Here is a 46,838-nt window from a genome sequence, read left to right as displayed (position 1 = left end):
ACTCGCCTTCGGCTCAAACATGTCATCAGCCTGATCCGTCTGGCGGCTGAAAAATTTGGCGTCGTTACATGACGGGGTAGGTCAACTGCCACTTCAACGGCCACTTCAAAAGCAACTGCAACGTCAAAGGTGGCTGCGCCTGCAAGGTCAAAAGCAACTGCAACGTCAACGGTGGCTGCGCCTGCAACTTCAAAATCAACGTCAACTGTGGCTGCGCCTGACTTCAAAACCAATTTTAAGTGCACGCCGATGTGCTGCTTTTTCTCAGCGTGCGGCTATGTTCATTGATCTGTTCTAGGTCTTGCTTTGATCGATTCGCTGAATAGTTCGATGGCCTCCAGGAAGAATGTTTTCAATGTTTCGCAGTCATCAACGCTGACGGCCAGGCGGTGTGCATCGGCATCGGATCGATTGGGGTTGGATCGGTAGGCTTCGTTGGTCTCCAGGATGTTGAGGCAAATGTTGGTGGCTTGAGAGAATGTGGTTGAGCGTGCGACGAAGTCCATCATGAATAATTGTTGCGCGCAGTCAATGTCGTTACTGGACTTTGGATCCGTGGGATTTTTGGGGTGGGAGTTTTGGGTTTGTTCGGAGGTGTTGGTCTTGGGCATTGTTCGATCCTTTAGCTCAGTTGAACTGCACCCGTTGTGAAACGGGGGTGGGCGGCAAATGGCAGGATTGAAAGACTGGGTCAGAACCAAACCAGTAAGCCCTAAGGCTTTCCTACCACCGCCGCCCAGAGGGGCGAACGGAGGTCCAGACCGCTTTCGCGGTCTGGGTTCTGACTAGCAAGCTTTCAAACTTGCGTTCCTTTGAGAGGAACGTCGCCACAATACCTTTTCAAAAAACGCAGGTCAACCGGAAAATTACGGTTTTTTGTTATTCCTGTTTTATTCCGTTTTTTGATTGTTGAAACGGTTTTCGTGCCGTAGATGCTATGGTTGCTCGACCACCATTGCGTTATGATTCTGCCCCATGACTATGCATACAAATCCCGATATTGAAGCGCTTGATGCGCTGCCGCCTTCTATTTATGACTTGATTGGCGGCGGTGTGCGCTTGCGTGAGTTGGTTGATCGTTTTTACGATTTGATGGATCTGGAGCCTGACTTTGCGACTATTCGGGTGTTGCATCCGACTGCGTTGGATGGCTCTCGCGATAAATTTTTTTGGTTTTTATCTGGCTGGAGTGGCGGGCCGGATTTGTTTGTTGAACGCTTTGGTCATCCGCGTTTGCGGGCGCGGCATTTGCCGTATGCGATTGCTACGCCCGAGCGCGATCAGTGGTTGCGCTGTATGGCGTTGGCGATGCAGGATGTCGGACTCGATGAGGCGTTGCAGCAGCGCTTGATGCTGTCGTTCTTTGATACTGCTGATTGGATGCGTAATAAGGCCGATCCGGTCGATGAGTTGAACCGACTCAAGCCGTAGTTTTCGGTCTGCATATTTTTTAACGGGTTGCTGATGCAGCCCTTTTTTGAACTGACACCATGACGTTTACTGAATTAATTGTTTTGCTTTGTCTTCTCGCGATCATCATCGCGCTTCAGGTGATGGCTATTGTCCGCAGTGGTCATGGCGGTGACGTTGAGACGCAACTTAAAGAAGAGCTAATCCGTCGCATCGAGGATGTCGGCGGGCGCTCTGCCAGAGAATTGCGCGATCAGGTACAAAGCAGTGCGCAAAGTACGCGGCAGGAGATCGGGGTGAATTTTGGGCAGTTGCAGCAGACGTTGGTGGCGCAAATAACCAGTATCGCTGCGCTACAAAATAGTCAGATGGATGCCTTTGCGCAACAGTTGGTGCGGCTCAATGAAACCAATGCCCAGCAACTCGACGGGATGCGGCAAGGCATGATGCAACAGGCGCAGACTAGCCGTGAAGAGCAGGCTGTGTCGTTGCAGCGGTTTGGCGCTACATTGAATCAGGCTCTGGCGACACTGACCGAATCGAACGCGCAGCGTATGACAGAAATCCGCACCACGCTGGAAGCGAAGATTAAGGATCTGCAAATCGATAACGGTTTGCGGCTGGAAGAAATGCGTAAGACCGTCGATGAAAAGCTGCACGCAACGTTGGAAAAACGCTTGGGTGAATCGTTTCAGATCGTCTCCGACCGTCTGGAAAAAGTCCATCAGGGTTTGGGTGAGATGCAGCAATTGGCGATTGGCGTGGGTGACTTGAAGCGTGTGCTGACCAACGTGAAAACCCGTGGGACGTGGGGTGAGGTGCAGCTTGAGATGTTGCTCGAGCAGGTCTTGACGCCGGAGCAATATGCCAAAAATGTCGAGACCGTACCCGGCAGCGGTGAGCGAGTGGAGTTTGCGATCAAGTTACCCGGCAACGATGATGGCAACACGCCGGTGTGGATGCCGATAGACGCTAAATTTCCGAAGGAGCAGTACGAGCGATTGTCGGACGCGGCTGATCGTGCGGATGCTGAGGGCGTGGCTCTGGCCGGGCGTGAATTGGAGCGTGCGGTGCGTAGCGAAGCTAAAACGATTGCTGAAAAATATTTGTCGCCGCCGCTGACGACCGATTTTGCGATTCTGTTTTTGCCGACAGAGGGCTTGTATGCCGAGGTGATGCGACGTCCGGGTTTGGCGGACGATCTGCAACGGATACATCGAATCAGCATCGCCGGGCCATCGACGTTGTCGGCGCTATTGAATAGCTTGCAAATGGGTTTCAGAACCTTGGCGCTAGAGAAGCGCTCGTCGGAAGTCTGGCAGGTGCTGGGGGCCGTGAAAACGGAGTTCGGTAAGTTTGGCGATGTGTTGGCAGCGACTAAATTGAATCTTGAGCGCGCTGTTAAAAATATCGATCAGGCCGAAGTGCGTAGTCGACAAATGGCGAAGAAATTGAAGACGGTGGAGGCATTGCCGAGTGAGGCTGCGCAAATGTTGTTGGGGAAGGAGCCGGAACAATTGTTGGATGAGGAGGTTTGATTGTTTGTTCTTTGACGGGATGTATTTAATTTGTCTTGATCCATAAAACTGCCTACCGTTTGTTTTACCCGTCAAGGCATCGAGGATAGGCGGTTACACAATATTTTTATAGGTCAAAATCAACATCATTTTTGATCTTTAATACCATGGTTTCATCGCGCGTTTTGGAAGTCGAATGGACCCTTTTTCATCGTCATGATTAACGCCATCCATGACATTAAGATAGGCGTCCATCCAGAATACATATGCCTCTCCTAACCGGGTTGTGAAAACTTCACCAATAAATTTTCCTTCAGCTGTATATGCCCTGATGTACCCATGAGCATGGTAATACCTAAAAAATAAGAATATTGGCGTCGATTCATCAATGGTCCACACTTGGTACCGCTGGAAATAAAACTCCTTATTCGGACTGTATTTTTTTTCACCGTAGGGTGTGCCTTCGTGCCATTTGTAATAAATTAAGTAAAACATCAGCGAGAGAATAATTATAAAAATGAGCCATCTTTTTTTCATCTTTAACATAGAATAATTACCTCCATTTTTTTCGGAACGGGAACCCACATAACATCTGAATAAACGACGAAATCGCCCCCGGCACGATGACGCTCCTGATAGCGCCGGAAGTCTTCATTAAATACCGGAACTAAGCCGGGAAATTTCTTGATCATGTCGCTTTTATCTTTCATTAGGTACAACGCCATGAAAGCGGCCATCTCAGCTTTTGGTAGTAATCGGTTTTTACTCCATACGCCGAGGGGAATCATTTTTTCAAAGGTCGAAGTAGTATTGAAGTCGTAGGTATCACGCAGATAAATACCGATGTGCTTGACGACAAACGTATCCCGTTGCAGCAGCCAATTACTACGTGCCTCCCCAACGACGGCCAGTTTAAAAATACCTTTACCAATTGCGCCATACAACTCATCCAGTACGTCGAATTTTGAACCAAATTCCTCGAAATTTACCTGACATACGCTATCGAGATCACGCGCCGACATTTTGCGATTTCCTAGCTTAAATGGCATTATGTGCCCGGCTTTCCAGCCTGCTTTCTCTAATTTTTTTTTCAGCTCTCGTAATCCGTTTACTGTTGCCCAATTTTTATATGCGTCATTAAAAGCTTCCACGGCACGCGGAAACTTCAACAACCACGCCATCTTGATGATTTGGTCGTCATACTGCGTCGGGCTAAGGGAAAGAGGATCGATGTCCCCAATTTTTACATCGTTCGGCATTACCCAAGTCGTCTCCATCGAAAACCAATGACTCATAATCTTCGCGGCCACGTCCCAGCCCATTTTTTCCATAATGTCCGGGAGATCACGCAGCTGCAAAATCTCGATCGCACAATTGACGCCCTTGCGGTCACTGCAATGGGTTGCCCTTGCCACCATAATCGGAATACTCATTTTTTATCTACGCCCCATTGTGTTTGTAAGGCGTATTTCAAACGCACGTCTTGTTCTGACGAGAAATAGGTTTCGATTGTTTTGCCATCGGTATCGACGCTGTCGTAGTGTTCGCCTGATACGGATTCGATAGCGTAGGCCACGCTGTCAACGGGCTGCCGACTTGCGCTATCGAGAATCACAAAATGCTGATCGTATTGGCTGCCAGTCGGACCGATGGCGGCATTTTTTTCAGCATTGCCAAAGTCCATCGTAGTGGGCGCGGCCTCTCCTTCAGTCCATGCGCGGGATTGGGAGGCTTTCAGGCGTGGGTGCGGTTTGCATTTGCAGATGCAGAGATCGCCATCGAGCGCAGCTTCTTTGCCATGCACGCCTTTTCTGGAAAGGCGGGTGCCGGAGCATTCAATGGTTCCGGTGGATTCGCAGGAACGACAGTCAATTTCGTCGCCCTCGTGGGCGGTGGCGCGGCCATCCCAGGTGTTGCCGGGAAGTCCTTCTTTCACGACGCCGTCAGCGGTCGTGGCATCGCCGACGTAGATATAGTAGCGTTTCGTCATACACACCTCAAAAAGTTGAACGTCGGAAATAGTAGAGGGTTGCTCTTCTTTTTTGCCGACGTTGCTATGCTTTTTAGGTGTTTTACTTAAGGCAGCAGGTTGTTTACAGTAAACCGTCAAACAGAATCACTTCAACCGGATCTCCGACGGCGACGTCGCTTTGATCATGCGCCAGAACGATCATGCAATTGGCTTCGGCCATTGAACGCAAGATGCCCGAACCCTGCGCCCCCGTTGGTCGCACTGACCATGCGCCAGTTGTCTGGCGTGCCAATATGCCGCGCTGATATTCGGTGCGCCCCGGCCTTTTTCGAATGGCGCTGGCGGATGTAACTTGCATGAGCGGGAGCGGTGCCGGTTGCGCGCCCATCAGATGCAGCAGGGCATCGCGTGCAAAAAAATAGAATGACACCATGACGGCTACCGGATTGCCGGGAAGGCCGAAAAATAGAGCGGGTTTGCCTGTGCTGTTGATGCTGCCAAACGCTAGCGGGCGACCGGGGCGCATACCGATTTTCCAGAAAGCGACTTCGCCTAGTTGCTCCATCATTTGTCGCGTATGGTCGGCGTCGCCGACGGAGACGCCGCCCGAGGTGATGATGGCGTCGGCGTTGTCGGCGGCGGTTTTAAAGGCGGCTTCTAGCGCTGCCGGGTCGTCGGGGACGACGCCGAGGTCGAGGATGTCGCAGCCTAAGCGGGTCAACATGCCATAGAGGGTGTAGCGATTGGAGTCGTAGACGCAGCCGGGAGCGAGCACTTCGCCGACTGAGCGCAACTCGTCGCCGGTGGAGAAGAAGGCTACACGCAGACGGCGTTGTACGGGGACTTCGGCGATTCCTAGCGAGGCGAGTAGGCCAAGATCGGCGGGGCGCACAATACGTCCTTTTTTTAATGCAGCGGCACCCATTTGCAAATCTTCGCCAGCCAGACGGCAATTGGCACCGGGTTTTACTGCACCGGAGGCGATGGTGATGACGGGGGATTCTCCGTTTGTGACGCTGACGAATTCTTGCGGGATCACTGTATTGAGACCGTCGGGTATCAACGCGCCGGTCATGATGCGGATGGCCTGATGTGCGCCGATCGGGCCTTGCCAGGCGCGTCCGGCATGCGCGATGCCGATGACATTTAACTGGGTCTCGCCGTCTGTGCGCAAATCGTTGCCGTTGAATGCGTAACCATCCATTGCTGAGTTGTCGTGCGCGGGGACGTTGATGGGCGAAATAATGTCGGCGGCCAATACCCGATCAAGGGCGCTGCGGATAGCTACTTTTTCTACGCAATGGATGGGCGTGATGCAATTGCGGATGATGGTTTGGGCGTGGCTGACCGGTAGTGCTTCGGGATCGTAGTCGGAGATGCAACTGATCGCGTTGGTTAGCCATGCGGGCTGCTCAATAGTGGAGTGCTTGGTTGTCATTTATTTTGCTTCACGTAATTCATCGGGCGTATTGATATTGCGGAATGCCAGCGGGTCGGGAAACAGGACTTCGGTGAAATGCAAGCGTCGATACCAGCTTGCGATTTTATGACCCCCTTCGTCTAAAAATTGCGTCAGGTCGGTAATGAGTTCGGTTTTGAGCAGCATGAAAACGGGTTGCGCTCGTGGGGTAGTGTGCGTATTGGCGATCTCATTTTCGATAATGGTTGCCACTGCTACATCAGCTTGCGTGGTTTCTAATGCCGCTGCTAATGTGGAAACCAAGTTTGAGGGGAGAAATGGTGAATCGCATGGTGTCGTCATCAGATATGGCGTCTGACAGTGGCGCAGTCCGGCTTGTATGCCTGCCAGAGGCCCGGCAAAATCATCGTTTTCATCTGGCCAGACGGGGAGGCCAAAGTTAGCGTAGGCGGTCAAATTGCGATTGGCATTGATCATTAACGAGCCGACCTGCGGCGCTAATCGGGTGATGATGTGCCCGATCATGGGGATGCCGTTGAGTTCTTGTAAACCTTTGTCGACACCGCCCATGCGGCTGCCGCGGCCACCGGCGAGGATCAGACCTGTGATGTGATCGGTGAGCATGTGGCGTTTGGGCAGTCGGTAAATGAGGGGGCGGTGGGGGAACGGCCTATATAAATGGGCTGCAAGAATGGGTTACAAGAGCGGACCAGGCTCCGGGAATTATCCGCCTATATAGGACATTTCTACTTTTTTTCTTGGTGGGGCGAGGCCATCGGTATTCTGTGTGCGCAGTTCCGAGTAGCGGTCATCTCTGACGCGCCATAGCTGACCGATGACGGTGGCGATTTCTTCATCGCTGCTATTTCCCCGCAATAGCGCACGCAAATCATGTCCGGCACTGGCGAATAAACAGGTGTACAACTTGCCCTCGGTTGACAGGCGCGCGCGGCTGCAATCGCTGCAGAAGGCTTGGGTAACGCTGGAAATCAGACCAACTTCGCCCGCACTATCTTGATAACGCCAGCGCTGGGCAGTTTCGCCCGTGTAGTTGGCGGCTAAGGGCGACATCGGGAAGATGCTTTGGATGCGTTGGATGACTTCTGAGGACGGAACGACCTCGTCCATTTTCCAACCGTTTGAGGTGCCGACATCCATGTATTCGATAAACCGCAAAATGAATGGCGAATCCTTAAAGTAGCGCGCCATAGCCATAATTTCCTGATCGTTGACACCACGTTTGACGACCATGTTGACCTTGATCGGACCCAGGCCGACTTGATGGGCGACATCTAGTCCGTGCAAAACGTCGGCGACAGGGAAGTCAGCATCATTCATCTTTTTAAAGATGGTTTCATCGATGGCATCGAGCGACACAGTGACGCGGTTCAGACCGGCATCTTTGAGCGATTGGGCTTTTTTTGCCAGCAACGAACCGTTAGTGGTCAAGGTCAGATCGATATCTTGACCGTCCGGTGTTCTTAACGCGCTCAGCGTGCCGATTAATTTTTCGATGTGTTTGCGCAAAAGGGGCTCGCCCCCGGTCAGACGAATTTTTTTGACGCCATGCGCGATAAAAAGACGCGCTAACCGGGTAATTTCTTCAAATGACAGCAGGCTCGTCTGTGGCAGGAATACATAATTTTTATCAAAGACTTCACGCGGCATGCAATATACACAGCGGAAATTACAGCGATCTGTGACTGAAATGCGCAAGTCATGCAGCGGCCTCCCCGATGCATCCGTGATGACACCTGTTGGTGTTTCAATCATGGTCGGACGTTCAGGCGGGAGTCGTCGGTGATCTATAAGCGGGATGACTTTTTTAGTCATATTGTCTGTCTGGAAAATGCTGGATGCCTCGAAAATGCTATGTATTTGGGATATGGATAAATCTGTGCAGAAGATACCACGGAGGCAAATTCTTAGTCAGGACTTACGCAAAATCGCCCCGGCGGCGTTATCCTTCATGGCAGTACTAAAGTACTGGCATCAAAAGTCTGCCTTGCCGGGACAATTTTGCGTAAGTCCTGTCAGTATTTTTGAGGAAGTTTTGGACGATAAAAAAGGGAGTTTTTCAACTCCCTTTTGGTCGGACGAATTATTCAAAACTAACACTACCTAGCTAAAAGAGAACCATTTAAGTGGTGTTGAGCGAGTCTCTCATGGTGCTATGCGATGCGTCGGTGAGTTATTGCCGATGCTGCTCGGTTTCGATCTGAACCAATGGTTCATCTGCTAATACCGGTTGCGGCTTGCGTTCACGCGGAGCACGTGGAACTGCGACGATTTTTGTCGCGGCTTCTTGTGCTGCGCGCAGTTTGGCCGGATCGGTTGCTGCCAGCGTCAAACCAGCAGATGCCAGGACACTTTGCAGATCATCGACGGGAGATGAGGCTGCTACCGGTGCTGGTGAAGCAACGCTCGGTTGGATGACGGCTTCAACTATTGGTGCTGTTACAACTGGTGCAACGGGTACAACAGGTGCAGCAATAACTTCTTCAGCGACCTTTAGGACCTGAGCTACCTCAACTACTTCAGCTACAGGCGCTATCGGTGCGACTGGTGTGCTGACCGTTGGCAGTACTTCGGTTGCTGTCGGTAAAACGATCATCGCAGGTTCGGCTATGACGTCAGCGATTGGCGTTGGTGCAATGACTGGTTCAGTTACTTGTATAGCTACAGCGACTGGTTCGACCAATATTGCTTGCGGCGCAACTTCTGCCTCCACTGGCGTGTGGGTCAATTCAACGGCGGAAATAACGTGCTGAGGCACTATTGGCGCTGCGATAGCCGCTGAGAGTGCACTTGGCGTGACAGGTGCCGCTGCTATGGCTACCTGATGAACTACCTCGACTTCGGTGCTCTGTTGGACGTTTGTAGTTTCGGTTGCTGTTACTGCTACTGGCGCAACAACTGTCGGCACACTGACTGGCGTTACTGCAGCGATAGTCGGGCTATTGTCAGTAGTGGCAATAGAAACATGCTTAACTGCAATAGATTCCATGTTATCAGTCGAGTCACTATTTTCTTCCAGGGAGTGCTCGCTACCTTCAACGCCTGTTTCCGTGCCGTCACGATCCCGACGATTACGGTTGCGGCCACCACGACGACGACGACGACGTGGTTCTTCGCCATCGACTTCAGGTAGTGTTGTGTCGAAAAGTGCTATTTCAGCGACTTTTTCTGCGACGATCTCGACGGCTACCGGTGCTTCAACAATGGCTACTGCAGGAGCGATTTCTCTGGCTTCGCTAGCGACTTCTTTGCGCTCTTCGCGTGGAGGACGTGGAGTGCGCTCACCGCGTTGGCGACCTTCAGGACGAGCTTCGTTCGGTTCGCGGGGCTCTCTCGGTTCGCGGGGAGGACGTGGTTGGCGCTGGGTTTTAGCTTCCGCTGCCGCAGCAATGGCTAAATCGGCTACTGCTACAGGTTTTTTAGTGCTGTTGGCGTTTTCTTCACGCGCTTCAGTTGGAGCGCCTTCTTCGTCACGGTTACGACCGCCACGACTACGACCACGCTGGCCGCGACCATTACGGTCGTTACCACGCTCGTTATTACGTTCGCGTGCATTCGGTTTAGTCGGGGTTACGATCGGAGCCACGACAACTGTTGTTTCTGGTTTTTTGAAGAAGAATGCCATGATCTTCGCGATCAAACCTTCACCGGAGGCAACAGTTGCAGGTGCAACGATAGGAGCGGCAACTGGTTTACGTTCAACGACAGGCGCTGGCTGGTCTGGGGTAATGCCCTTGACAACCGCTTCCTGACGCGGTTTGCCTTCAATTTTTTGCAGTTTGTTGTAGCCGACATCGGTGTCGGCTTGTTCTGCCATAGCGTAGCTGGCCTGGCTTTCTTCAAGACGTGGATCGTCGTGTTTCAGACGCTCCAGTTTGTAGTGAGGCGTTTCCAGATGCTTATTCGGGATCAGAATGACGGCCACACGATGACGGGTTTCGATCTTCAGAATTTCGCCACGTTTTTCGTTAAGCAGGAAACCTGCAACATCGACCGGTGCCTGAACGTGAATGGCGGCGGAGTTTTCCTTCATTGCTTCTTCCTGGATGATGCGCAGGACTTGCAATGCGGATGATTCGATATCGCGGATATGACCCGTGCCGTTACAACGTGGGCAGGTGACATGGCTGCCTTCTGATAGCGACGGACGCAGGCGCTGACGTGATAATTCCATCAGGCCGAAGCGGGAAATCTTGCCCATTTGTACACGGGCGCGATCGTAGCGTAGTGCATCTTTGAGGCGGGTTTCGACTTCACGCTGGTTCTTCGAATTCTCCATGTCAATGAAGTCGATGACAATCAGACCACCCAAGTCGCGCAAACGCAATTGGCGAGCAACTTCTTCAGCGGCTTCGCAATTGGTATTAAAGGCGGTGGTTTCGATGTCGCTGCCGCGGGTTGCACGGGCTGAGTTGACGTCCACCGATACGAGCGCTTCGGTGTGATCGATCACAATTGCGCCGCCGGATGGCAGCGGTACTGTGCGCGAATAGGCGGTTTCGATCTGATGTTCGATCTGGAAGCGGGAAAACAGCGGAACATCGTCGTGGTAACGTTTAACGCGGTGAACCATGTCCGGCATCACGTGGGCCATGAATTGCTGGGCTTGTTCGTGAATTTCGTCGGTGTCGATCAGGATCTCGCCGATATCGGGCTGGAAGTAATCGCGGATGGCGCGGATAACTAATGATGACTCTTGATAGATCAGGAACGCGCCGTTACCTTGCGTGCCAGCGCCTTCGATTGCGCGCCAGAGTTGCATCAGGTAGTTTAAGTCCCATTGCAGTTCGTCAACATTACGGCCAATGCCGGCAGTACGGGCAATGACTGACATGCCAGACGGCAGGTCTAGCTTGTCCATTGTTTCGCGCAGTTCTTGACGATCTTCGCCTTCAACGCGGCGGGATACACCACCACCACGCGGATTGTTGGGCATTAATACCAGATAGCGACCAGCCAGTGAAACGAAAGAGGTCAAGGCGGCGCCTTTATTGCCGCGCTCTTCCTTTTCGACCTGGACCATGATTTCCTGGCCTTCGCGCAATGCTTCTTTTATCGAGGCGCTACGGACATCAACGCCTTCTTTAAAATAGGTGCGGGCAACTTCTTTGAATGGCAAAAAGCCATGACGCTCTTCACCATAATTGACGAAACAGGCTTCTAGCGAAGGCTCGATACGGGTAATCACACCTTTGTAAATATTGGACTTGCGCTGTTCGCGTCCGGTGGTTTCGATATCGATGTCGATGAGTTTTTGACCATCAACAATCGCTACGCGCAATTCTTCTTGCTGCGTAGCATTAAACAACATGCGTTTCATTTTTGTTCACTCCGTGACCCTGAGGTCATTTTGATGCCGCTTATTATTGCAATTAAGCAATAATTCAAGCGGCAGAATACAGGGATGTACGCAAGGAAGGAGTGTTTAGGGGGAGGGAATTGCCTTGGTGTGTCAGCGCAAATAGGGCACTGAGGACACAACGGGGCGGGTACGTAGTGTTATCGCGGTATGCTGAATATAACCAGCGCTCACCATGTCAGTGTCTTGCATGGCGCAATTACATATCGCGAGCATGATATCTGGGGTAAGCGGCGTGGCGGGATTCAAAAAAAGCATTTGTTCAGCAAAAACCGGCGATATATTCACTACATATTAACTAGCGAGCCCATCACGTAGCGTTTCAAACGTTCTGAAGCGTGTGACAGTCTTGCCAGACTTTATCCTATTCATCCAAACATACTGTCCAACATCCGTGCGCGTTATCCGATGACAACTACGGTGCGACCTTGATTCGCGCAGGGATGATGCGTACACATTTTTCCATCAAATTTGCAAATTGGCGAGGCTGGTGGAGACGCCCCTGTGTAGAATGGTCTTTTTATTCTTACACCAACAGTGGTTTAGCAACTACTGTGAAACGATTATATATTCAAAATGAAGGACTTAGCGAGATTTTCTGGAGCAAGGACTGAGGGTCGCCGTGATGGGCGAGCTCAGGGCCCGGCACAGGCGCGGAACCCAGCCGCGACCAAGTATAAAACCGTCCCTCAAAGCAAAGTGATTGAGGTACCTACATTAATTAAGAAAGTTGTCGTCGTACCGGAAGTTGCTCCTCAGGTTCAACTAATAACCATCTCGGACGAGGAGTCGGGTCAGCGAATTGATAACTTTTTATTACGTATTTGCAAGGGAGTACCTAAAAGTCATATTTATCGCGTATTGCGCTCGGGAGAGGTGCGGGTAAATAAAGGGCGGATTGATCAGACTTATCGATTAATCGCCGGTGATGTTTTGCGGGTTCCACCGATTCGCATGGCTGAAAAAACCGAAAAAACAGTACCCGGGGCGGAATTTAAAGTATTGCTGGAAGATACTCAGCTGTTGGTCATTGATAAGCCAGCCGGTGTTGCCGTTCACGGTGGGTCTGGCGTTAGTTATGGTGTTATTGAGCAACTAAGGGCTTCACGTCCTGATGCGAAGTTTCTGGAGTTGGTACATCGTCTTGATCGGGATACCTCCGGGGTTTTGTTATTAGCTAAGAAACGTTCGGCGTTAACTAATTTGCATGAGCAAATGCGTGATGGCGATACCGATAAGCGTTATTTGGTGCTGGTGCATGGTGATTGGAAAAACGCTCGTCAACATGTAAAGTTGCCATTGCACAAATATACAGCTGCAGATGGTGAGCGTCGGGTCCGTGTACAGGAGGGGGGGCAGGCATCCCATACTATATTTAGTTTGATCCGGCGTTATGGCGAATTCGCACTGCTGGAAGCGGAGTTGAAAACCGGACGTACGCACCAGATTAGGGTACATCTTGCGTCTAGCGGTTTTGCGATAGTCGGCGATGATAAATACGGTGATTTTTCGTTAAATCGCGCATTACAAAAAGCTGACGGTGAGCGCATTGCATTCAAGCGTATGTTTTTGCATGCCTATCAGATCACATTTACGCACCCAGAGAGCGGCAAGGCGGTAACGTTGAAAGCCAAATTACCTCCCGAGTGCGAGCGTTTTCTGAAAAGCCTGCCGCAAACAAGTGCTCTGGCAGAGGAAGTAAAGAACGATTAGCATTCTCGTCTTTTGCTGATCGGCATCCTCCATTACTTATGTTTAAAGAATTTATAAGGAGCTGGCAAATTAACTGCCAGAAATATGGCGCGTAAAAGTTTTGATTTAATTGTGTTCGACTGGGACGGTACGTTAATGGACAGTACCGCAACTATTGTCAAATGTATTCAAGCCGCAGCAAAAGATGTTGGTTTACCTGTTCCGGATCGAAAAGCCGCAGCGCATGTTATTGGCCTTGGATTAGCCGAGGCATTGCAAATGGCAATGCCCGGATTGGAGGCGAGTCTTTATCCGCGCGTACTTGAGCGGTATCGTTATCATTATCTGGCGCAGGATCAGGATTTAACGCTTTTTGACGGTGTTCGGGAAATGTTGGCTGATCTATCGCAACAGGGATATTTTCTGGCAGTAGCGACCGGTAAAAGTAGGGTTGGACTCAATCGTGCGCTGCATGCTACTAATTTGTTGTCTGTATTCGATGCAACCCGATGTGCTGATGAGACTTTTTCCAAGCCACATCCCGCCATGCTGCAAGAGCTCACGCGTGAATTAGGACAGGATATCAGGCGCACGGTGATGATCGGGGATACCACGCATGATTTGCAAATGGCTATCAATGCAGGTGCGACAGCCCTCGCTGTCGACTATGGGGCGCATCCTGTAAATGAGCTTAAGGCATTGCATCCGGTATTTACTGCGAGTTCAGTGCCGCTATTACATACTTGGTTGAGTGATAACGGTTAATGTATTTATTTGGTCACAAGTCAATATGACAACTATGTTGATACAAGTTTGTGCTTCATCCGAATTGATCGAGCGTGGTAAAGGTGTGCGCTTTGTGGTCAGTGTTAATGGCGAAGAGGCGACTGCGTTTGTCGTCCGGTATAACAATGCCGTGCATGGGTATTTGAATCGTTGCGCGCATGTCCCGATCGAGTTGGATTGGAACGAAGGTGACTTTTTTGAATCCAGTGGCCTGTATTTAATGTGCGCCACGCACGGTGCGGTGTACACCCCTGATAAAGGCAAATGTGTTGGCGGACCTTGCCGGGGGGCGAGTTTACGTAAGCTGGCGGTTGAGGAAATCGATAATCAGGTATTCTGGCAGCCTGATGAATATGTCAATGCGCCTGGAGCATAACTGCTTGTCGTTGCGGTCTGCGAGTCCCTGTGAGTCGGGGTGGGAATCTGCGTAATAACAATTTACAAAAGTGATATTAAAAATATGGAAAATCCAAAAAAAGAAGGTTGGGAGCGAGAGCTATTGGAAAAATTGGCGACTGCGTCTTTGCGTGAACAGCGTGCGCGCCGCCGGTGGGGAATTTTCTTTAAATTAGCGACCTTTTGCCTTATCGGTTTTGGATTTTGGTACGCAGCACATTATGAAAGCGCTGACACGCCAACGGTTGGTCGGCATACCGCGCTGGTTAAACTCAATGGGACAATCGACGCTGATGGTAACGGTTCTGCCAATGTGCTCATTCCTGCGCTTGATAACGCGTTTGCGGCAAGCGATTCGGTTGGTGTTATTTTGCGTATCAATAGTCCTGGAGGCAGTCCAGTTCAGGCCGGAATTATTAATGATGAAATTGGTCGATTGCGTAAGGAGTATCCAAAGAAGCCGCTCTATGTTGTGGTTGATGAGATGTGTGCTTCGGGCGGCTATTACATTGCCGCAGCTGCTGACAAAATTTATGTCAATAAGGCTAGCATCGTAGGATCAATTGGCGTTCTGATGGATGGCTTTGGTTTTACAGGTCTGATGGAAAAGCTTGGAGTTGAGCGGCGCTTACTAACGGCTGGCGAAAATAAAGGTTTCCTCGACCCGTTTAGTCCAATGAGCGAGACGCAAAAGGGTTACGCGAAAGAGATGTTGGGCGAAATTCATCAGCAATTTATTGATGTTGTACGCAAGGGTCGTGGCACGCGATTAAAAGAAACGCCTGAAACATTTTCAGGTTTGTTTTGGACTGGAAGCAAGGCTGTCGATATGGGGCTTGCAGATGGGTTCGGTACTGTTGAAAGTGTCTCACGTGATATTCTCAAGGCAGAAGATGTGGTTGATTACACCAAGAGCGAAGGTTTGCCTGAGCGTGTTCTGAAGAAATTTGGTGTGGCAGTGGGCGCTGGTGTCGTCTCATCGATGATGAGCAGTGAAAAGCCAGTGTTGCGTTAATATTATGTTAATTATTTAGATAATTTAAAGACGACTTATAAAAATGCAGAGTAAGTCGTCTTGCACTTTCGTGATCCTGTCGTATAGTGAAGGAACACAAAGCATAATTATCTGAGGAGGCGAATATAGAAATCACACTATCGGTAGCCATTCAACAGTAATTTCTTCGGTATTAAATTGGCGGTTTCAGGGCGATACACCCCTTGCACTGGAGCGACAAATTGGTAGCCGAACACCTACTGCATTTTAGATGCGGACCCGAGAAGTTTTCGACTTCTCAAGAATATGTCTTTCGAGACAAGTAAAAACGGCGGCAGCGCAATACTGCCGCCGTTTTTCATTTTGTCTGCTGTTTTTTGATGTGGCGGCGCAGCTCTTAGGCTTTGATTGGCTTCGAATTATTCTGCGAGTATCAAAAACACAGTTGGCTTTTTATGAAAGTTGGGGCCTTTATTTAAGGCGATATCCGCTTTCCAGCGGGTTGCCGTTTGAGTCTTGATTGCCTCCGAAGACAAGGTCAGATCAGTTGCCACGCAAATCAATGTACTCCCTTGGCAATGCGTACTAAGCGCCTCCAGTAAAGCTGTGTTGCGGTAAGGCGTTTCGATAAAAAGCTGCGTTTGTTTTTCTTGACGGGAGCGTAACTCCAGCGCCTTGATGCGTTTTGTACGGTGTTCGACGTCAATAGGTAAGTAGCCATTGAATGCGAAACTTTGCCCGTTTAGTCCGCTGCTCATGACTGCAAGAAGCAATGATGAGGGGCCGACCAAGGGGCGCACTCGAATCCCGTGTTCATGCGCCATGCGTACCAGATTTGCGCCCGGGTCGGCTACCGCGGGCACGCCCGCCTCAGAAACCAGGCCGGCATCCTGACCAGCTAGTAAGGGGGCTAGTAACGCTGGTAGAGCAGTAGCTGGTGTATTGATATTCAGTTCAGCGATGTTAATTGTTTGCAGCGACTGGGCCAGTGGGTGAGAGGCATTAATTATCTTTAAAAATGCACGCGCTGTTTTGGCATTTTCGGCGATGAAATAGCCAAGTTTTGCCGTAATTGCTTGCACGTCTACAGGGATAACTGATGTTAGTGGGTTGCCATGCTCGACGTTAGTTTCTCCCAGTGTGTTGGGAATGAGATATAGGGTGCCTGCCATGCTTGCCTTTGTTTCTAATGTAATTGTTGTCACAAAAGTACGTCGAGTGACGATAGTGTCGGAGATGTACGTGCCGTCTTAACTGGTGAAAAATGCGATTCCAGCTCGACGTAGCATTCCAGTTAGCGCAATCAGGGGAAGTCCGGTAAGTGCAGTCGGGTCGGTGCTTTCAATTTTTTCGAGGATGGCGATGCCAAGCCCTTCGTTTTTTGCGCTCCCGGCACAGTCGTAAGGTTGTTCAATGCGTAAATAAGCGTCTAGTTCTGCATCGGGTAAGTTTCGAAATGTGACGAAGGACTGGATGTTTTCTAATTGTGTAGTTTCCGCAGGATGGTTTGAGCGACCATCCCATACACAAATTGCGGTGTGAAAAACAACGCGTTGCCCACGCATTTTTTGTAACTGTCGTAACGCACTTTCATGGTTGCCCGGCTTTCCGATGAGCTCTCCATCCAATGTGGCGACTTGATCCGAGCCGATAATGATTGCATCTGGAACAATTAATACAATGGCCTTGGCCTTCTCTTTTGCCAATCGCATGGCTGTTGTCTCGGGCGTTTCTCCGGGATGCGCTGTCTCATCAATGTTAGGGGCCATGACTTCAAAGGGAATTTGTAGGCGAGATAATAATTCTTTGCGATAATGGGATCCTGAGCCCAAAATAAGGCGCGGTTGACGTTCGAGATGGGACCGCATTGTTTTGGGAAGCTGTTGCGTAGAAGGCATGGGAACGATGCTTAGCGATTTTTGAATGACCGCTCAACGAAAGCGCGCTAACACTTTGACGAGTAAGGGGAAAGGCTGTTATTATCGCAGGTTTTCAGGGTTCCGCTTGGCCTATGAGTGCTTTAGTTATCGACGCGTTTGAGTTTTCTCGCCTTAAAGAACATCGTGAAGGTGTGATTCCAGTTGCCGATTTGACGCGGTTGGCAGACGAGTTAGCGAGCCACTCGGGCACTTTGCATTGGGTTCTCACAGGTGGTGCACATCACAGCGGACATGCCAAGTTGTCTTTGGGAGTGGCAGGTTCACTTCAGATAATGTGTCAACGTTGTTTGACCCCTTTTGCATTCGATATTGATTCGGAGTCTGTATTGATTCTTGCAAAAGATGAGGTTGCAGCCGATGAGATCGATGCTTTGCTTGATGATGATCAGATTGATGTGATTGTTGGTACTAAGGGATTGGATATTCTTCAATTAGTTGAAGATGAGGCGCTCCTCGCAATGCCGTTATCGCCTAAACATGCAGTTTGTCCTGATACTTCCGCGGTTGATGCGTTTAAAAGTAGCAAGAAGGAGTCTCCCTTCGCGATGTTAAGGAATTTGAAGTAACAGAAAGTAGTAATTGTCATTCCGGATTGCGGTAACGTTGTCGCGCTAAGTGCCACGGTAGTGAAGTACCGGATGTGACGGGGTATGGCATTAAGTGTGGCAATGAGTAGGGAGTCCGCGCCCAAACGCGGCAAGAAATCCTGGATTTTCTATGTTGTAAATTCAGATATGTTAAAATTTTAGATCTCAGATTCAGGAGTTATCATGGCAGTTCAGCAAAATAAGAAGACCCCATCCAAGCGCGGCATGCACCGTGCTCACGATTTTTTGGTAGCACCGCCGTTGGCAATTGAGCCAACTACTGGTGAAACACACCTGCGCCACCATATCAGCCCAAATGGTTTTTATCGTGGTCGCAAGGTTCTGAAGACTAAGAACGACGAGTAATATTTGTCGTTTTAAGTTAAAAAGCGGCATCATTGAGCTTCTCGATGGTGCCGCTTTTCTTTTGCGATAAAAAATTGAACAAGGTGATTTTGAAGCTAGCCAAATCTGCTCCATAATGGTGGTTGGAAACGGCACTAAATCAAAATAATGACAATTAAAATCTCTATCGACTGTATGGGTGGTGATCATGGCCCATCTGTTACGGTTCCTGCAGCCATTTCATTTGCTAATCGCGAACCAGAGGCTGAATTAGTACTTGTTGGCCTGGAAGAGCAAATCCAGGCTGAGTTAAAAAAACACAAAGCCCAATCGCATCCCCGTCTCTCAGTAGTACACGCAGAGGAGGTGATAACGATGGATGACTCTGTCGAAACTGCGTTGCGTCGTAAGAAAAAATCCTCAATGCGCATTGCGATCGAACTGGTCAAAGATGAGCGTGTCCGTGCGTGCGTTTCCGCTGGGAATACTGGTGCATTAATGGCAGTTTCACGGTATGTTCTCAAGACGATCCCGGGCGTTGACCGTCCGGCGATCTGTACGATCCTTCCTAACCAAAAAGATGGTCCCACCTATATGCTTGATCTTGGTGCGAACGTCGATTGTGAGCCTCAGCATCTGCATCAGTTTGCGTTAATGGGATCCGCGCTTGTATCCGCCATGGAGGGCAAGCCTAAGCCCACGGTTGGTTTGCTAAACGTCGGCGAAGAGGACGTCAAAGGCAATGAAATGGTGAAGCAAACGGCTGAACTATTGCGAGCCGACCATGAAAGAGGCGTTCTTAATTTCTATGGCAATGTGGAGGGTAACGATATTTTTGAGGGAACTACAGATATCGTGGTCTGTGATGGTTTTGTTGGTAACGTTACTCTCAAAGCCTCAGAGGGACTCGGGCGTTTTGTTAAAAGTGTACTAAAGACCGAATTTAAAAGTAGTATTTTGAATATGGTTGGCGCCTTGATCGCACGGGGCGCTATCAATGCTATTTCGCGTCGCCTCAATCCATCGCGCTACAATGGTGCTAGCTTGCTCGGATTGCGTGGGCTGGTATTCAAGAGCCACGGTGGCGCTGATGCGTACGGGTATGAGTGGGCGATCCAACGCGCATTCGATGCAGCTAAGTACGATGTGCTGTCGCGTATTGCGACGACCATTGCAGAGTTGATGCCGCAGTCCGAGATAGTTTCGGTCCAGGTCGAGGGAGTTGCAAGTGCGACCATCAATATTGAGTCACCCCAACAGAAAATAGCATGACTATCTATAGCAAAATTGTGGGTACGGGCAGTTATTTGCCTCCTAATCGCCTTACGAATCAAGACCTTGCTGCCCAATTGGCTGAAAAAGGCATTGAAACTTCCGACGAATGGATATTTTCGCGTAGCGGTATCTCTGCGCGACATTATGCTGGGCCTGATGTTCAGTCCAGCGACCTCGCTGTTGCAGCATCAACGCTTGCCTTGGATATGGCCGGAATGACAGCTAACGACATTGATTTAATCATTGTCGCAACTTCAACCCCCGATTATTTGGGTGGATTTCCCAGTACCGCATGCGTGGTGCAGCAAAAACTCGGAATCTCTACGGGAGGGGCTGCATTTGATGTGCAGGCAGTTTGTAGTGGCTTTGTGTACGGGGTTTCGATTGCAGATGCCTTCATTAAGGCGGGGACGCACAAGAATGTGTTGGTGATTGGTACTGAAGTATTTTCACGTATCTTGAATTTTGAAGATCGCACCACTTGTGTATTGTTCGGTGACGGTGCTGGTGCAGTTGTGATGACCGGGTCAAAACAACCGGGTATTTTGGCAACCAAGCTGCATGCTGATGGCCGCCACGCTAATATTTTGTGTGTTCCGGGAAAGATTGCAAGCGGCGTTGTTGAGGGCAGTGCCTTTTTGCATATGGACGGTCAGGCGGTGTTTAAGCTAGCGGTAACGGTGCTGGAAAAAGTCGCAAATGAGGTATTGGAGATCGCCGGAATTACTTCATCAGAAATCGATTGGCTGATTCCTCATCAAGCCAATATTCGTATTATGCAAAGTACTGCTCGTAAGCTCGGTCTAGGGCTGGAGCGTATGGTCGTCACGGTTGACCAACATGGGAATACATCGGCGGCATCGATTCCACTTGCACTAGATACAGCCGTTCGGGATGGGCGGGTCAAGCCTGGTCATAATGTATTGATGGAGGGTGTGGGCGGTGGTTTTACATGGGGCGCTATAGTGGCGAGAATGTAAATTCATCGCAAGTCAGATAGTTGTTCGAGCACTTTGACAAAAAAGGCGATGTTCACTATTTCTATACTTTAACTTAATTAATAAAGACGCATAATCCGTATGATTAAATTCGCATTTATTTTCCCCGGTCAGGGCTCCCAGGCTATCGGGATGTTGTCTGGTTTTTCTGATAATAAAATTGTGCAGGATACTGTTGCGGAGGCATCTGAGGCGATAAAATTTGATCTTGGTAAATTAATCGCCCAAGGACCAAAAGAAGATCTCGATCTGACCACAAATACCCAGCCAGTAATGCTAACTGCGGCGGTCGCATTTTATCGGGCTTGGGTAGCCGCAGGCGGTAAAGTGCCGGCCATGGTTGCGGGTCATAGTTTAGGTGAGTACTCTGCGTTGGTTGCTGCAGGTGTTATTAGTTTTAAGGATGCGGTGCCATTGGTACGTTTTCGAGCTTTAGCAATGCAGCAAGCCGTACCGGTTGGTCAGGGTGGTATGGCTGCGATCCTTGGATTGTCAGATGAGGACGTCCGTGCAGTTTGCGCTGATGCGGCTCAGGGTGAGGTGGTTGAGGCAGTTAACTTCAATGCGCCTGCTCAAGTTGTCATTGCCGGTCATAAGGCTGCAGTTGAGCGGGCTTGTGAGGCTGCAAAATTAAAAGGCGCAAAACGCGCCTTGTCATTACCAGTTTCAGCACCATTTCACTCTTCATTATTGAAGCCGGCGTCAGATCGTTTGCGCGATTATTTAGAGCACATTGCTTTCGCCGCACCTCAGATTGCATTGATAAATAACGTTGATGTGGCAAGCCCAAGCGATGCTCGGGCAATTAAAGATGCTTTAGTGCGGCAAGCTGCCAGTCCTGTGCGTTGGGTAGAGACTGTTCAAAAAATGGCGAGTGAGGATGTGACGCACTTCATTGAGTGTGGGCCGGGCAAGGTTCTTACTGGCTTAACTAAACGAATTAATAACGAGTTGATTGGCGATTATATTGTCGATCAAGTATCTTTGGAAAAAGTGTTGGCGTTACTAAAGTAAATATAACTAATATGCAAAATTCGGATATACAAAATTTAGAAGGACAAGTCGCGCTTGTCACAGGCGCTTCACGCGGCATTGGTCGCGCGATTGCGCTGGAGCTGGCGCGTCGAGGTGCCAAGGTGGTTGGGACTGCTACTTCGGAGGCTGGTGCAGTTGCAATCACCACTTATCTGAATGCAGATGAGATTAATCGTGGTAAAGGTGTGGTGCTCAATGTTAATGATGCATCTGCTTGCACCGCTGTGGTTGATCTGGTCCAAAAGGAATTCGGCACTCTATCGATTTTAGTGAATAATGCCGGTATTACGCAGGACCAGTTGGCGATGCGGATGAAAGATGACGAATGGGATGCTGTGATTTTAACTAATCTCACTGCCGTTGCTCGTTTGTCACGTGCAGTGTTGCGCGGCATGATAAAGGCTAGGCACGGACGTATCATCAACATTACATCAGTGGTGGGTTCGATTGGCAATCCAGGACAAATGAATTATGCAGCAGCTAAAGCGGGTGTCTCTGGCATGAGCAGAGCTTTGGCGCGTGAGATAGGTAGCCGTAACATTACTGTGAATTGTGTGGCGCCGGGCTTTATCGATACCGACATGACTCAGTCTCTGTCTGAGCAGCAAACAGCGGGATTGTTGGAAAAAATCCCGTTGGGACGACTTGGCGCGGCGGAAGACATCGCAACTGCCGTCAGTTTCCTGGCATCATCGCAGGCTAGTTATATTACTGGAACAACTTTGCATGTAAATGGCGGTATGTACATGAGTTAAGTAGCCGAATGTTTTTGAAATTTTTTTAACTCAAGCAAATAATTTGAGCATCAACCTGATTTGAAGAAATAAATTAAATGGTTTTAAAGACTTTTGGCAGTGATTGACTAATTCTTAACGGTCAATGCTAAAAGTAAATATTCTCTGCGCAAATCTGCTAAAATGCGCGCACTTTCTGTAACCTAATAACTGGAGGCATCACATGTCTGATATCGAACAACGCGTAAAAAAAATCGTCGCTGAACAACTTGGCGTAGCCGAAGCTGATATTAAAAATGAATCGTCGTTTGTTGATGACCTTGGTGCGGATTCACTCGATACCGTAGAGCTCGTGATGGCATTGGAAGACGAGTTCGAAATGGAAATTCCTGACGAAGAAGCTGAAAAAATTACTACTGTTCAGAATGCTATTGATTATGCCAAGGCGCATGTCAAAGCTTGATAACTAAGCTTTGACCGCATCGAGGAGAATTGTTTGAGTCGCTCACGTGAACGCCGTGTTGTAATAACTGGCTTGGGTTGCATTTCACCGGTCGGCAATACTATTGCCGATGCTTGGGGTGCCGTCACATCAGGAAAATCAGGGATTACAACCATCACTAAGTTTGATGCCTCTACCTTTTCGACGCATTTTGCCGGAGAAGTAAAGGGCTTCAATGTTGAGGAGTATATGCCCGCCAAAGAGGCGCGGCATATGGATACCTTCATCCATTTTGGGATGGCAGCAGGAATTCAGGCGATGCAAGACAGTGGCTTGGAGGTTACTGATGAAAATGCCGAGCGAATAGGTGTAATTATTGGATCTGGTATCGGTGGTTTGCCGTTGATTGAGGCAACTCATGTTGAGTTGACTAATCGTGGTCCACGTCGTATCAATCCTTTCTTCATTCCTGCATCAATAATTAATATGATTTCTGGTAATTTATCGATTAGATATGGTCTGAAAGGGCCAAATCTGGCGATAGTGACTGCTTGTACTACTGGTTTGCACTGCATTGGCCAAGCTGGTCGGATGATTCAATATGGTGATGCGGATGTGATGATTGCGGGTGGTTCTGAAGCAAGCATTTCTCCTCTCGGTCTCGGTGGCTTTGCCTCAGCGCGGGCGCTATCTACACGTAATGACGACCCCACTACTGCATCACGTCCTTGGGATAAGGATCGGGATGGTTTTGTTTTGGGTGAGGGCGCAGGTGTGTTGGTACTTGAAGAATATGAGCACGCTAAAGCCCGTGGGGCAAAAATTTATGCCGAACTCCTTGGTTTTGGTATGAGTGGTGATGCTTACCATATCACTGCTCCCGACCTTGATGGACCGCGCCGTTGTGTAGCATCTGCCCTGAAGGATGCTGGAGTGAATGGTGATCAGGTGCAGTATTTAAATGCGCATGGCACATCGACTCCATTGGGCGATCAAAATGAAACTAATGCGATCAAGGCAGTTTTCTCTGATCACGCTTATAAGTTGGTTGTTAATTCAACAAAGTCTATGACTGGTCACTTATTAGGTGGTGCAGGCGGTCTTGAGTCGGTATTCACAATATTGGCCTTGCACCATCAGGTGTCACCGCCAACCATCAATATTTTCAATCAAGACCCTGATTGTGATCTTGATTACTGTGCGAATACAGCGCGAGATATGGAAATTAAAATCGCAGTCAAAAACTCTTTTGGCTTCGGTGGAACCAATGGCACTTTGGTTTTTGGCAAAGTCTAAACAGATATTGTATCTTCAGTACTCAGTCAGACATTGCATGATGTCCGACTGAGTATATTTATGGGTACCCCTAAGACTGAAGTTGATATGCCGTCTAACTCCATGAAGTCGATTGCAGTATTGGCGCAAGTATTCCCTTCCGTAAGTTTATTTTTGATGGTTACGATCCTGGCCCTCACCATGTTCTTAATTGGTGCACTAGTAGGCTTTGGTGTGATTGGTAAACTCGATTCTGCTGTAAGTGTAGTTCTTAGTTTTTTTAGTATGTTATTGAGTATCTATTGGTGGTTGAATTATAGGCGATCGCGCCATTCCGTTCGCATTATTATTCATGCTAACGGCCAAATTGGTGTCGTAGAAATAGCAGCTAATTCAGCAATTGATAATGCTAATCAAGTCTCGACCATAGTGCATTTGCTCATTGGTTCTACGCTCTGGGCTCGCTTACTGCTACTGCATTTTCGTTTGGATGATGGGCGGATGAAGTTTGTGGTAATACTGCCTGATTGTGTTTCAGAAGATGTTTTCAGGACTTTGTCTGTAGCTTGTCGCTGGATAGCTTCGCGCGGAGATTCAGACAATCCAATGAAAGTGGTATATGAAGAGCCAATTAGTTGAACTTATTGGATTACATTTTGTCCATGATTCGGTTATGCGCGTATGTTGCAAAGGGAATCGGGATTGACGACAGAACGCGAAATTGATCAACTGCTCGTTGAGCGGGTACAACGTGGCGATAAAAAGGCATTTGAGCTATTGGTAATCAAATACCAGCGTAAGCTAATGCGTCTTGTGTCGCGTCTTGTGCGCGATCAGGCAGAGGCTGAGGATGTTGTGCAAGAGGCTTTCATCAAGGCTTATCGTGCGCTCCCTCAGTTCAGGGGAGACTCTGCGTTTTATACTTGGTTATATCGAATTGGCATTAATACGGCTAAAAATTATTTGGTAACTCAAGGACGTAGGGCACCTACATCTACAGAATCAAATTCTGAAGAAGCGGAAACTTTTGACGATGGTCAGCAACTAAGGGATATAAATACTCCTGAGTCTTTGTTGGCTACAAAGCAGATAGCGCAAACAGTTAATGTTGCAATGGAGACTTTGCCTGATGAGCTGCGTACTGCAATTACTTTGCGTGAGATTGAGGGACTGAGCTACGACGAAATTGCGGAAGCTATGGGATGTCCAATTGGGACCGTACGTAGCAGAATATTTAGAGCAAGAGAAGCTATCGCAGAAAAATTGAGGCCGTTGCTAGGTACAGCGATCGACAAACGTTGGTAAAAGCGGAGTAGCTGTTTTTCGGGAACAAAGGGGTTGGCCAAGTTTTAATTAGGTGACTTATGAATACCAAAGAAATATCTCAAGAGCAGATTTCTGCCTTGATCGATGGCGAGCTTTCTAATGCCTATGTGGATATGGCGTTAGTGGCGTTAAGTGATAGCGAGGGGCTTGCAACTTGGGACGCATATCATCAAGTTGGGGATATTTTGCGCTCTAATGATATGGCTATAAAATTGAGTTCAGAATTCAATTTACGTATGTTTGAAAGATTGAATACCGAGCCTCCGATGATTGTGGCGCCTCTAGTGGTTTCCTCGGTTGTCGTAGAGAAAAATATCATAAGTAATGTCCCCATCGCAACCGGCACTCCTCGTGCGAGACGGTTTGCCTTATCTGGCATGGCGGCAGCTGCGGCAATGGCAGCAGTAGCATTTATTGCCGTTCCCAATATGCTCGATGGAAATAGTAAGTCCGAGCATAGGACGATGCTTTCTAAGTCACAACTTACACTTGCACCGAGTTCAATTAATAACGCCAATAATTACGGAACACAAGTGGTTGCAACATCTACCGCAAATGATGAAGCACTTCGCGACTCTCGTATTGATGAGTACTTGTCAGCGCATCAGCGGTTTTCTCTTTATAGTGCTACAGAATATGCTCGTTCTGCTACATTTGCTATCGATGCTGATAATTAATATGCTCCAGACTATCGTTTTTCTTCTACGGATTGTCGTTATTTTTTCGACCTTATTAACTCTTTCTGCAAAGGCGGAAGGCGTTGCAATAGATAATTCTGCTGAGAGTCATGAGGCGCAGACTCTTTTGAAAAAAATTCAGTCGGCGGGGAAAAAGCTTAATTACTCTGGTACATTTGTGTATCAACAGGCGAACCAAATACGAACGTCTCGCATTACACATGTACTAGAAGGGCGAAACGAAGTCGAGAAGTTAGAAGTGCTTGATGGAAAGCCGCGTGAGTATATTCGTCATAACGAGGATGTTACTTGTTATATCCCCGAAACTAAAACGTTATTAGTTGACAAACGTGTAACTCAAGATGTATTTCCTGCGATTCTCTCCGCGATCCCTAGTGATCTGACAGAGTACTATAATGTGAGAATGGGTGAGATGGGAAGGATAGCTGGTCAAGATTGCCAGGCTGTGATTCTCGAACCTAAAGATAAAATACGTTATGGCTATAAGCTTTGGGCTGAGAAAAATTCAGGTCTATTATTACGCGCCCAAACATTGGACAGTAAAAACGAGGTTGTTGAACAAATTTCATTTACACAGATTACCATTGGCAATATTGTTCATGGTCGGATGAAGTCTAGTTTTGGCAATACTAGTAATTGGCATGTAGAGCATATTGTAATGAGTCCTGCTAATTTGGATGAGTGGACGGTTACTGGTATGCCGCCCGGGTTTAAAAAAGTGCGTGAATTAAAACGCGTTATTGGTACTTCAACTCACAGCACAGAGTCTGGGGACTACCGGCGCAAAGTTTCCCAAATTGTATTTTCCGATGGCCTCGCGGCTATATCAGTATTTGTCGAGCCCGGCAGTCAAAGCCGCACTGAAGGTTCAATGCAGCAAGGGGCCTTGAGTATCGTTGGTAAGCGACAAGGTGATTTCTGGTTGACAATTGTTGGTGAAGTGCCTGCCGTAGCAATTCGTCAAGTTGCTAATTCGATTGAACTCAAAAACAAATAAGACTGGTCCATTATGAAAATTACCTTTACCGCACGAAATGCTTTATCCGTATTTTGGTTCGGACCGATCTTATCATTTGTGGTGTCAATTATTTTCGGAATGGCACCATCTGCAATGGCTGCGCCGATGGTCGGGTTGCCAGATTTTACTGATATTGTTGAAAAAGCGGGTCCCGCAGTTGTCAATATACGGACAACTGAAAAGGTTAAGGCTAATGTCGCAACTGGACAACCTAGCGATGATGAAATGCAAGAATTTTTGCGACGGTTTTTCGGTACTCCTCAAAGTGGTGCGGGTAAACAACAAGCACCTGCCCCAAAAGGACGTAATCCAGGTGCTAAGGCACAACAGGAAGAGGTTCCGCGTGGTGTAGGCTCAGGTTTTATAATTTCTGCAGATGGCTATATCATGACCAACGCGCATGTGGTCGATGGGGCCAGCGAGGTATTTGTAAAGCTGACTGATAAACGTGAATTCAAAGCCAAGGTAATCGGTGCTGATACCCGAACAGATGTAGCTTTGCTAAAGATTGAGGGCGTCAATTTGCCACGCTTGACCATGGGCGATTCTGACAAGATTAAGGCGGGTGAATGGGTCTTGGCGATTGGATCACCTTTTGATCTTGAAAATACTGTGACCTCTGGAATTATTTCTGCAAAAGCACGTGATACTGGTGATTATTTACCTTTAATTCAAACTGATGTTGCTGTGAATCCTGGTAACTCAGGAGGTCCTCTGATTAATATGCGTGGCGAAGTGGTTGGTATTAACTCTCAGATTTACAGCCGTTCAGGTGGTTTTATGGGGATTTCGTTTGCGGTCCCGATTGATGAGGCTATGCGTGTTTCTGATCAGCTTAAAGCTTCAGGTAAAGTGACCCGCGGTCGTATTGGCGTTCAAATTGGTGAGGTGACTAAAGAGGTCGCGGAATCTTTGGGCTTGCCGAAAGCTCAAGGCGCGCAGGTTGAGCGGGTTGAGCTTGATGGTCCAGCAGCTAAGGCCGGTGTTCAAGCTGGAGACATTATCTTGAAGTTTAATGGGGTCTCTATTGAAAAGGCGAATGATTTGCCGCGCATAGTGGGTAGCGTAAAGCCTGGTACTCATGGAATTTTGACGGTCTGGCGCAAAGGTGCAAGTCGTGATATCCCGTTAGTCATTACTGAAATGAAGGCCGATAAATCAGATAATAATTCTGGAGACAAGGACGATCCGAAGCAGGATCAGGTAGCGAATGCATTAGGTTTAATCGTCAGTGAGTTATCCTCCGATAAGAAGAAAGAGCTACAAATTGATGCAGGTGTATTGGTCGATTTAGTCGAGGGAAATGCCGCTCGGGTTGGTTTACAGGTTGGTGATGTGATTCAGCGGCTAAACAATACAGATGTCAAGGATGTCAAGCAATTTAACTCTTTAGTTAGTAAGTTAGAGCCGAAAAAAATGGCGGTAGTGCTGGTGCGTCGCGGTGAATCATCGCAGTTTGTGCCGCTACGACCCAATAATTGATCTGCTTGGTGAGATACTCAAACCTTCAAGTACATCAAGTCGCAATATGAGTAAAGCTGCAAACCATACGGTTTGCAGCTTTTTGCTTTATATCTTTTAATATTTCCTATGTGGTCGTCGATCTGACGTTAATCAACAGGAGAATGAAGCAGAGATTTTTCTTATGTCGAAAATTGATTTCACTTTGTATGGGCGCTCTTATTGTCATTTATGTGATGAGATGTTGTCCGCCTTATTGGTGTTGTGTGTGGATGAGGAGGCGAACGGTTCGTTTCATGGACAATATACGGTTACGCAAATTGATATTGATACTGAGGTGAAATTGATCGACTTATATGATGAATTAGTTCCAGTACTGATCGGCACAAAAGCAGACCAAGTACCGGTACAGCTGTGTCATTATTTTTTTGATTACTCCAAAGTAAAAGATTTTGTTACCACTAAGCTTCGATAGGTAGGTTGAGTTGTCTAGATCAATAAAAGGGGGTAACAAGCCCGAGGTCGATTGGCTATATGCCCTTGGCTGAGCCTCATGATGTATTGCAAATGTAAGAAAATGTTGTTTTTCAGGGTGCTAAGTGTGAGTCGAACTGAGCTTTACATATATGTCTGGTACTGAGTGGAGCCTAAGTAAGGTTTTTGCATTTTGATTGCGGTATAGCACGCTTAGTCTGATTTGTCGGTTGGGGTGCTTTGAAATCCGGTAAAATAGAGTACTAAATAACCTGTCATAAAAGGCGCTCGCCTGGGCGACAACGACCCGGCTCAGAGCGCTTTTTTTGTAATCGCATCGCCTCGACCTACATTAATGAACAACATTCGTAATTTCTCCATCATCGCTCATATCGACCACGGCAAATCTACTTTGGCAGACCGCATCATCCAGTTTTGCGGCGGTTTGTCTGATCGTGAAATGGGGGCACAAGTTCTCGATTCGATGGATATTGAACGGGAGCGAGGTATTACCATCAAGGCCCAGACGGCGGCATTATCGTACAAAGCGCTGGATGGTCAGATCTATAACTTAAATCTGATTGATACACCTGGTCATGTCGATTTTAGCTATGAAGTAAGTCGCTCGTTGTCGGCGTGTGAGGGTGCGTTGCTGGTGGTGGATGCTTCACAGGGTGTAGAGGCGCAAACTGTTGCTAATTGTTATACTGCGCTGGATCTCGGTTTGGAGGTAGTACCTGTTCTTAACAAGATTGATTTGCCTTCTGCTGATCCCGAGAATGCCAAATCTGAAATTGAAGACGTGATCGGTATTGACGCAACCGATGCAGTCCAATGCTCGGCAAAGACAGGTCTGGGCGTGCGTGAAATTTTAGAAACCATCATCGTCAGGGTCCCAGCTCCAAGGGGCAATACCGAAGCACCTTTGCAGGCTCTGATTGTTGACTCCTGGTTCGATAATTATGTTGGTGTAGTGATGCTGGTGCGTATCGTCAACGGTACTTTGCGGCCTAAAGATAAAATTCAATTGATGGCTGCGGGTTCGCAGCATTTGACCGAAAGCATCGGCGTATTTACTCCCAAATTACAAGTCCGCGAAACCTTATCCGCTGGGCAGGTGGGATTTATCATTGCTGGTATTAAAGAACTTAAAGCTGCCAAGGTTGGCGATACCGTAACATTGGCAAATAATCCTGCCAGCGAAGCCTTACCCGGTTTTAAAGAAGTTCAGCCGCAAGTGTTTGCTGGTTTATTCCCCGTTGAATCGAATCAATACGACGCGCTGCGTGATTCGCTGGAAAAACTCAAACTTAACGACGCTGCATTGCAATACGAACCAGAAGTATCGCAGGCGCTAGGTTTTGGTTTTCGTTGTGGATTCCTTGGCTTGCTGCACATGGAAATCGTCCAGGAGCGACTCGAGCGTGAGTTCGATATGGATTTGATTACCACTGCACCGACAGTGATTTATGAAGTCGTGTTGCGCGATGGCTCTATCATCATGGTGGATAATCCATCGAAAATGCCCGAACCGAGCAAGATGGAAGAGGTCCGTGAGCCGATTGTTACCGTTAATTTGTATATGCCGCAAGAATATGTCGGATCAGTAATTACGTTATGTACGTCAAAGCGTGGCGTGCAAATCGACATGAATTATCACGGTAAGCAAGTTAAGTTGATTTACGAAATGCCGATGGCCGAAATTGTGTTGGATTTTTTTGATCGACTGAAGTCAACCTCACGTGGTTATGCGTCGATGGATTATGAGTTTAAAGAATACCGTTCAGCCGATGTTGTGAAGGTCGACATGCTCATTAACAGTGAGAAGGTCGATGCTTTGGCCATCATTGTGCACCGATCCAACAGTAACTATCGTGGCCGTGCGGTTGCCGCGAAGATGCGTGAACTCATTCCGCGTCAGATGTTTGATGTAGCGATTCAAGCTGCAATTGGTGTGAACATAATCTCGCGTGAAAATGTGAAGGCGCTACGTAAAAATGTGTTGGCGAAATGTTATGGTGGGGATATCAGTCGTAAGCGCAAATTGTTGGAAAAACAAAAAGCAGGTAAGAAACGCATGAAACAGGTCGGTTCTGTGGAGATCCCGCAAGAGGCGTTCCTCGCAATTTTACAAGTGGACTAACAAATGACATTGCAATCAATTTTAGGAAATTTCGCATTAATTCTGTTTGTGTTGATGGTTGTAACCGGAATAATCTGGTTCTTGGATCGGTTTTATTTGCAAGCGCAACGGCGGACCAAGGCCAATGCCGCACTTGCCGCATTTGATGCCCGTAATGTTAAATTACGCGCTGAAGGGATCAAGCTGGAGAGTAGCGGCCGCGCTGAACTCGAAGAGAACCTACTGCGTCAACCGACTTGGGTGGAATACTCAGGTAGTTTTTTCCCTGTTATTGCTATGGTATTTTTCTTACGCTCATTTTTGTATGAGCCATTTAAGATTCCATCGAGCTCTATGGTGCCTACACTATTGGTTGGTGATTTGATTTTGGTGAATAAGTTTACCTACGGTATTCGCTTGCCGATCATCAACAAAAAAGTAATCGATGTAGGTAATCCTCAGCGCGGCGATGTGATGGTATTTAAATACCCTAAAGATATGTCGCTGGACTACATCAAACGTGTAGTGGGTATCCCCGGGGATAAAGTAGTATATAAAAACAAGCGCTTAACTATAAATGGAAATCCACTTGCCTATACAGCACTGCCAGACTATTTGAATGAAGATAGCTTGAGTTATTCCAAGCAATTTAAAGAAAAATTATCGGGTGTTGAACATATGATTGCGGTAGTCGATCAAGCATCTCCAATCAATCTGGCCGGTGTTCAAGATTTCCCAAATAAAGAAAATTGTTCCTATAATCAAGATGGCTTCGCATGTACAGTCCCCTCTGGACAGTATTTCATGATGGGTGATAATCGAGATAACAGCGAAGACAGTCGCTATTGGGGTTTTGTACCCGATCAGAATATTGTTGGAAAAGCATTTTTAGTATGGATGAATTTAGGTAATCTGAAACGTATAGGTACATTCTTTAACTAAATTGGTCTATCCAACGGGAGTCCGGGAATGAGCAAAATGTCCAACATGTCATCGAAGCAGCAGCAAGGCTTTACGTTGATTGGTTTAATTGTTTGGATAGCGATTCTTGGTTTTATTGTTGTTATTGCTGGAAAAGTTGCTCCGACTGCCATTGAGTATATGTCGATCAAAAAAGCAATTACTGCAGTCAAGGCCAAAGGCGGGACCGTAAAAGAAATTCAGGATGCATTTGATCGGCAGGCAGATGTCGGCTACATCGACTCAATACACGGTAAGGATCTCGACATTACGAAGAATGGCGACGATGTTGAGATTAGTTTTGCCTATCAGAAAAAAATTCCGATTATTGTACCGGTCAGCATATTAATTGACTATTCTGGTACAACCGCTAGTTCACATACAAAGCCATAGATTGATGGCGTAAGTTGCAGACTAAATGGACGTTATGTTATTGCAAAATCGGCTAGGCCACATATTCAGGGATGCTACGTTGTTGCAGCAGGCCTTGACGCATCGTAGCCATAGCACCTTGCATAATGAACGACTGGAATTTTTAGGCGATTCGATATTGAATTGCGTCATTGCATCGTTGCTGTTTGATCGTTACGCCAAGATTGACGAAGGTGATTTGTCTCGTGTACGTGCTAATTTGGTAAAGCAGCAGTCGTTATATGAGATTGCTCAGCGGCTTGAGTTATCACAATTTTTGCGTTTAGGTGAAGGCGAGCTAAAATCCGGTGGTTTTCATCGACCTTCAATTTTGGCCGATACCTTGGAAGCGTTGTTTGGTGCGATTTTCCTTGATGCTGGTTTCGATGTTGCACGTGATGTCATCCGCGGGCTGTATATTCCTATATTGGATACTGTTGATCCAAAAACATTAGGTAAAGATGCTAAAACCTTATTGCAGGAGTATTTACAAGGTAAAAAAATCGCATTACCCCAATATAATGTGGTCGCCACGCACGGTGCAGCTCACAATCAGGAATTTGAAATTGAGTGCCTGGTGCCCAAGTTAGAAATTCAGGTATTTGGTGCAGGGGGAAGTCGTAGGGCGGGGGAGCAAGCAGCTGCAAAGTTGGCTCTGGAGGCCGTACAATTGGCCTTCGTAAAAGTACCGGGAGCGGCGCGTAAAAGTAAGCCGAGAAGCTCCCAATTAAAGCTTACCGGTATCGCAACCATCCAGCCTGATGCACCAGCGGATAAACTGCGTGCAGTCAAGCAAATATCGGCGAAGGATAGTAACAAAAGCGACACACTCAAACATCTTGATACTGTGACGCATCCTGCCAAGGCACCACTTGCGACCAATGCAGGGCATGTTATTGCTAGCGAAAATATGGCGGTATCAACTGCCCCCACAGCAACGACCTCTACGGCAGTAGTAACAAAAGCTACTATTGCTGCGCGGCGTTAGTCGATTAGCAAAATCCTTAAATACCTCACCCCTTACCGCGAGTAAATCGATAACCGCATGACAGATTCCGTATCTCAGGCACCCGCAACTGATTTTCGTTGTGGCTACATTGCCATTGTTGGACGTCCAAACGTCGGTAAATCGACGTTAATGAACGAACTTATTGGTGCCAAAGTGAGTATCACTTCGCGCAAGGCGCAGACCACGCGGCACCGTATCACTGGTATTCAAACCTCGCCCGATACGCAGTTTGTCTATGTTGATACCCCAGGTTTTCAGACGCGTCATTCGAATGCGTTGAACAAAACCCTTAATCGCACTGTTACGACGACGTTGACTGCATCCGATGTCATCTTGTTTGTGATTGAGGCTGGCACTTTTGGGCCGGCTGACCAGGAAGTACTTGAATTACTGCCGGCAAATGTTCCCTGCATTTTGGTGATCAACAAGTCTGACCGGGTTAAAGATAAAGCTGTGTTACTGCCATTTGCGCAAAAAATTGCGGCGCTACGTGATTTTGCGGCTGTTGTTCCTGTATCTGCAAAACTACGTTTTCAGCTAGAAAATCTACAGCAGGAAACGCGCAAATATCTACCGGAAAATCCGCCGATGTTTGGTGAAGATGATATTACCGATCGTAGTGAAAAGTTCTTGGCCTCAGAAATCGTTCGTGAAAAGCTGTTTCGTTTTGTCGGCGATGAGTTGCCATATACCAGCACCGTTCTGATAGAAAAATTTGAAGTCGAAGGCAATCTGCGGCGCATATTCGTAGCGATTTTGGTCGAGCGCAATACCCATAAATCGATGGTTATTGGACAAAAGGGCGCACGTCTAAAGGATATTTCGACACAGTCCCGGCTGGATATGGAACGTTTGTTTGGTGGTCCGGTTTATTTAGAAATATGGGTCAAAGTGAAATCCGGCTGGGCCGATAACGAAGCCGGACTGCGCGCCTACGGTTACGAATAATCCGAAGTATGAATGCCCTTACTGTAGACGCGGCTATCGAAGCGACTTCCGCACCAGTGACGCCACCTACAGTATTGGCCTCTGAGATTGACATCCCCACCGAAAGTGACATCGCAGAGGAGCAATCCTCTTCAGCATCCTTAGTTACGCATCGTGCGCAGCGTGCCGCTTCTATGAGCGGTGGTAAAAAAACTCCCCTCACATCTACCGCTTCCAAGCCTGGTCGCCGCCTGTCTTTTGATTCGCGGATTGCAGCACAACCGGGCTTTGTTTTGCATAGCTATCCGCATCGCGAAACCAGTTTGATTATCGATGTATTTACGCGTGATTATGGTCGGATTGCTTTGGTTGCCAAAGGTGCCAAACGACCATTGTCGAAATTGCGCGGAGTGCTCCAAACATTTCAACCGCTATCGCTCAGTTGGAGCGGAAAATCCGAAATCCGAACATTGACCGCTGCCGAATGGGTAGGTGGCATGCTGCCGTTGGAAAAATCAGCTTTATTGTGCGGTTTTTATTTGAATGAACTGCTGGTAAAACTATTGGCGCGCGACGATGCGCATCCCACTTTATTCGATCACTATGTCGCCACGTTAAACAAGTTGGCGCATCAAGAGCCTGCGCCCATTGTCCTGCGTCAGTTTGAGCGCGCGTTGCTCAAGGAAACCGGCGTCTCCGGCGATTTTACGATGTGCACTAGTAGTCGTCAGTTGGTCGAACCCGACCTGTTGTACGTAGTTGACCCAGAGCGCGGAGCGCGATTGGCGCGGATGTCCGATAGCTGGCCTTCAGTCAGTGGCAAGACCTTGTTGGATATGGCGCGTGAGGATTATAGCGATCTCAATACGCAGGCGCAGAGCAAACTATTAATGCGGTTTTTGCTCGCCTATCATTTGGGAGGCGCACCTTTAAATACGCGCCAGATATTGATTGATTTGATGCAGTTGTAAGACTGAGGAATGACGCATAAGTAGCCAGAAAAATGAATCAGAAATGACAGCATTTGTGTGTGGGTGTACCTTTGAAATACCTACAGATTTTTTTGTGATTACACCCAATTCACCCGCCAATTTAATCCTCTCCTCAACCCGAAAATCCGATGAGCTATCTCAATCCTACGCCGACTGTTATCGACCTCGGCATCAACATTGACCATGTTGCAACGTTACGCAATGCGCGCGGCACGACATATCCCGATCCTTTACGCGCTGCTTTAGAAGCCGAAGAGGCCGGGGCGGATGCAATTACGCTGCATCTGCGCGAAGATCGGCGTCACATCAAGGATGCGGATGTTGAAATCATTCGTCCCTTGTTGCGCACGCGTATGAACTTAGAGGCGGCGGTGACGCAGGAAATGATCGATTTTTCTTGCAAAATCAAGCCGCACGATGCCTGTCTGGTCCCAGAGCATCGACATGAATTGACCACCGAAGGCGGTCTTGACGTCGTCAAATATTTTGCCCAGGTACAGTCCGCCGTGCGGCAACTGCAAGCCGAGGGGATACGCGTGAGTCTCTTCATCGATCCGGACGCAGATCAAATTCAGGCTGCGGCAGAATGCGGCGCACCGGTCATTGAACTACATACCGGACGCTACGCTGAGGCCCATGATGGCACCGAGCAACGCCATGAACTTGAACGCGTACAGCGCGCAGTGCAAGAAGGCGTGATCCGAGGTTTAAAAGTCAACGCAGGGCATGGCTTGCATTACACCAACGCGCAGGCGATTGCCGCGATTCCCGATATTTCCGAATTAAATATTGGCCACGCCATTGTGGCGCATGCGGTATTTGTTGGCTGGAAAGTTGCTGTGAGTGAAATGAAGGCGTTGATTGTTAAAGCGCGTCTGAACAACATTTAGAAGCATTTTATGATCTACGGTATCGGTACTGACATTATTCAGATTCCACGCATCGAAGCAGCGTTGTTGCGTCGTGGCGATCGCTTTGCCGAAAAAATTCTCGGTCCGCAAGAACTGGTCAAATATCATCATCGCAAGGCCAAGGTAGAGGCCCGCGGTATTCGATTTTTGGCCACGCGTTTTGCCGCAAAAGAAGCATTTTCCAAAGCCATCGGCATCGGACTGCACATGCCGATGACCTGGCGCGCCATGCAAACATTGAATGATCCAAGCGGTAAGCCGATCGTCGTCACCAGCGGTGTACTAGAAGCGTTTATGCAAAAAAATGGTTTGAAAGCACAGGTCTCGATTACCGATGAAGTTGAGTATGCCGTCGCATTTGTCATTGTCGAAAAAATATAAATATTAACTATGAATAACCTCGCCACAATACCCGGTCCCGTCATGCTCGACATCGTCGGTACCAGCCTCACTGCCGACGACATTCGCCGTATTCAACATCCGTTGACCGGCGGTGTCATTCTGTTTACCCGTAACTTTCAGGATCGTGCGCAACTGACGGCATTAACTGCGGCAATCCGCGCAGCGCGATCCGATATATTGATTGCGGTCGATCATGAAGGCGGCAGGGTGCAGCGCTTCAGAACCGACGGTTTCACCCGGTTGCCTGCCATGCGGCAGCTCGGTGCATTGTGGGATCACGATGTCGTGGGGTCTACCAAAGTGGCAACGGCGGTCGGTTTTGTGCTGGCTGCTGAATTGCGCGCTTGCGGCATCGATCTATCGTTCACACCAGTGCTTGATCTCAATTTTGGCGAGTCAAGCGTGATTGGCGATCGCGCCTTTCATCGTGATCCACGCGTCGTAACGTTGCTGGCCAAGAGTTTGAGTCATGGGCTTAAATTGGCTGGGATGGCGAACTGTGGAAAACATTTTCCCGGTCATGGTTTTGTCGAGGGCGATTCGCACTATTCGATTCCGCTCGATCAGCGCCCGTTGCAGCAAATCATGGAAGAGGACGTTAAACCCTACGATTGGCTAGGCATGAGTTTGTCGGCGGTGATGCCAGCGCATGTGATTTATCCCAAGGTGGATAAGCATTCAGCCGGATTTTCAAAAAAATGGCTGACCATTTTGCGTGAAGAGATTGGCTTTAACGGCGTCATTTTTAGCGACGATTTAAGCATGGCCGCCGCCAGTTCTGCCGGGACTGTTTTGGATGGCGCTAACGCTGCACTACAAGCTGGTTGCGACGTTGTCATGATCTGTAATTCTCCAGATAAAGCGGACCAACTACTGGCCGGATTACAAGTTGGAAACTCTGCCGCTAGCGCAAACCGCATTGCAACGCTGATGCCTCAGACCATTGCGCTGACATGGGACGTATTACAAAAAGACGCCGATTACGCGTCTGCTAAGAAGTTAGTTGCCTCGCTGATTTCGGCTTAAATCGCTATGGGAACTATGACTAAACATGACTGACCCCGCTGCTCCAGATCCGCTGGCGGTCGTACTGGAAACCGTCTCAAAACTGCCGAATTTACCCGGCGTGTATCGCTATTTCGATGCCGCGGACAATATTTTGTACGTCGGTAAAGCACGTGAGTTAAAGAAGCGGGTATCGAGCTATTTTCAAAAGAATCTTGCCAGTCCGCGCACCGCCATGATGGTCCAGAAAATTGCTCGACTGGAGACCACCGTGACGCGTAGTGAGGCCGAGGCGCTGATACTCGAAAATAATTTAATCAAGACCTTGCAGCCGCGCTACAACATTCTTTTTCGGGACGATAAATCGTATCCGTATCTGAAAATTAGCGGCCAGGAATATCCGCGCATGGGATATTACCGGGGCGCGGTGGACAAAAAAAACCAGTATTTCGGACCCTTTCCCAGCGCGTGGGCGGTCAAGGAATCGATGCAGATATTGCAGAAAGTATTTCTGCTACGGACTTGTGAAGATTCGGTATTTTCCAATCGTACGCGGCCTTGTTTGCTGCATCAAATCCAGCGTTGTAGCGCACCTTGCGTGAATCTGATTAGTCACGAAGACTATGCGGTCGATGTTGAAAATGCCGCCAAATTTTTACGCGGTAGGCAGACGGAAGTTATGGCGGCGCTCGAACAAAAAATGCACGCATTCGCAGCCGAATTGAAGTTTGAACAGGCCGTTGTCGTGCGCAATCAAATCAGCGCTTTAGCACGTGTATTGCACCAACAAAGTATGGAAGTTGTGGGCGATAGCGATATCGATATTATTGCGGCGATCGTTCAGGGCGGACGCGTGTGCGTCAATCTGGCGATGGTGCGCGGCGGTCGGCATCTTGGCGATCGGGCCTATTTCCCAACCCATGTTGAGAGTGCATTGACCAGTGACGATGAACCGATTGACGTCACCGTGATGAAGGCATTTTTGGCGCAGCATTATATCGATACGTTTATTCCCGGCACGCTGATTCTCAATTTGGATATCGATGAACCGGCATTGATGCTGGCGCTGATGGCGCAATGCGGACATCGGATTAATCTGATATTTCAGCCGCAAGGCCAGCGCCGCCAATGGCTCGATATGGCGCAGAAGGGCGCAGAGATTTCGCTCACGCGTCTATTGTCAGAGCAGGGTTCGCAGCAGGCGCGTACACGGGCGTTGGTTGAGGTGCTGGCGCTCGATATTGCGGATATCGATAATTTGCGTGCAGAGTGTTTCGATATTAGTCATACCTCCGGCGAAGCAACACAGGCGTCGTGCGTCGTCTTCCATCACCACGCAATGCAAAACAGTGAATATCGGCGCTACAACATCAAAGACATTACGCCCGGCGATGACTATGCCGCGATGCGCCAGGTTCTGATGCGGCGCTACGAAAAAGTCGCCAACGGTGGCGGCACGATGCCCGATATCGTCTTAATTGATGGCGGCAAAGGTCAAGTGGAAATGGCGCGTCAGGTACTCACAGAGCTCGGACTCGATATCGGCCTCATCGTTGGCGTAGCCAAAGGAGAGGGACGTAAAGTCGGTTTGGAGACGCTGATCTTTGCTGACGAGCGTGCGCCGCGTGAGTTGGGCAAAGAATCGGCCGCACTGATGTTGATCGCCCAGATTCGTGATGAAGCCCATCGGTTTGCCATCACTGGTATGCGTGCCAAGCGTGCCAAGACGCGTCAGACCTCGCGTTTGGAAGAGATCGAGGGCGTTGGCGCGAAACGGCGGCAAAAACTACTGGCGCGCTTTGGGGGATTGCGGGCTGTGGCCGATGCCAGTGTTGACGATTTGGCCTCTGTGGAAGGTATTTCACGGCAACTCGCAGAGGATATTTATCGCCAATTGCATTGAGGAGACGGTGATGCTGGTTCAACTGACCGTCTTTAGAGAAATGATTGGGGTGTTGTATGCGTGTTTTAGCGTAATTTATTTCCCAACGCCGCTATAGTCCTAGATAATCAGGACTTGGGCATTTGGCAATAATATAAAAACGGATGTCCTACTATCCTCGCTGGCAAGCGTTGATAGCGCAAAGTGCGCTGCAAAGCAATTTTACGTAAGCCCTAAACAACAAAGTTTATCTATGCCTTTGAATATTCCGATCCTCCTGACTTGGCTACGCGTGGCTCTGATTCCCCTTGTCGTGGGCGTGTTTTATCTTCCTGATTTTGGATTTTCTTCGACTGATATCGGACTTGCATCTGCCATCGTATTTATCGTCGCTGCTATCACCGACTGGTTCGATGGCTTTCTTGCGCGGCGCTGGAATCAAACCTCAGCCTTTGGTGCGTTTTTAGATCCGGTTGCCGATAAGTTGATGGTCGCAGGCGCATTGCTGGTATTGGTCAATCTGGATCGGGTCAGCCCGGTGATCGCCTTTATTATTATTGGCCGCGAAATTACCATTAGTGCGTTGCGTGAGTGGATGGCCCAAATTGGCGCATCTAAATCAGTGGCAGTAAGTTCGCTAGGAAAAATTAAGACAGCCGCTCAAATGACCGCGATACCGGTATTGCTGTATTCAGGGAAGATATTCGGTATCGATATCCGTTTGCTGGGGCATGCATTGATGTTGGTGGCGACCGTGCTCACGGTCTGGTCGATGTTTTATTACTTACGTAAGGCATGGCCATTGATCAAAGAAAAAGCGCAGTAGAAATAGGGATGCACAGAATTTTCTGAGAAATTTTTGCAAAACGCTTGACACTATTTTTAGGCCATCTATAATGGCGTCTCTCTAGCAGCAGTCGCAAAATATCGCAGCTAATGCAACAGAAAATGCGGGAGTAGCTCAGTTGGTAGAGCGCAACCTTGCCAAGGTTGAGGTCGAGAGTTCGAGCCTCTTCTCCCGCTCCAGATTTAGAAAAAGGAAGCTCAAAAAGCTTCCTTTTTTAATGTCAGCTCATGTCAGAGGCAGTATTTTTTAACTACGTTAAGAGATGCAAACGTACAACCTGACGATGATTCGCTGTACAATACGCTCCGCGGCGGGGTAGCAAAGTGGTTATGCAGCGGCCTGCAAAGCCGTAGACGCCGGTTCGATCCCGACCCCCGCCTCCAAATTTAGTAAGAAAAATAGCCAGCTCCTTAGCTGGCTATTTTTTCGCCTGTACCTCCGAGATGCTCGCATTCTGCCGACGTTATAAAAATTCATTTATCAACGCGATATAAGTAATTTACCTAAGTTGCGCAAGAATGTTCCGATTTTGGGAAGAATAATTAGTATGCTTATTTTTTTTCACGTATATCTATCGGAGGTATGTATGACCGCAACGGCAGGGATGCAATCTGATCGACTGAATTTTACAAAGCAAAATCCGAAAATAATTGCAGTAAACAATGCAATTATTGCCCAGCTTCAAGCTGCACTGTGGGAGTGCTGCCCACCTGAATATATCAATCAATTAGTAAATACTCCGCTGCTGTTCGACATCACACAAGAGTTAATCGAAGATGTGGATGCGTTTGCCAGTAAGGACCCCGCCTCCGGCGGTGATCCGTTCCGTATCGTTCAGACTTCAACTTCATTCAGGGCGGTTTTACATTACCGCCTCGCACACAAGCTCGATAGCCATTTTTCTGAGAAAGAATCTCCGCACCGGGAGTTGCCTATGTATGCGTCGCTCATTTCCAGCCGAGGCAAGTACCTTTCAGGTGCCGAGTTACATCATCGCTGCAGGATAGGTAAAAGATTCGTTCTTGATCATGGCATCGGTACAGTCTTTGGTGAAACCGCGCAAATCGGGGATGACTGCTATGTTCTTGGGGCTGTGACGCTGGGTGCTTGCTTGATATCTGATAACCCAAATGGCAAACGTCATCCAACCATAGGTGACCGTGTGCAAATTGGTGCTTTCGCACGAATATTTGGTGCAATTACCGTAGGTGATGATGTCTTCGTCGGACCTCAGTGCACTATCACCGAAAATATCCCATCCAATAGCAGGGTTGTATTACGTACTAGCGTCCAGGTCACCAATTCACATAATCCTCGTCAAAGCAGTGGTTCAAACGTAAGAGGAGATCAAAAATGAAACTTGAGCGCCAGACACACAAACTTTATTACGAAGATTCCTATCTGAGTCAGGGCCAGGCAAGGATTGTCAAAGTGGGATCTGACTTTATAGAGCTCGATGCAACCGTCGCTTATCCAGAAGGCGGTGGGCAGGAAGCCGATCAGGGCTGCATTTCTTTACCCGATGGCCGCAGTCTGCGATTTATCGGTGCCAAGAAATTATATGGATACTTTACCGGTCTGCCAGACTTTCCCGATGTTCAGGTCGAGGGCGTAATCTGGCACATGATTCACCCGGACGATCAGGCAATCTTGCGTGAGCTGGAACTCGGGATTGCAGTGACGGTGAGCATCGATATCAATAGGCGTGCACGTTTGGCGCTCAGTCATACCGCCTCGCATTTACTGTATCTCGCCGTTGGATTTGAGCGTCCGGATGCGATTCAATCCACGCGTGGCTGTCATATCAAGATGAATGGTGCGCGCTTTGATTTCGGTGTCATCGAGCGTTTTACCAGCGAGCAGATCGGCCGGATTCAAGCCAGTGCCAATCAGTTCGTCGTATGCGCTGCAAAAATTACTATCAGCGCGCATCCGACGATGCCGGACGCCAGACGTTGGCACTGCCAGCACCACGTTATTCCTTGTGGCGGAATTCATCTCGATAGTGCCGCTCCGGTAGGGGTGATGCAGGTACGCCGAAAAGGTTTGGGGACTGGCAAAGAGCGCCTATCCTGCGATTTTCCCAATGCTGTATTCGATCTCGCTCGCTACCACACATAAGTCGTTTCATCGTTAGCGGTTTTCCCACTATTAAGCTTTGGCTCTATGACAACAATCCTCTCTTCCACTTCTGGCCGCCTGCGCTGGCCAACCTATTTACTGACATTGGCGCAGGCCATCAATCTGACGGTAGCCGTGATCGCTGTCACCATCGCCGCTCTGGTCGGTAGCAAACTGTCCGCTAACGCAGCGTTGGGCACGATGCCGTACGGCGTGCAATTTGCCGCAGTGATGCTATTTACGTATCCCGCGTCCATGCTGATGCGGCGCTATGGACGGCGCATCATATTTTCTACCGGTGCGATATTTTTAATCATCGCCGGGATGGTTGGTTATGTCGCCGTCGACAAGGCTAGCTTTTCCCTGCTGATCGTGGCGCATGGTTTGCTAGGGATTTACATCGCCTGCGCCAACTTCTATCGCTTCGCAGCAGTCGACAATCTCCCATCTAAAATCAAAGCCCGAGCCATCTCATTGGTAGTCGCCGGTGGTGTCCTGGCAGCCATCGCAGGACCAGCTATTGCCAGTGCACTGCGCAATGTTGTCGGTTACGCCGACTTCTCCCTTTGCTACGCGGCATTCTCTGCGTTGGGAATACTCACTTTGATGTTAATGACCATCTGGCATCCTGTTGTAAGTGTCCCCGCACGTGTCATTCCTACCGTGCTAACCGTACCATCGAGGCGCTGGAACATCGCCATCGTCACAGCAATTTTCGCTTCGGCCGGTGGTTATTTCATGATGAATTTATTGATGGTCCAGGCTTCGCTGGTCATGAAAGACATTTGTTCTTTCGATGCTTCTTCGCGTGCAATTCAAGTACACGTACTGGCAATGTTTGCGCCTTCATTTTTTACCGGGACATTGATTACTATCATCGGCCTGCGACAAGTTTTGATCCTCGGATTTTTGCTTTTAATGGGGGCAGCCGGATTTGGCATGATCAACATCCATTACGATGCCGTTTTTGTGAGCCTGATTCTGCTTGGATTGGGTTGGAATCTGGTGTACGTCGGCGGTGGGACTATGCTGGCGCAGTATGTCAGCGATCAGGAACGTCATCGCTGGCAAGGAATTAACGATACCGTGATCGCCGGATGCGCCACACTCGGTGCTTTTTTGCCTGCGCCATTGCTGGCCGGTTTCGGCTGGAACGGGACCAATATGATGGTTTTGCCCATGTGCTTAGGGGGAATATTTTTATGCTGGAAAGCGCTCTCTGGAGGGCGCATTAATTCAGAGGCTTCGACGCATGCATCCAAATAATTTAGGTAAGACGCAGGCGGTTATTGCCACAAATTTCACACCAATTCAAGAGATCGAGCCTGGACTGCTTGTAAAGTTTGAGTGTAACAATCCAAGTGGCAGTCACAAAATTCGGGCCGCCCGCTATATCGTCCAGGCAGCGCTTCAATCGGGCGATATTATTCCCGGAGAAACAACAGTAATCGAAAAAACTGGCGGCAATTTTGGGTTAGGCCTTACCGTCGCCTGCTCAGAAATTGGCGTGCCAGTCGAACTTGCGGTGGGACTTGGCTTTAGCCCTGTGAAGAGACGCTGCCTGGAATTATTTGGTGCCAAGTTAGTTGGCGTCGATAGGTTAAAAGCAGGTTCAACACCTAAAGAAGTCGTTGAATGGCACATCGCTCATGCTGATGTATTGGAGAAGAATTATTTTTATACCGATCAATTCTCTAATCGCGGTAGCCTGGACGCGCACGAACTGGAAACCGGAGCTGAAATAGTATTTCAGCTAAAGGCTTGGCCAGATGTCAGGTCGATTATCTTGGTTGCCTGCGCAGGTACAGGTGCCAGCCTGACCGGAATTGCACGGGGCCTGCAATCTGCCGGTTATGCGACTGACGTTGTTTTAGTTGAACCGACAGGTTGCGATAGCCAAGCCGGTGTATTTGTCGATCATCGTTTCGAGGGAATGGCGGTAGGTGTTGCGCCACCACTACTCGACTGGTCGTTGGTGACAGAGGTTATTCGTATTGATCTGGCGACGATGATTGCAACGCAAAATAGTTTTGCTACAACTCATGGGTATTTTGTTGGAAACACTTCGGCGGCCTGTCTTGCTGCAACCAAGCCAATAACAGCGCGTGCTACCGCAAAGTGCAAAATTCTAACGCTGATCTATGATTATGGATTATGGTATTTGTAGCAATAATTCATCTGCGCTATACCTAAATTAACCGTGCATCTGATCATGCTCTCCACACACGTTCCAGAATTTCCTTCTGCACCTCAGCCCCAACCAACCCTGCCAAAGTCCCATAAACACGCCCACCTTCAACCTCGCAACGACTCCCGATAAAAGCATCCGCAATCGCCGATGGTGCATGCTGCACCATCAATGCCGCTTGTATCGTCAGCACCAGTTTCTGTACAAAATGCCGTGCCATTCTTTCGCGCTGATCCGGCGGCGCAGCGAGCGTGTTTTTCAGACCATCCAACATCAGACCTAATCCTGTATGACCGCAGGCGATGCTGCTTAAGTGTTCGAGCAACAACGCAAATCCTTCCGGTTCCCGCGTGATGGCGCGTAATACGTCCAGACACATAATATTACCCGAGCCTTCCCAGATTGAATTGACCGGCGCTTCTCGGTAAAAACGTGCCATTGGGCCGGTTTCGACGTAGCCGTTGCCGCCTTGGATTTCCATGCATTCGCCGCTAAATTCCAGCGCACGTTTGCAGATCCAGAATTTGGCGGCAGGCGTGACGATGCGTCGCCAGGCCCGTTGCAAGGGGTCATGCGGCGTATCGAAGGCGCTGGCGAGTTGTAGCATTAATAGCGTAGCGGCTTCGCTTTCCAGTGCCAGATCGGCGAGGACGTTTTGCATCAGGGCTTGCTCGGCCAGCAGCGCGCCGAAAGCGCTGCGGTGGCGGGTATAGTGCAGCGCTTGCACCAGCGCCTGCCGCATCAGGCCAGCGCTGCCGATGACGCAATCGAGACGAGTGTGATTGGCCATTTCGATGATGGTGGCGATACCGCGGCCTTCGTCGCCGACCATGATGCCGAAGGCGTCTTCAAATTCGACTTCACTGCTCGCGTTGGAGCGATTGCCGAGTTTGTCTTTCAGCCTCTGAATCAGTATCGCGTTCTTGCTGCCGTCCGGCCGCCAGCGCGGGACAAAAAAGCAGCTCATCCCCATTTCAGTACGCGCCAAAACCATATGCGCGTCAGACATCGGCGCGGAAAAGAACCATTTGTGACCGGTTAATGTGTAATCTGCGCCACGTCCGCCGCCGCCTGGTATCGGCGTTGCCAACGTGGTGTTAGAGCGTACGTCTGAGCCGCCTTGTTTTTCTGTCATGCCCATACCGATCAGCATGGACATTTTTTGTGCAAGAGGCAAATCGCGACTATCGTGTTCGCGTGCGTATAACTTGGCTTGCAATGCAGCGAACAGCGCCGGTTCTTGTTGCAAGACGGGGATAGCTGCAAACGTCATCGTGGTCGGGCAAAGTGACCCGGCCTCAACCTGAGCATGCAGAAAATACCCGGCTGCGCGTGCGACATGGCTGCCGATCCGGGGGCTGGACCAAGGCAGGGCGTGCAAGTTTTCCTGCCGCAGCATGCCGAGCAGGGTATGCCAGGCAGGGTGACATTCGACCACATCGATGCGGATTCCCGATCTGTCGTAGCGCTGTAATTCAGGCGTGTGGCGATTAGCCAGTTCGGCCAGATCCCAGGTTTCTTTGCTGCCGAGTTCTGCGCCGTAGCGGGCTAACTCAGCGGCATGCCAACCGGCGTGGTGTCGTTGCACTCCCGCAGTTAGCACAGGATCGTCGACATATAAATTATTATCGGTGAGCTCGGGAACCTGATTGTTGACTTGATGTTGGGCTTGATACAAGGCGTGATGCAGCGCTTGATGCGTTGGCGATTGCATAGAAATCTCCTCACTAAAGGGGTAATCCGCACATAATCCGACGTTATAGTTTTCACGATTGTGTTTGTTAGCGTAGACCCAATTTTGGTTGTGTGCCAGTGAAATGGCAGTGTTTCACGGCCAATTCAGGGTCGGTTCTTAAAAACATGATGAGCGCTTCTCTAAGGTAAAATGC

47 protein-coding genes and 2 tRNA genes are annotated in these 46,838 nt (G+C 48.8%); 37 read left to right on the top strand and 12 right to left on the bottom strand.

Annotation, left to right across the window (positions count from 1 at the left end; genetic code table 11):
• On the bottom strand, nucleotides 1-245 hold a 245-nt coding region (locus tag ACVBEF_RS09530; RefSeq protein ID WP_447123698.1), incomplete at its 3' end, for a hypothetical protein.
• A 36-nt stretch (nucleotides 246-281) separates the two neighbouring features.
• A complete protein-coding gene (locus ACVBEF_RS09525; protein WP_447123697.1) occupies nucleotides 282-611 on the bottom strand; it encodes a hypothetical protein in 330 nt (109 codons plus the stop codon).
• A 370-nt stretch (nucleotides 612-981) separates the two neighbouring features.
• Between ACVBEF_RS09525 and ACVBEF_RS09520 the strand changes: the two genes are divergently transcribed.
• Both ACVBEF_RS09520 and ACVBEF_RS09515 read left to right on the top strand, forming a co-directional pair.
• On the top strand, nucleotides 982-1,431 hold the full coding sequence (locus ACVBEF_RS09520; protein WP_447123700.1) for a group II truncated hemoglobin: 450 nt from the start codon (nucleotides 982-984) through the stop codon (nucleotides 1,429-1,431).
• 59 nt (nucleotides 1,432-1,490) lie between these two features.
• A complete protein-coding gene (locus tag ACVBEF_RS09515) occupies nucleotides 1,491-2,948 on the top strand; it encodes a DNA recombination protein RmuC (RefSeq protein ID WP_447123696.1) in 1,458 nt (485 codons plus the stop codon).
• A 138-nt stretch (nucleotides 2,949-3,086) separates the two neighbouring features.
• Here the strand turns inward: ACVBEF_RS09515 and ACVBEF_RS09510 are convergent, their stop codons facing one another.
• The 7 genes from ACVBEF_RS09510 to ACVBEF_RS09480 all read right to left on the bottom strand — a co-directional run bounded on the left by ACVBEF_RS09510 (nucleotide 3,087) and on the right by ACVBEF_RS09480 (nucleotide 11,657).
• Nucleotides 3,087-3,473 carry a hypothetical protein gene (locus ACVBEF_RS09510; protein WP_447123695.1) on the bottom strand — a complete coding sequence of 129 codons (387 nt, stop codon included), beginning with the start codon at nucleotides 3,471-3,473 and terminating at the stop codon, nucleotides 3,087-3,089.
• Complete coding sequence (locus tag ACVBEF_RS09505) at nucleotides 3,467-4,360, bottom strand: DUF6402 family protein (RefSeq protein WP_447123694.1); 894 nt, start codon at nucleotides 4,358-4,360, stop codon at nucleotides 3,467-3,469. The genes ACVBEF_RS09510 and ACVBEF_RS09505 overlap by 7 nt, the downstream gene beginning before the upstream one ends.
• The gene (locus tag ACVBEF_RS09500) at nucleotides 4,357-4,917 is read right to left on the bottom strand and encodes a PAAR domain-containing protein (protein WP_447123693.1); all 561 of its coding nucleotides are present in this window, start codon (nucleotides 4,915-4,917) and stop codon (nucleotides 4,357-4,359) included. Before ACVBEF_RS09500 ends, ACVBEF_RS09505 begins: the two co-directional genes overlap by 4 nt.
• Before the next feature lie 103 nt (nucleotides 4,918-5,020).
• Nucleotides 5,021-6,337, bottom strand: coding sequence for a molybdopterin molybdotransferase MoeA (gene moeA, locus ACVBEF_RS09495; protein ID WP_447123692.1), 1,317 nt, complete (start codon nucleotides 6,335-6,337; stop codon nucleotides 5,021-5,023).
• Nucleotides 6,338-6,943 (bottom strand): molybdenum cofactor guanylyltransferase MobA, encoded by a 606-nt coding sequence (gene mobA, locus ACVBEF_RS09490; protein WP_447123691.1) that lies wholly within the window; start codon nucleotides 6,941-6,943, stop codon nucleotides 6,338-6,340.
• A gap of 99 nt (nucleotides 6,944-7,042) precedes the next feature.
• On the bottom strand, nucleotides 7,043-8,152 hold the full coding sequence (moaA, locus tag ACVBEF_RS09485) for a GTP 3',8-cyclase MoaA (RefSeq protein WP_447123690.1): 1,110 nt from the start codon (nucleotides 8,150-8,152) through the stop codon (nucleotides 7,043-7,045).
• A gap of 358 nt (nucleotides 8,153-8,510) precedes the next feature.
• The gene (locus ACVBEF_RS09480) at nucleotides 8,511-11,657 is read right to left on the bottom strand and encodes an Rne/Rng family ribonuclease (RefSeq protein WP_447123689.1); all 3,147 of its coding nucleotides are present in this window, start codon (nucleotides 11,655-11,657) and stop codon (nucleotides 8,511-8,513) included.
• 615 nt (nucleotides 11,658-12,272) lie between these two features.
• Here ACVBEF_RS09480 and ACVBEF_RS09475 point away from each other — a divergent pair.
• The 4 genes from ACVBEF_RS09475 (at nucleotide 12,273) to ACVBEF_RS09460 (ending at nucleotide 15,585) form a co-directional block, all read left to right on the top strand.
• A complete protein-coding gene (locus ACVBEF_RS09475; protein WP_447123688.1) occupies nucleotides 12,273-13,409 on the top strand; it encodes an RluA family pseudouridine synthase in 1,137 nt (378 codons plus the stop codon).
• Between the two features lie 84 nt (nucleotides 13,410-13,493).
• Nucleotides 13,494-14,153 carry an HAD-IIIA family hydrolase gene (locus tag ACVBEF_RS09470; protein ID WP_447123687.1) on the top strand — a complete coding sequence of 220 codons (660 nt, stop codon included), beginning with the start codon at nucleotides 13,494-13,496 and terminating at the stop codon, nucleotides 14,151-14,153.
• Nucleotides 14,154-14,178: 25 nt separating this feature from the next.
• Nucleotides 14,179-14,550: a Rieske (2Fe-2S) protein gene (locus ACVBEF_RS09465; protein ID WP_447123686.1), complete on the top strand. Its 372-nt coding sequence runs from the start codon at nucleotides 14,179-14,181 to the stop codon at nucleotides 14,548-14,550.
• Between the two features lie 84 nt (nucleotides 14,551-14,634).
• Nucleotides 14,635-15,585 (top strand): S49 family peptidase, encoded by a 951-nt coding sequence (locus tag ACVBEF_RS09460; protein WP_447123685.1) that lies wholly within the window; start codon nucleotides 14,635-14,637, stop codon nucleotides 15,583-15,585.
• A 398-nt stretch (nucleotides 15,586-15,983) separates the two neighbouring features.
• Here ACVBEF_RS09460 and ACVBEF_RS09455 read toward each other — a convergent pair whose 3' ends face one another.
• Together ACVBEF_RS09455 and ACVBEF_RS09450 are read right to left on the bottom strand one after the other, a co-directional pair.
• Nucleotides 15,984-16,736 carry an SAM-dependent methyltransferase gene (locus ACVBEF_RS09455; RefSeq protein WP_447123684.1) on the bottom strand — a complete coding sequence of 251 codons (753 nt, stop codon included), beginning with the start codon at nucleotides 16,734-16,736 and terminating at the stop codon, nucleotides 15,984-15,986.
• A 78-nt stretch (nucleotides 16,737-16,814) separates the two neighbouring features.
• The gene (locus ACVBEF_RS09450) at nucleotides 16,815-17,462 is read right to left on the bottom strand and encodes a Maf-like protein (protein ID WP_447123683.1); all 648 of its coding nucleotides are present in this window, start codon (nucleotides 17,460-17,462) and stop codon (nucleotides 16,815-16,817) included.
• Nucleotides 17,463-17,575: 113 nt separating this feature from the next.
• Here ACVBEF_RS09450 and ACVBEF_RS09445 point away from each other — a divergent pair, with 113 nt between their 5' ends.
• The 31 genes from ACVBEF_RS09445 (at nucleotide 17,576) to ACVBEF_RS09295 (ending at nucleotide 44,928) form a co-directional block, all read left to right on the top strand.
• Complete coding sequence (locus ACVBEF_RS09445) at nucleotides 17,576-18,070, top strand: YceD family protein (protein ID WP_447123682.1); 495 nt, start codon at nucleotides 17,576-17,578, stop codon at nucleotides 18,068-18,070.
• 204 nt (nucleotides 18,071-18,274) lie between these two features.
• Nucleotides 18,275-18,457, top strand: coding sequence for a 50S ribosomal protein L32 (gene rpmF, locus ACVBEF_RS09440; protein ID WP_014006864.1), 183 nt, complete (start codon nucleotides 18,275-18,277; stop codon nucleotides 18,455-18,457).
• Nucleotides 18,458-18,604: 147 nt separating this feature from the next.
• Entirely contained in the window at nucleotides 18,605-19,708 is a 1,104-nt protein-coding gene (gene plsX / locus ACVBEF_RS09435) for a phosphate acyltransferase PlsX (RefSeq protein ID WP_447123681.1), read from the top strand.
• On the top strand, nucleotides 19,705-20,691 hold the full coding sequence (locus ACVBEF_RS09430) for a beta-ketoacyl-ACP synthase III (RefSeq protein ID WP_447123680.1): 987 nt from the start codon (nucleotides 19,705-19,707) through the stop codon (nucleotides 20,689-20,691). Before plsX ends, ACVBEF_RS09430 begins: the two co-directional genes overlap by 4 nt.
• A gap of 99 nt (nucleotides 20,692-20,790) precedes the next feature.
• The gene (gene fabD / locus ACVBEF_RS09425; protein WP_447123679.1) at nucleotides 20,791-21,723 is read left to right on the top strand and encodes an ACP S-malonyltransferase; all 933 of its coding nucleotides are present in this window, start codon (nucleotides 20,791-20,793) and stop codon (nucleotides 21,721-21,723) included.
• 11 nt (nucleotides 21,724-21,734) lie between these two features.
• Nucleotides 21,735-22,499 (top strand): 3-oxoacyl-ACP reductase FabG, encoded by a 765-nt coding sequence (gene fabG, locus ACVBEF_RS09420; protein WP_447123678.1) that lies wholly within the window; start codon nucleotides 21,735-21,737, stop codon nucleotides 22,497-22,499.
• A 202-nt stretch (nucleotides 22,500-22,701) separates the two neighbouring features.
• Nucleotides 22,702-22,941 carry an acyl carrier protein gene (gene acpP, locus ACVBEF_RS09415; RefSeq protein ID WP_447123677.1) on the top strand — a complete coding sequence of 80 codons (240 nt, stop codon included), beginning with the start codon at nucleotides 22,702-22,704 and terminating at the stop codon, nucleotides 22,939-22,941.
• A 33-nt stretch (nucleotides 22,942-22,974) separates the two neighbouring features.
• Complete coding sequence (gene fabF, locus ACVBEF_RS09410) at nucleotides 22,975-24,216, top strand: beta-ketoacyl-ACP synthase II (RefSeq protein ID WP_447123676.1); 1,242 nt, start codon at nucleotides 22,975-22,977, stop codon at nucleotides 24,214-24,216.
• 60 nt (nucleotides 24,217-24,276) lie between these two features.
• Entirely contained in the window at nucleotides 24,277-24,834 is a 558-nt protein-coding gene (locus ACVBEF_RS09405) for a hypothetical protein (protein WP_447123675.1), read from the top strand.
• Nucleotides 24,835-24,897: 63 nt separating this feature from the next.
• A complete protein-coding gene (gene rpoE, locus ACVBEF_RS09400) occupies nucleotides 24,898-25,500 on the top strand; it encodes an RNA polymerase sigma factor RpoE (RefSeq protein ID WP_447123674.1) in 603 nt (200 codons plus the stop codon).
• 59 nt (nucleotides 25,501-25,559) lie between these two features.
• A complete protein-coding gene (locus tag ACVBEF_RS09395) occupies nucleotides 25,560-26,198 on the top strand; it encodes a sigma-E factor negative regulatory protein (protein WP_447123673.1) in 639 nt (212 codons plus the stop codon).
• A gap of 1 nt (nucleotide 26,199) precedes the next feature.
• A complete protein-coding gene (locus ACVBEF_RS09390; RefSeq protein WP_447123672.1) occupies nucleotides 26,200-27,216 on the top strand; it encodes a MucB/RseB C-terminal domain-containing protein in 1,017 nt (338 codons plus the stop codon).
• Nucleotides 27,217-27,228: 12 nt separating this feature from the next.
• Nucleotides 27,229-28,719, top strand: a complete 1,491-nt coding sequence (locus ACVBEF_RS09385) for a DegQ family serine endoprotease (RefSeq protein WP_447123671.1) — start codon at nucleotides 27,229-27,231, stop codon at nucleotides 28,717-28,719.
• Between the two features lie 163 nt (nucleotides 28,720-28,882).
• Nucleotides 28,883-29,173 carry a glutaredoxin family protein gene (locus tag ACVBEF_RS09380; RefSeq protein WP_447123670.1) on the top strand — a complete coding sequence of 97 codons (291 nt, stop codon included), beginning with the start codon at nucleotides 28,883-28,885 and terminating at the stop codon, nucleotides 29,171-29,173.
• Nucleotides 29,174-29,527: 354 nt separating this feature from the next.
• On the top strand, nucleotides 29,528-31,315 hold the full coding sequence (gene lepA / locus ACVBEF_RS09375) for a translation elongation factor 4 (RefSeq protein WP_447123669.1): 1,788 nt from the start codon (nucleotides 29,528-29,530) through the stop codon (nucleotides 31,313-31,315).
• A gap of 3 nt (nucleotides 31,316-31,318) precedes the next feature.
• Nucleotides 31,319-32,236, top strand: coding sequence for a signal peptidase I (lepB, locus tag ACVBEF_RS09370; protein WP_447123668.1), 918 nt, complete (start codon nucleotides 31,319-31,321; stop codon nucleotides 32,234-32,236).
• Nucleotides 32,237-32,263: 27 nt separating this feature from the next.
• A complete protein-coding gene (locus tag ACVBEF_RS09365) occupies nucleotides 32,264-32,647 on the top strand; it encodes a DUF4845 domain-containing protein (RefSeq protein ID WP_447123667.1) in 384 nt (127 codons plus the stop codon).
• 25 nt (nucleotides 32,648-32,672) lie between these two features.
• Nucleotides 32,673-33,653, top strand: a complete 981-nt coding sequence (rnc, locus tag ACVBEF_RS09360; RefSeq protein ID WP_447123666.1) for a ribonuclease III — start codon at nucleotides 32,673-32,675, stop codon at nucleotides 33,651-33,653.
• A 57-nt stretch (nucleotides 33,654-33,710) separates the two neighbouring features.
• Nucleotides 33,711-34,622 (top strand): GTPase Era, encoded by a 912-nt coding sequence (era, locus tag ACVBEF_RS09355; RefSeq protein ID WP_447123665.1) that lies wholly within the window; start codon nucleotides 33,711-33,713, stop codon nucleotides 34,620-34,622.
• Nucleotides 34,623-34,795: 173 nt separating this feature from the next.
• On the top strand, nucleotides 34,796-35,572 hold the full coding sequence (gene recO / locus ACVBEF_RS09350) for a DNA repair protein RecO (protein ID WP_447123699.1): 777 nt from the start codon (nucleotides 34,796-34,798) through the stop codon (nucleotides 35,570-35,572).
• Between the two features lie 149 nt (nucleotides 35,573-35,721).
• The gene (gene pdxJ, locus ACVBEF_RS09345; RefSeq protein WP_447123664.1) at nucleotides 35,722-36,483 is read left to right on the top strand and encodes a pyridoxine 5'-phosphate synthase; all 762 of its coding nucleotides are present in this window, start codon (nucleotides 35,722-35,724) and stop codon (nucleotides 36,481-36,483) included.
• Nucleotides 36,484-36,492: 9 nt separating this feature from the next.
• On the top strand, nucleotides 36,493-36,885 hold the full coding sequence (acpS, locus tag ACVBEF_RS09340; protein WP_447123663.1) for a holo-ACP synthase: 393 nt from the start codon (nucleotides 36,493-36,495) through the stop codon (nucleotides 36,883-36,885).
• A 9-nt stretch (nucleotides 36,886-36,894) separates the two neighbouring features.
• Nucleotides 36,895-37,932 (top strand): beta-N-acetylhexosaminidase, encoded by a 1,038-nt coding sequence (gene nagZ, locus ACVBEF_RS09335; protein WP_447123662.1) that lies wholly within the window; start codon nucleotides 36,895-36,897, stop codon nucleotides 37,930-37,932.
• Nucleotides 37,933-37,957: 25 nt separating this feature from the next.
• Nucleotides 37,958-39,814, top strand: coding sequence for an excinuclease ABC subunit UvrC (gene uvrC, locus ACVBEF_RS09330; protein ID WP_447123661.1), 1,857 nt, complete (start codon nucleotides 37,958-37,960; stop codon nucleotides 39,812-39,814).
• A 232-nt stretch (nucleotides 39,815-40,046) separates the two neighbouring features.
• On the top strand, nucleotides 40,047-40,619 hold the full coding sequence (gene pgsA, locus ACVBEF_RS09325; RefSeq protein ID WP_447123660.1) for a CDP-diacylglycerol--glycerol-3-phosphate 3-phosphatidyltransferase: 573 nt from the start codon (nucleotides 40,047-40,049) through the stop codon (nucleotides 40,617-40,619).
• Between the two features lie 124 nt (nucleotides 40,620-40,743).
• Nucleotides 40,744-40,819 (top strand) — tRNA-Gly (locus tag ACVBEF_RS09320).
• Between the two features lie 130 nt (nucleotides 40,820-40,949).
• A tRNA-Cys gene (locus tag ACVBEF_RS09315) sits at nucleotides 40,950-41,023 on the top strand.
• Between the two features lie 203 nt (nucleotides 41,024-41,226).
• Nucleotides 41,227-41,997, top strand: coding sequence for a serine O-acetyltransferase (locus ACVBEF_RS09310; RefSeq protein WP_447123659.1), 771 nt, complete (start codon nucleotides 41,227-41,229; stop codon nucleotides 41,995-41,997).
• Nucleotides 41,994-42,761, top strand: coding sequence for an alanyl-tRNA editing protein (locus ACVBEF_RS09305; protein WP_447123658.1), 768 nt, complete (start codon nucleotides 41,994-41,996; stop codon nucleotides 42,759-42,761). The genes ACVBEF_RS09310 and ACVBEF_RS09305 overlap by 4 nt, the downstream gene beginning before the upstream one ends.
• A 45-nt stretch (nucleotides 42,762-42,806) precedes the next feature.
• Nucleotides 42,807-44,027 (top strand): MFS transporter, encoded by a 1,221-nt coding sequence (locus tag ACVBEF_RS09300; protein ID WP_447123657.1) that lies wholly within the window; start codon nucleotides 42,807-42,809, stop codon nucleotides 44,025-44,027.
• Nucleotides 44,014-44,928 carry a PLP-dependent cysteine synthase family protein gene (locus ACVBEF_RS09295; RefSeq protein WP_447123656.1) on the top strand — a complete coding sequence of 305 codons (915 nt, stop codon included), beginning with the start codon at nucleotides 44,014-44,016 and terminating at the stop codon, nucleotides 44,926-44,928. The genes ACVBEF_RS09300 and ACVBEF_RS09295 overlap by 14 nt, the downstream gene beginning before the upstream one ends.
• A 43-nt stretch (nucleotides 44,929-44,971) precedes the next feature.
• Here ACVBEF_RS09295 and ACVBEF_RS09290 read toward each other — a convergent pair whose 3' ends face one another.
• Nucleotides 44,972-46,663 carry an isovaleryl-CoA dehydrogenase gene (locus ACVBEF_RS09290; protein ID WP_447123655.1) on the bottom strand — a complete coding sequence of 564 codons (1,692 nt, stop codon included), beginning with the start codon at nucleotides 46,661-46,663 and terminating at the stop codon, nucleotides 44,972-44,974.
• Nucleotides 46,664-46,838 lie beyond the last annotated feature (175 nt).

This window comes from Glaciimonas sp. GG7 (genome assembly GCF_052976905.1).
The sequence above is the reverse complement of the archived record's forward strand: the minus strand, read 5'-3'. Positions and strand labels throughout refer to the sequence as shown.

Excerpts from the sequence above, each read along its gene's own strand:
- ACVBEF_RS09525 (WP_447123697.1), bottom strand. The coding sequence starts at position 611 with ATGCCCAAGACCAACACCTCCGAACAAACCCAAAACTCCCACCCCAAA.
- ACVBEF_RS09520 (WP_447123700.1), top strand. The coding sequence starts at position 982 with ATGCATACAAATCCCGATATTGAAGCGCTTGATGCGCTGCCGCCTTCT.
- ACVBEF_RS09515 (WP_447123696.1), top strand. The coding sequence starts at position 1,491 with ATGACGTTTACTGAATTAATTGTTTTGCTTTGTCTTCTCGCGATCATC.
- ACVBEF_RS09510 (WP_447123695.1), bottom strand. The coding sequence starts at position 3,473 with ATGTTAAAGATGAAAAAAAGATGGCTCATTTTTATAATTATTCTCTCG.
- ACVBEF_RS09505 (WP_447123694.1), bottom strand. The coding sequence starts at position 4,360 with ATGAGTATTCCGATTATGGTGGCAAGGGCAACCCATTGCAGTGACCGC.
- ACVBEF_RS09500 (WP_447123693.1), bottom strand. The coding sequence starts at position 4,917 with ATGACGAAACGCTACTATATCTACGTCGGCGATGCCACGACCGCTGAC.
- moeA (WP_447123692.1), bottom strand. The coding sequence starts at position 6,337 with ATGACAACCAAGCACTCCACTATTGAGCAGCCCGCATGGCTAACCAAC.
- mobA (WP_447123691.1), bottom strand. The coding sequence starts at position 6,943 with ATGCTCACCGATCACATCACAGGTCTGATCCTCGCCGGTGGCCGCGGC.
- moaA (WP_447123690.1), bottom strand. The coding sequence starts at position 8,152 with ATGACTAAAAAAGTCATCCCGCTTATAGATCACCGACGACTCCCGCCT.
- ACVBEF_RS09480 (WP_447123689.1), bottom strand. The coding sequence starts at position 11,657 with ATGAAACGCATGTTGTTTAATGCTACGCAGCAAGAAGAATTGCGCGTA.
- ACVBEF_RS09475 (WP_447123688.1), top strand. The coding sequence starts at position 12,273 with ATGAAGGACTTAGCGAGATTTTCTGGAGCAAGGACTGAGGGTCGCCGT.
- ACVBEF_RS09470 (WP_447123687.1), top strand. The coding sequence starts at position 13,494 with ATGGCGCGTAAAAGTTTTGATTTAATTGTGTTCGACTGGGACGGTACG.
- ACVBEF_RS09465 (WP_447123686.1), top strand. The coding sequence starts at position 14,179 with ATGACAACTATGTTGATACAAGTTTGTGCTTCATCCGAATTGATCGAG.
- ACVBEF_RS09460 (WP_447123685.1), top strand. The coding sequence starts at position 14,635 with ATGGAAAATCCAAAAAAAGAAGGTTGGGAGCGAGAGCTATTGGAAAAA.
- ACVBEF_RS09455 (WP_447123684.1), bottom strand. The coding sequence starts at position 16,736 with ATGGCAGGCACCCTATATCTCATTCCCAACACACTGGGAGAAACTAAC.
- ACVBEF_RS09450 (WP_447123683.1), bottom strand. The coding sequence starts at position 17,462 with ATGCCTTCTACGCAACAGCTTCCCAAAACAATGCGGTCCCATCTCGAA.
- ACVBEF_RS09445 (WP_447123682.1), top strand. The coding sequence starts at position 17,576 with ATGAGTGCTTTAGTTATCGACGCGTTTGAGTTTTCTCGCCTTAAAGAA.
- rpmF (WP_014006864.1), top strand. The coding sequence starts at position 18,275 with ATGGCAGTTCAGCAAAATAAGAAGACCCCATCCAAGCGCGGCATGCAC.
- plsX (WP_447123681.1), top strand. The coding sequence starts at position 18,605 with ATGACAATTAAAATCTCTATCGACTGTATGGGTGGTGATCATGGCCCA.
- ACVBEF_RS09430 (WP_447123680.1), top strand. The coding sequence starts at position 19,705 with ATGACTATCTATAGCAAAATTGTGGGTACGGGCAGTTATTTGCCTCCT.
- fabD (WP_447123679.1), top strand. The coding sequence starts at position 20,791 with ATGATTAAATTCGCATTTATTTTCCCCGGTCAGGGCTCCCAGGCTATC.
- fabG (WP_447123678.1), top strand. The coding sequence starts at position 21,735 with ATGCAAAATTCGGATATACAAAATTTAGAAGGACAAGTCGCGCTTGTC.
- acpP (WP_447123677.1), top strand. The coding sequence starts at position 22,702 with ATGTCTGATATCGAACAACGCGTAAAAAAAATCGTCGCTGAACAACTT.
- ACVBEF_RS09405 (WP_447123675.1), top strand. The coding sequence starts at position 24,277 with ATGGGTACCCCTAAGACTGAAGTTGATATGCCGTCTAACTCCATGAAG.
- ACVBEF_RS09395 (WP_447123673.1), top strand. The coding sequence starts at position 25,560 with ATGAATACCAAAGAAATATCTCAAGAGCAGATTTCTGCCTTGATCGAT.
- ACVBEF_RS09390 (WP_447123672.1), top strand. The coding sequence starts at position 26,200 with ATGCTCCAGACTATCGTTTTTCTTCTACGGATTGTCGTTATTTTTTCG.
- ACVBEF_RS09385 (WP_447123671.1), top strand. The coding sequence starts at position 27,229 with ATGAAAATTACCTTTACCGCACGAAATGCTTTATCCGTATTTTGGTTC.
- ACVBEF_RS09380 (WP_447123670.1), top strand. The coding sequence starts at position 28,883 with ATGTCGAAAATTGATTTCACTTTGTATGGGCGCTCTTATTGTCATTTA.
- lepA (WP_447123669.1), top strand. The coding sequence starts at position 29,528 with ATGAACAACATTCGTAATTTCTCCATCATCGCTCATATCGACCACGGC.
- lepB (WP_447123668.1), top strand. The coding sequence starts at position 31,319 with ATGACATTGCAATCAATTTTAGGAAATTTCGCATTAATTCTGTTTGTG.
- ACVBEF_RS09365 (WP_447123667.1), top strand. The coding sequence starts at position 32,264 with ATGAGCAAAATGTCCAACATGTCATCGAAGCAGCAGCAAGGCTTTACG.
- rnc (WP_447123666.1), top strand. The coding sequence starts at position 32,673 with ATGGACGTTATGTTATTGCAAAATCGGCTAGGCCACATATTCAGGGAT.
- era (WP_447123665.1), top strand. The coding sequence starts at position 33,711 with ATGACAGATTCCGTATCTCAGGCACCCGCAACTGATTTTCGTTGTGGC.
- recO (WP_447123699.1), top strand. The coding sequence starts at position 34,796 with ATGAGCGGTGGTAAAAAAACTCCCCTCACATCTACCGCTTCCAAGCCT.
- pdxJ (WP_447123664.1), top strand. The coding sequence starts at position 35,722 with ATGAGCTATCTCAATCCTACGCCGACTGTTATCGACCTCGGCATCAAC.
- acpS (WP_447123663.1), top strand. The coding sequence starts at position 36,493 with ATGATCTACGGTATCGGTACTGACATTATTCAGATTCCACGCATCGAA.
- nagZ (WP_447123662.1), top strand. The coding sequence starts at position 36,895 with ATGAATAACCTCGCCACAATACCCGGTCCCGTCATGCTCGACATCGTC.
- uvrC (WP_447123661.1), top strand. The coding sequence starts at position 37,958 with ATGACTGACCCCGCTGCTCCAGATCCGCTGGCGGTCGTACTGGAAACC.
- pgsA (WP_447123660.1), top strand. The coding sequence starts at position 40,047 with ATGCCTTTGAATATTCCGATCCTCCTGACTTGGCTACGCGTGGCTCTG.
- ACVBEF_RS09310 (WP_447123659.1), top strand. The coding sequence starts at position 41,227 with ATGACCGCAACGGCAGGGATGCAATCTGATCGACTGAATTTTACAAAG.
- ACVBEF_RS09305 (WP_447123658.1), top strand. The coding sequence starts at position 41,994 with ATGAAACTTGAGCGCCAGACACACAAACTTTATTACGAAGATTCCTAT.
- ACVBEF_RS09300 (WP_447123657.1), top strand. The coding sequence starts at position 42,807 with ATGACAACAATCCTCTCTTCCACTTCTGGCCGCCTGCGCTGGCCAACC.
- ACVBEF_RS09295 (WP_447123656.1), top strand. The coding sequence starts at position 44,014 with ATGCATCCAAATAATTTAGGTAAGACGCAGGCGGTTATTGCCACAAAT.
- ACVBEF_RS09290 (WP_447123655.1), bottom strand. The coding sequence starts at position 46,663 with ATGCAATCGCCAACGCATCAAGCGCTGCATCACGCCTTGTATCAAGCC.